This is a genomic window from Achromobacter insuavis (genome assembly GCF_902859645.1).
In the GTDB taxonomy this organism is placed as follows: Bacteria; Pseudomonadota; Gammaproteobacteria; order Burkholderiales; family Burkholderiaceae_B; genus Achromobacter; species Achromobacter insuavis.
Window position 1 is genome coordinate 1 of sequence record NZ_CADIJR010000031.1, and the last position, 57,671, is coordinate 57,671.

The window sequence follows — 57,671 nt, forward strand, 5'->3', positions numbered from 1 at the left end:
CGCCGCGCCTGCCGCGACGTCCAGGCCCGCCACGGCCGCCGCGCCTGCCGCGCCCGTCCAGGCTCGCACCCGCCCCGCCGCCACGTCCGAACTGACGCCCTCGCATTCCCCTTCCGAAGCCGCCTATGAACCGAGGTGATACGCCATGACGCTCGCCGCCTTCTGCCTTGCCTACGCGGGATTCTCCGCCCTGTGCCTGGGCATGGATCGTCACTACGAGGATCTGTTCGACCGCGCCTTGCCGCGCCGCCACCGCGTGCCGCTGCGCACCTTCGGCTGGCTGGCGCTGGCATTGTCGCTGTGCGCCTCGGCCGCGGTCTGGGGCTGGAGCTACGGCACCGTTGAATGGATCGGCATCCTCAGCATCGCCGGCCTGCTGCTGATCTGGTTCCTGACCTTCCGCCCGCGCGCGGCGCTGACCGCCGGCGGGCTGTGCGCGCTGGCCGCGCCGCTGCTGGCCGTCCTGTAGCCGCGGCGTTGCCCTGACGCCCCGTGGGCGTCGAACCCGGCCGGGAAGGGCCGCCGCCGCGCCCGGGCGATCCCATGCCATCCAGGCGCCGCGCGCGGCACGTTACACTGGGTGTTTCACCAAGCAAACGCCCGCATCGTCCATGAACACCCGCGTCCTCACTGGCATCACCACCTCCGGAACCCCCCACCTCGGCAACTACGCTGGCGCGATCCGCCCGGCGGTCCAGGCGAGCACGCAACCGGGCGTCGACGCGTTTTTCTTCCTGGCCGACTACCACGCGCTGATCAAGTGCGACGATCCGGCCCGCGTGGCCCGCTCGCGGCTTGAAATCGCCGCCACCTGGCTGGCGGTCGGGCTCGATCCCGAGCGCGTGACCTTCTACCGTCAATCGGACATCCCCGAGATCCCGGAACTGAGCTGGCTGCTGACCTGCGTCACGGCCAAGGGCCTGATGAACCGCGCGCACGCGTACAAGGCCTCGGTCGACCAGAACGTGGCCAAGGGCGTGGATCCCGATGATGGCGTGACCATGGGCCTGTTCTCGTATCCGGTGCTGATGGCCGCGGACATCGTCATGTTCAACGCCAACAAGGTGCCGGTGGGCCGCGACCAGATCCAGCACCTGGAAATGGCGCGCGACATCGCCCAGCGCTTCAACCACCTGTACGGCCGTGAATACTTCACGCTGCCCGAGGTCGCCATCGAAGAAGACGTGGCCACCTTGCCGGGCCTGGACGGCCGCAAGATGTCCAAGAGCTACAACAACACCATCCCGCTGTTCGAGGGCGGCGCCAAGGCGCTGCGCGCCTCGATCATGCGCATCGTCACCGACTCGCGCGAACCGGGCGAACCCAAGGACGCCGAAGGCTCGCACCTGTACACCATCTACCGTGCCTTCGCCACGCACGAACAGGCCGTGGCCTTCCGCAAGCAGCTCGAGGAGGGCCTGGGCTGGGGCGAAGCCAAGCAGGCGCTCTACGATCACCTGGAGAACCTGCTGGCGCCGATGCGCGAGCGCTACTTCGACCTGATGGCCAACCCCGGCCGCATCGAGGACGTGCTGCAGGCCGGCGCCGTCAAGGCGCGCAAGCTGGCGGTGCCGATGATGCGCGAGCTGCGCGAGGCCGTCGGCCTGCGCAACCTGAACGCGCAGGCGCCGGGCAAGGACGCGCCGGCCAAGAAGGAAAAGGGCAAGGGCGCGCGTTTCGTCAGCTTCCGCGACGAGGATGGCGGCTTCCGCTTCCGTTTCCTGGCCGCCGATGGCGAGGAACTGCTGCTGTCGCAGCGCTTTGCCGATCCCAAGGAAGCCGGCGTGCTGATGCGCCGCCTGCAGGCGGAATCGCCCGAGACCCTGCTGCAAGCCACGGCCGAGGGCCTGGCGGCGGTGCTGGACGGCGCCACCGTGGCGACGGCGCCCGCCGGCGCCCAGGGCGACGTCCAGGCGCAACTGGCGAAGGCGCGCGACGCGCTGCGCTCGATGGCGCAGGAATAACGCCGCGCGGGCGCAGGACAAGGGCGGCGCCATCGCGCCGCCCTTGTCGTTTGTATCCGCAAGGAAAGGCCGCCGTGCCGCGCGCCGGGCGCCGTGCCTAGCGGCCGTTGGCGGAAACGATGCGGCCGTCGCGCACCTGGAATCGTTGCGCGCTGCCCTGGCCGGCGATTTCCAGCATGTCGCCTTCCGAATAACCCGTCACGGTGGGACAGTCGAGCCATTCCGGGTTGATGAACGGGAAGTACTTGAGCGTGCCGCTGCCCTGGCTGACGAAATCGAACGTGGTGTTGGCCACGACTTCCGGATCCCATTGGCTGGCGTCGAAGGTCAGCGCACAGCCGGCGCCGATGCGGTAGATGATGCTGGCACCCATGCTGGCGAAACCCAGCGCGCCGACGTGCAGCTGCGCGCCATTGCACAGCTCGATGACGCGGCTGCCCAGGCGTTCCAGGGTGATGTGCTTGAAGGTGACTTCGGCGCCGTCCACGGTCAGGTGGGCATATTGGCCAAGGGTGACTTCGTTGTAGGCGCCGCTCAGGCTGGCTTCTTTCTCGGTGATGATTGCCGTTTCGTTGGCGGCAAGCGTAATCGTGTTGCGCATGGCGGGACGGATCTCCGGTCTCTCAGGTATGGCGCTGTTTTTCTTGTGCTTCGACCCGATAGACGCTTGCGCCGCAGCTCGCCTGATCATGGGTTTGCTTCCGCCGGGTGAGCCCGATCCGCCGGCTTATTATTATTTGGACACAATTCGATATTTTCCCTTATTTTTGTTGCGCCCGGCTTGAGGCAACGCAAGGAAGGGGAAGCTTTGAGGGAAAGTCCTTAGTTGAATGACAACCGGCGCCTGAGCGCCGGTTGGGGGACTTCCGGATGCCGCCTGGCCGGCTCCCGCGGGAGCGGCCAGGGGAGGGGGATCAACGCTTGAGCTTGGCGAACGCGTCGGCCATGGCGCTGTTCATCGCGCCGCTGCCGCCGCCGGCGTTGCCGCGGCCACTGTCGCCTTGCGGGCGGCGGCCGCCACGATCGCCGCCCTTGGGGGCGTCGGCGCCGCGCCGGGCCGGCACGGCGGCGTCGTTCATGCGCATGGTCAGGGCCACGCGCTTGCGCGCCACGTCCACTTCCAGCACCTTCACGCTGACCGTCTGGCCCACGCGCACCACGTCGCGCGGATCCTTCACGAACTTCTCGGCCAGCGCCGAGATGTGGACCAGGCCGTCCTGGTGCACGCCGATGTCGACGAACGCGCCGAAGTTGGCGACGTTGGTCACGACGCCTTCGAGCACCATGCCGGGATACAGGTCATTGAGGGTCTCGACGCCTTCCTTGAACTGCGCGGTCTTGAACTCGGGACGCGGATCGCGGCCGGGCTTTTCCAGTTCGGCGAAGATGTCGCGCACCGTCGGCAGGCCGAAACGCTCGTCCGTGAAATCAGACGGCGACACCCCCTTGAGCGCGTCGCGCTGGCCGATGATCTGCTTCACCTCGGCCTTGATCTTGGCCACGATGCGCTCGACCACCGGATAGGCTTCCGGGTGCACCGACGAGGCGTCCAGCGGATTGTCGCCGTTGGGGATGCGCAGGAAGCCGGCGGCCTGTTCGAAGGCCTTGTCGCCGAAGCGCGGCACCTTGCGCAGCAGTTCGCGGGTGGGGAAGGCGCCGTTCTCGTCGCGCCAGGCCACGATGTTCTTGGCCAGCAGCGAGTTCAGGCCCGACACGCGCGCCAGCAGCGCGGCGGAGGCGGTGTTGACGTCGACCCCCACGGCGTTCACGCAATCCTCGACCACGGCGTCCAGCGAACGCGCCAGCTCGCGCTGGTTGACGTCGTGCTGGTACTGGCCGACGCCGATGGCCTTGGGATCGATCTTGACCAGTTCGGCCAGCGGATCCTGCAGGCGGCGCGCGATCGACACGGCGCCACGCAGCGTCACGTCGAGGTCGGGGAATTCGAGCGCGGCGGTTTCCGATGCCGAGTACACCGAGGCGCCGGCCTCGGATACGACCACGCGCGTCACCTTCAGGTCGGGAAAGCGCTCCTGCATGTCGCCCACCAGCTTCTCGCTTTCGCGCGAGGCGGTGCCGTTGCCGATGGCGATCAGGTCGACCTTGTGGCGCGCGACCAGCGCGGCCAGCGTATTGATGGTGCCGTCGCGGTCACGGCGCGGCTCGAATGGGTAGACGGTGGAGGTATCGACGACCTTGCCGGTGCGGTCGATCACGGCCACCTTGCAGCCCGTGCGGATGCCGGGGTCCAGGCCCAGCACGGCCTTGGGGCCGGCCGGCGCGGCCAGCAGCAGGTCCTTCAGGTTGGCGGCGAACACGCGGATGGCTTCGGCCTCGGCAGTCTCGCGCAGGCGGCCGACCAGTTCGCTTTCGAACGCCGTCACCAGCTTGACGCGCCAGGTCCAGCGGCACACTTCGCCCAGCCAGCGCGCGCGCGGCGAGGCGTCCAGCGCGAACAGGCCGTTGCCGAGCTTGAGGAAGCCGGCGATGCGCGCCACGCAGGGGTGCGGCAGTTGCGCTTCGAGCTCGGTTTCCAGACCCAGGCGGATTTCCAGCACGCCTTGCTGGCGGCCGCGCAGCAGCGCCAGGATGCGGTGCGAAGGCAGCGTGCGCAGCGGCTCGTTGAAGTCGAACCAGTCGCGGAAGTTGGCGCCTTCGGTTTCCTTGCCCTCGACCATCTTGGAATACAGGTAGCCGGTGGACCAGAGATGCTCGCGCATGTCGGCCAGCAGGTCCGCGTTTTCGGCGTAGCGCTCGGCCAGGATGTCGCGGGCGCCGTCCAGCGCCGCCTTGGCGTCGTTGATCGAGGCTTCGGGATTCAGGTACTGCGCGGCCAGCGCGGCCGGATCGCAGGCCGGGTCGGCCAGGATGGCGTCTGCCAGCGGCTCCAGGCCGGCCTCGCGGGCGATCTGGGCGCGCGTGCGGCGCTTGGGCTTGTACGGCGCGTACAAGTCTTCCAGGCGCTGCTTGGTGTCGGCGCTGGCGATTTCCTGCTGCAGTTCGGACGTCAGCTTGCCTTGCTGCGAGATCGATTCGAGGATCGCGCCGCGACGCTCTTCGAGCTCGCGCAGGTAGCCCAGGCGCACTTCCAGGTTGCGCAGGACGGTGTCGTCCAGGCCGCCGGTGGCTTCCTTGCGGTAGCGCGCGATGAAGGGCACGGTGGCGCCATCGTCCAGCAGTTCCACCGCGGAGGCGATCTGGGAGGCGCGTGCGCCGAGCTCGGTGGCGAGCTGGGCAACGATACGGGCATTGTCGACGCCGGCGGCGACGTTCGTGATAACGGAAGTTTCAGACATCTCGATACGACGGCAAAAAAGGAAAAACAAGGGGCGGATTGTGCCATAAGCCGTTGTTACAGAACGTGCCAGGCGGGACAGATCCGTCCCCACGGGATGCGGCGTTTGCGACGCGATCGGCGGAAAAGAGCGGCGCCAGCGGGTATCATTTGGTCCTTTCCCACCCTATTCAGGGTCAGGCGTCCCGACCGTTGATCCGCGCGGTCGACCGCGATGCCTGGCTGTTTCAATGCTGGACCTGGACATCTCCGAATTCTTCGCCGAGGACGGCCCGCTCGCGTCGGCCATGCCCGGCTACAAGCCGCGCCCGTCCCAGGTGGAACTGGCGCAGGCCATAGGCGAGGCCATCCAGGACCGCGCCACGCTGGTGGCCGAGGCCGGCACCGGCATCGGCAAGACCTGGGCCTACCTTGTACCCGCCTTCATCCAGGGCGGCAAGGTGCTGATTTCCACCGGCACGCGCACCCTGCAGGACCAACTGTTCACCCGCGACCTGCCGCGCGTGCGCGCCGCGCTGGCCGCGCCGGTCACCGCCGCGCTGCTCAAGGGCCGCGGCAACTACGTCTGCCATTACCACCTGGAACGGCTGCAGGGCGACGAACGCGCGCTGAAGTCGCGCACCGAAATCCAGCAGTTGCGCCAGATCCAGGTGTTCGCAGGCATTTCCAAGACCGGCGACCGGGGCGACCTGGCGCAAGTGCCCGAAGACGCCGATATCTGGCAGCGCGTCACCTCGACCCGCGAGAACTGCCTGGGTCAGGAGTGCCCGCGCATCCGCGACTGCTTCGTGGTGAAGGCCCGCCGCCAGGCCCAGGAGGCCGACGTGGTGGTGGTCAACCACGCCCTGTTCATGGCCGACCTGGTGCTGCGCGAAGAGGGCGTCACCGACCTGCTGCCCGAAGCCGACACCGTTATCTTCGACGAAGCGCACCAGTTGCCCGACACGGCCACCCGCTTTCTCGGCAGCAGCGTGTCGACCCACCAACTGCTGGACTTCGGCCGCGCGCTCGAGGCCGCCGGCCTGGCCTATGCGCGCGAAGCCACCAAATGGAGCGACGTCGCGCGCCACCTGGAAACGGCCACGCGCGAATTGCGCCTGGTCTGTGCGCCGCTCGAGCGGCTGCCGGGGCGCAAGGCCACGTTCGAGGCCATTCCCAATGCCGACGAGTTCGATGCCGCGCTGGCGGTGTTGCGCGAGGCGGTGGACATCGCCACCAACGCGCTGGGCTCGGTCGCCGAACGCCATCCCGACCTGGTGGCCGCCGCCCGCAGCGGCGCCGAGATCGCCGTGCGCCTCAAGCGCTGGGCCACGCCGGGCCGCGACGGCGCCGGCTTCGACGACGAAGGCTGGGGCCGCGACGACCAGGCGCCCGCGCCGGCGCCGCAATCGGCGTTGGGCGATGGCCTGTCCACGCCCGCCGCGATTCTCGAAGGCGCAGCCGCGGCGGTGGAATGGACCGGCCCGGCGGTGCGCTGGGTCGAGCATGGCCAGCATCACGTGCGGCTGCATTCCGCGCCGCTGTCCGTGGCGCAGGCGTTCTCCAAATACCGCAAGCCGGGCCAGGCCTGGATCATGACCTCGGCCACGCTGTCGGTGAACGGCGAGTTCACCCATTTCACCGGCCAGCTGGGGCTGGATCGCGCCCGCACCGGCAAGTGGGAATCACCCTTCGACTACCCTGAGCAGGCGTTGCTGTTCGTGCCGCGCGGCATGCCCGAGCCGCAATCGCCGCAGTTCCTGGACCGCTTCGTGCAGACGCTGCTGCCGCTGCTGGAAGCCAGCCCGGGCGGCACGCTGGTGTTGTGCACCACGCTGCGCGCCGTGGACAAGGTCGCCAACCTGCTGGCCGACGCTTTCGACGACGCCGGCCACGACTGGCCGCTGCTCAAGCAGGGCGAGGGCACGCGCCGCGACCTGCTGGACCGCTTCTGCAAGCTGACGCACCCGGTGCTGGTGGGCAGCGCCAGTTTCTGGGAGGGCATCGACCTGCCCGGCGACGTGCTGACGCTGGTGGCGATCGACAAGCTGCCGTTCGCGCCGCCGGATGATCCGGTGATCGAGGCGCGGCTGCGGGCCTGTCGCGCCCACGGCGGCAATCCGTTCTCGGAATACCAGCTGCCCGAGGCCGCGATCTCGCTCAAGCAGGGCGCCGGCCGCCTGATCCGCACGGAATCGGACTGGGGCGTGCTGATGGTGGGCGATGCCCGCCTGGTCGAGAAGCCCTACGGCAAGCGCCTCTGGCGTGGCCTGCCGCCGTTCGCGCGGACGCGCGAACTGGAAGAGGTGCTGGCCTTCTACCGCCGCAAGCAGGAATAGGGCGGCGGGCAGCACGTCCTCAAAAATAGGACGCCAGGACGACAGAGCAAAAAAAGCCCCTCGAGAGATCGAGGGGCTTTTCCCATGCGGGCGGTGTTCAGTTGAACGGATTCCACCAGCTCTTGTCGGCCTTCAGGCCCTTGTCCTTGAACGAGCTGTTGGGGAAGTTCTTGTCGAACACGCGTTGCGAGTCGTTCTTCAGCTCGGTCATGCCGAGCTTGTCGTAGGACTGCACCATCAGGTAGAGCGCCTCTTCGGTGGCGGGGGCGCCCTCGAAGTCGGTGATGACGGTCTGCGCGCGGTTGGCGGCGGCGATGTAGGCGCCGCGCTCGTAGTAGTAGCGGGCCACGTGCACTTCGTTCATGGCGATGGTGTTGACCAGCCAGGCGACGCGCTTGATGGCATCCGGGGTGTACTTGCTGTCCGGGTAGCGCTTGATCAGGTCGTTGAACGCGTCATAGGACGCGCGCAGGCCCTTGGGGTCGCGCTCGGCCGGATCCTGGCCGGTGATGTTGCTCATGAACGCGCTGGCCGGCGTGAAATTGATCAGGCCCTTCAGGTACAGCGCGTAGTCGGTGCCGGGATGGTTGGGGTAGAGCTGCTGGAATCGGTCGATCGCGGCCAGCGCCTGTTCGTTTTCGCCGTCCTTCCAGTTGACGTAGGCCAGTTCCAGCAGGGCCTGCTGGGCGTAGACGCCGAAGGGATAGCGGCTCTCGATGGCGGTCAGGCGCTCGCGCGCTTCTTTCCAGCCACCCGAGGAGATTTCGGCCTTGGCGTCGGCGTAGAGCTGTTCGGCGCTCCAGTTGGTGGTCTTGTCGTACTTGCTGTTGGTCGAACCGCAACCGGCGATCGCGATGACGGCAAATAGCGCGATAACCACGCGCAAAACCGACCCGCTTCGGGAGGCGGGGTTCAAGGGAGCTGCGGAGTGGTGAATCACGAGAATCGTATCCTTGGTGTTAGCATGGCAGGCTGATTATATGATTTGTCTCCATGTCTGATACAGCCATCAGCGCAGATCTCGTTTCCGACGATGAACTCCTGAGCCTTCCCGGCGAAAACCCGCGCGGCGAACCGCAATTTGTAACGGTGCCCGCGGGCACTCGCGCCGACCGGCTGGACAAGGTGCTGGCCGGTCTGTTGACGGATCATTCCCGCAGCCGGCTGCAAGGTTGGATCGAGGCCGGCAACGTCCACGTCAACGGCGCGCCCGGCAAGATCCGCCAGACGGTGGGGCCGGGCGACGAACTCACGGTCTGGGCCCAACCGGCGCCCGAAACCCTGGCTTTCGCCCCCGAACCGATCGATTTCCCCGTGGTCGACGAAAGCGCCGACTGGATCGTGGTGAACAAGCCCGCCGGCCTGGTGGTGCATCCCGGCGCCGGCAACTGGAGCGGCACGCTGCTCAACGGCCTGCTGCATCGCTACCCCGAACTGGCGCAGGTGGCCCGCGCCGGCATCGTTCACCGGCTGGACAAGGACACCTCCGGACTGATGGTGGTGGCGCGCAATGAAATCGCGCAGACCCACCTGGTGCGCCAGTTGCAGGCGCGCAGCATGGGGCGTGAATACGTCGCCCTGGCGCATGGCTGGCTGGCCGCCGCCGGCAAGGTCGACCGCCCGATCGGCCGCGATCCGCGCGTGCCGGTGCGCATGAGCGTCGAGCGGCCGGTGGCGCCCAAACCCGCCATCACCCACTACGCCCCCGCGCGCCGCGGCCAGGTCGATCCCGGCGGCCGCGTCACCGAGGTTGTCTGCCGCCTGGAAACCGGCCGCACCCACCAGATCCGGGTGCATCTGGCCAGCCTCGGCCATCCGCTGCTGGCCGACACGATCTACGGCGGCAAGAACATCGCGGGCGCGCAGCGGCAGATGCTGCACGCCCGCGCCCTGCATTTCGACGATCCGGGCGGGCGCGGCGAGGTCCAGTTCGCCGCCCCGATGCCGGCCGACATGACCCTGGTTCAGGAAGCGATCGCATGGAACGCGTGATGGAAGGCTTGCCCGTGGTGACCGGCCCCGCCTGGGCCGGCGTCAACTATTTCTGCACCACCCGCGCCGGCGGCGTGGGCGTGGCGCCGCATGACACCCTCAACCTGGGCCGCCGCGCTGGCGACGATCCCGACACCGTGGCCGAGAACCGCCGCCGCCTGCGCGCGGCGCTGCCGGCCGAGCCGTTGTGGCTGCGCCAGGTGCACGGCAGCGATGTGATCGACGCCGACGCCGCCGACCTGCCCGACGAGCCGGCGCTGGACGCCAGCGTCACCGCCCAGCCGGGCCGCGTGCTGGCCGTGATGGTGGCGGACTGCCTGCCGGTGGTCATCGCCGATGCCGATGGCCGCGTCCTGGGCGCGGCCCATGCCGGCTGGCGCGGCCTGTCCGGCGGCGTGCTGGAAAACACCCTGGCCGCCATGCGCGCCAAGGCGCCGGGCGCAACCGCCTGGCGCGCCTGGGTCGGCCCCGGCATCGGGCCGGACGCCTTCGAGGTCGGCCGCGACGTGCTGGACGCCTTCATGGCGTACGATCCCGCCGCCGAGCGCTATTTCCGGCCGCGTCCCGGCGTGCCGGGCAAATGGCTGGCCGACCTGGCCGGCCTGGCCGAATTCCGCCTGTGCCGGGCCGGCGTGCAGGACGTCACCCTGAGCGGCCTGTGCACCGTGGCGGACGCCGGGCGCTTCTTTTCCTACCGCCGCGACAGCGAGACCGGCAGGATGGCTTTGCTGGCCTGGCTCGATCCGGACTGATCCAGCGCAAAGCGGCCGCACGCGCGGGCGGCTAGCCTTGCTGGCCTCATTGAATACCCGCATTGACAGCGCTGAACCCGACATGCAACATCAATCGGGAAGTCTCGATAACAAGGTGTCGAAGTGAATGCCAATCTCTCCGCCTCAGGGCCCCTTCCGGTGAGCGTGGCTCCGGACGTCCTGGCCGATATCCAGGCTGAATTCTCGCGCGAATGGCAGCGGCTGTGCGACGACGCCCGTCGCGGCGCGCTGACCCCGCTGGCCGACCGGCGCTTCGCCGGCGAGGCCTGGGCCGCCAATGGCCAGCACCTGCTGATGGCCCATACCTACCTGCTGTCGGCCCGCGCCATGTCGCGCATGGTCGACGCCGCCCAGGTCAGCGAACCGATGCGCGACCGGCTGCGGTTCTCGATCATGCAGTGGGTCGACGCGTTGTCGCCGTCGAACTTCCTGGCCCTCAATCCCGATGCCCAGCAATCCATCGTCGAAAGCGCCGGCCGCGCCCTGAACGAGGGCCTGGCCAATCTGCTGGGCGACGTCAAGAAAGGCCGCATCACCCAGACCGACGAGGCCCAGTTCGAGATCGGCCGCAACGTCGCGGTGACGCCCGGCGAGGTGGTGTTCGAGAATCCGCTGTTCCAGCTGATCCAGTACGCGCCGACCACGGCCACGGTGCACGAGGTGCCGCTGGTGATCGTGCCGCCGAACATCAACAAGTTCTATATCCTCGATCTCCAGCCCGACAACTCGTTCGTGCGCCACGCGGTCGAGCAGGGCTTCACCGTTTTCCTGATCTCCTGGCGCAATCCGCTGGCCAGCGACACCGACGGTGTCGACCGCGCCACCTGGTCCGACTATCTCGATGACGCGGTGCTGCAGGCGCTGCGCGTGGCCAGCGACATCACGCGCCAGCCGCAGGTCAATGCCCTCGGTTTCTGCGTCGGCGGCACCATGCTGGCCTCGGCGCTGGCGCTGGCCGAGGCGCGCGGCGAACATCCGGTCGCGGCGCTGACGCTGCTGACCTCGCTGCTCGATTTCCACGACACCGGCATCCTGAGCGTCTTCGTCGACGAGGCCCACGCCTTGCTGCGCGACCATCAACTGGGCGCCGGCGGGCTGATGCCGGGGCGCGACCTGGCCACTACATTCTCGTTCCTGCGGCCCAACGAGCTGGTCTGGAACTACGTCGTCGGCAACTACCTCAAGGGCCAGAAGCCGCCGGCCTTCGACCTGCTGTTCTGGAACGGCGACAGCACCAACCTGCCGGGTCCGTTCTTTTCCTGGTACTTCCGCAACACGTATCTCGAGAACAATCTCAAGGTGCCGGGTCGCGCCCAGGCCGCCGGCCTGCCGCTGGACCTGACGCGCCTGTCGATGCCGGCGTATATTTTCGGTTCGCGCGAAGATCACATCGTGCCGTGGGTCTCGGCCTACGCCTCGACCCAGGTGTTGCGCGGTCCGCAGCGTTTCGTGCTGGGCGCGTCGGGCCATATCGCGGGGGTGGTCAATCCGCCGGCCAAGAAGCGCCGCAGCTACTGGGTGGCCGAAGGCGCCGGCGCCGAGGGCCGGCCGCTGCCGGGCGATCCCAACGCCTGGCTGGCGCAGGCGCAGGAAAAGCCGGGCAGCTGGTGGCCCGACTGGGCCAGCTGGCTGGCCGGGCATTCCGGCAAGCAGGTCAAGGCTCGTGCAAAATCAGGTAACGCCAGATACCGGCCGATCGAGCCGGCGCCTGGCAGGTATGTGAAGGTCAGGGCCGCCTGAAGCCGCGCTTGCGGTGGGCCCCAGGCCAATAAGAAGTAGAAGTCAATCAACGAGGCGTCCGTCGCACACAGGAGGAAGTCCAATGAGCGGAAAACTGGCTTACGTTACAGGCGGGATGGGCGGGATCGGCACCTCTATTTGCCAACGCTTGGCCAAAGAGGGCTTTCGCGTCGTGGCAGGCTGCGGCCCGAGCCGCAATTACCAGCAATGGCTGGATGAGCAGGCGGCGCAGGGATATACCTTCCATGCTTCCGTCGGCAATGTGTCCGACTGGGATTCCACCGTCGCCGCTTTCGAGCGGATCACGGCGGAACTCGGCCAGGTCGATGTGCTGGTCAACAACGCGGGCATCACCCGCGACGGCCTGTTCCGGAAGATGACCGCCGACGATTGGCGCGCGGTCATCGACACCAACCTGAACAGCCTCTTCAACGTGACCAAGCAGGTCATCGACGGCATGGTCGAGCGCCAGTGGGGGCGCATCATCAACATCAGCTCGGTGAACGGCCAGAAGGGCCAGTTCGGCCAGACCAACTACTCCACGGCCAAGGCCGGCATCCATGGTTTCACCATGGCGCTGGCCCAGGAAGTCGCGAGCAAGGGCGTCACCGTCAACACCATCTCGCCCGGCTACATCGGGACCGACATGGTGCGCGCCATCCGGCCCGACGTGCTCGAGAAGATCGTCGCCACCATCCCGGTGCGCCGCCTCGGCACGCCCGAGGAAATCGCGTCGATGACGGCATGGTTGGCTTCCGACGAGTCCGGCTTTTCCACCGGCGCGGACTTCTCGCTCAACGGCGGCCTGCACATGGGCTGACCCATCGCGGGTCGCCCGCGGGGCGGCCTTTCCAGGCCGCGGCGCTTCGGGGAGAAGGCGCCGCGGCATTACACTTCACCCTATTCGAAGTCTTAGAGATCGCCCGATCCGGGGACAACCATGACGCAAGCACAAACCGGCGCCAGCCTGCGCCTGATTAAAAAATACCCCAACCGTCGCCTATACGACACCCGGACCAGCACCTACATCACCTTGGCGGATGTCAAGCAACTGGTCCTGGCCAACGAAGAATTCCAGGTCGTCGACGCCAAGAGCGCCGAGGACCTCACGCGCAGCATCCTGCTGCAGATCATCCTCGAAGAGGAAAGCGGCGGCATGCCCATGTTCTCCTCGAACATGCTGTCGCAGATCATCCGTTTCTACGGCCACGCGATGCAGGGCATCATGGGCTCCTACCTGGAAAAGAACATCCAGGCCTTCATGGAAATCCAGCAACGCATGGCCGAGCAGTCCAAGGGCCTGTACGGCAGCCAGTTCGGCCCCGAGGCCTGGACCCAGTTCATGAACGTGCAGACGCCGATGCTGCAGAACATGATGAACAACTACATCGACCAGAGCAAAAACCTGTTCGTGCAAATGCAGGACCAGATGCAAGACCAGACCCGTGCCATGTTCTCGAACTTCCCGTTCACGCCAGGCGGTTCGCAGGGCGGCGGCCGCAAGCCGTAGCGGATCCTCCGGACCGCGGCCTGGCCGCGGACCTGAAAACCGGCCAGCCGGCGGCGCAATTTTGCTCCGCCGGCTTTCTTTTGGCTTGACCGGACGCAAGCATCCTCTTGTTTCGGACTATTCCGATTCAGGGATATGTCAGATTTTTTCGTTACATTAATGCAAACGGTTCTTGTTTATGTTTTGAACACCGTCGTTTCAATCGAGCTTTGAGGATGACCCACATGATGAAGAAAGCCTTGGCGCTGGCCATTGTCGCTTTGAGCGTGTCCGCCGCCCAAGCGGCCGAATACCCCATCGGCAAGCCCGTGGAAAAAGGCGGCATGGAAATCGGCGCGGTCTACCTGCAACCGATCGAAATGGACCCCCCGGGCATGATGCGTCCCGCCAAGGATTCCGACGTCCACCTGGAAGCCGACATCCACGCCACCGCCGGCAACCCCACCGGTTTCCCGGAAGGCGAATGGATGCCCTACCTGGTCGTGAACTACGAAATCCAGAAGGTCGGCAGCCAGAACGTGCAGAAGGGCGAGCTCATGCCCATGGTGGCCAACGACGGCCCGCACTACGGCGAGAACATCAAGCTCGAAGGCCCGGGCAAGTACAAGCTCAAGTACACCATCCTGCCGCCGACGGCCAACAAGATGAACCACTTCGGCCGCCATATCGACAAGGAAACCGGGGTGGGTGATTGGTTCAAGCCGATCGAACTCGAATATGACTTCGTCTACGCCGGCACCGGCAAGAAGGGCGGTTACTGATCGTGCGTCGCCTGTCTCGCGTCATCACCGCGCTGCTGATCAGCCTGGCTGGCCTGGCCGGCATGGCGCCCGCGCAGGCGGACGAACTGCCTACCTTCACGTTGACGTTCAAGCCCAACGGCACCTTTGAACCGGCCACGCTGGAAGTCCCGGCCGGCCGCTTCAAGATCGAACTGATCAACGAAAGCAACGAGCCGGTCGAATTCGAAAGCATTCCGCTGCGCAAGGAAAAGGTGCTCGGCCCCGGCGTCAAGTCGTTCGTGGTCATCACCATCTCGCGCCCCGGCGAGTATCCGTTCTTCGATGATTTTCACCAGGCGGTCAAAGGCACCCTGATCGTCAAGCCCAAGGAATAGGCGGCCGCATTACATGGAACAGGTTCTTTTCATCGTCTGGCGCGAAAGCGTCGAAGCCATGCTGGTGGTGGGCATTCTGTACACCTGGCTGCGCGCGACGCCGGAAGGCAAGCGCGGACTGAAGTATCTGTGGGGTGGCGTGGGCGCGGGCCTGGCGTTGGCAATCGCGCTGGCGCTGGTGCTGCTGGGTGTGTCGTCGTGGCTCAGCGACGAAGGCCAGGAATGGTTCCAGGCGATCATGTCGCTGGCGGCGTGCGTGCTGGTGGTGCAGATGGTCGTGTGGATGAAGAAGCACGGCCGCACCCTCAAGGGCGAGCTCGAAAGCGGCGCCCGTTCCTCGGTGGCCAACGATAACTGGTGGGGCCTGTTCGTCCTGGTGGCGATCGCGGTGGCCCGCGAAGGCAGCGAAACCGTGGTGTTCCTGTACGGCACCGTCGCGGCGGGCGAGGGCGGCAGCGACATGCTGATGCTGGCGCTGGCCGGCGTGGCCGGTTTCCTGGTGGCGCTGCTGACCTTCTGGCTGCTGCAGCTGGGCGGCAAGCTCATCACCTGGCGCCGCTTTTTCCGCGTGACCGAAATCCTGTTGCTGCTGCTGGCCGGTTCGTTGCTGGTGGGCGGCCTGGATCACCTGATTTCGCTGGACGTGCTGCCGACCATCATCGACCCGGTCTGGGACAGCTCGTGGCTGTTGAGCGACAGCACCGGCGTTGGCAAGATTCTGGCTGATTTCGCGGGCTATCGCGCCTTGCCTGCCCTGATCTCGGTATTGTTGTGGGTTGCGTACTGGATCGTGGTCTGGGCGTTGCTGCGCTGGGTCGGCGGCAAGCCCGCGCCGGTCGCGGCCACCCGCGCCGCTTCCTGACCGCCGATTCCGACCCATTCATCGGACTGAATTAATGAAGGTTTGACCATGGCAGCTGCACTCGGGAGGGCAACCTCCCGTATCGCCGACTTTCTCCGAGACCATGCCCCTCTGTTGCGCAAGCTGCAGTGGGGCATTGTTGCGATATACGCTTTCCTCCTGATCGTGCCGGCCATCATGCCGTTGCCGGACAATTCGGCATCGGTTTTCAACAACCTGACCATCGTGGCCCAGTTCGCCTTCTGGGGCGTGTGGTGGCCGTTCGTGCTGATCTCCATGCCGATCCTGGGGCGGGCCTGGTGCGGCTGGTTCTGTCCGGAGGGCATGCTCACCGAATGGGCCAGCGAACGCGGCCAGGGGCATGCCATTCCGAAGTGGATGCGCTGGGGCGGCTGGCCGTTCGTGGCCTTCGCGCTCACCACCATCTACGGCCAGCTGGTCAGTGTCTACCAGTACCCGCTGGCGGTGCTGGCGGTGCTGGGCGGTTCGACCGTGGCGGCGATGATCGTCGGTTGGCGCTATGGCCGCAGCAAGCGGGTCTGGTGCAAGTACCTCTGTCCGGTCAACGGCGTCTTCAACCTGCTGGCCAAGCTGGCGCCGTGGCACTTCAAGGTCAACGAAGAAAAGTGGCGCCATCCGGTCATCCGGATCGAACCCATCAACTGTGCGCCGCTGGTGCCCTTGCGTCACATGAAGGGTGCCGGCGACTGTCACGTGTGCGGCCGCTGCAGCGGTTATCGCGGCGCCATCGAGCTGACGCCGCGTTCGCCCGAGGAAGAAGTCGTCAGCGTCACCGATGGCGAACCCTGGCAGACCGTGCTGCTGTGCTTCGGCCTGATGGGTATCGCCATGGGCGCGTTCCTCTGGAGCGCCAGCCCCTGGTATGTGACGGCCAAGCAGTGGGCCGCGACCTGGCTGGTCGAGCACGACATCATGTGGCCGCTGATGGACAACGCGCCGTGGTTCATCCTGACGCACTATCCGGAAGTGAACGACAGCTTTTCCTGGCTCGATGGCGCCGGCATCATGATGTTCGTGGTGGGCGCCACGATCTGCATCGGCGGCGCCAGCTTCCTGTCGCTGTGGATCGCCGACCGGCTGGCGCCGGCGGCGCCGGTGGACGGGCAACCCGCGGGCGGCTGGTTCCGCCCGGGATTGCACAAGCTGGCGCAGGGCCTGATCCCGTCGGCCGGCATCGGCGTGTTCCTGGGATTGTCGGCCACCACCATCAACCTGCTCAAGCACGAAGGCGTGCGCGCGGCCTGGGCAGCGCCGGTGCGCTTCACGCTGCTGACGCTGGCCGTGCTGTGGACCCTGCGCCTGTTCGCGCGGTTGCTCAACCAGCGCCCGGTAAGCCTGGCGCGCAAGAGCGCGGCGTGGCTGGTGCTGGCCGCCGGCCTGGCGCCGTTCTGCTGGGCCTGGGTGCTGTTCTTCGCCATCTGGTAAAGACCGAGCAATCACCGGAAAACCTGCCCGTTCCGCACGGCAAATGCCGCCTGCCATTGTCCGCAGGCGGCCGTTGACGCTTGAATTTGTACGACCATTTAACAATTACGTAGGCCCGTAAGTTGTTGATACTCTGGCTCCGCGAAATCAAGGAGCAGGGATGCGGTGCGGTCGTCGCGGTGGGCTGTTATGCGTTGTGGGGCTGGGGTGTCTGGCTCTTGCCGCCGTCGTTTCACCAGTTTTCGCCGACTCCGCGCTCAAGGCTTCTTCGCAACAAGCGATATCCATTGATGCCCGCGAGCAGTTGCGTCAGCAGGAGCGTGAGCGCGCTCTGCAACTGCAAAATACCCCGCAGGTCGACGAGCATCTTCTCCCTCCCGCGGGATCCCCTTCCGATTACCCTGCCGATGAAAGCCCCTGCTTCGTCATCGATTCCCTACGGCTGACCGGCGACTCCGCCGCCGGTTTTCAATGGGCGCTCGATGCCGCCGCGGGTGCGACAGGCCGTTGCCTGGGCGGGCGAGGCATTGTCACGGCCGTCAACCAGATACAGAACGCCATCCTGGCCGAAGGCTACGTCACGACTCGGGTCGTGGCCCAGGAACAGGACCTTACCCGCGGCGTCCTGGTGTTGACGCTGCTGCCTGGCCGCATTGGCGATATCCGATTCGATGAGCCGGTTTCATGGCGCGGCCGCTTGTGGAATGCCATCCCGGCGTCATCCGGAGCCCTGCTCAATCTGCGTGATATCGAGCAGGGCCTGGAAAACTTCAAGCGCGTGCCCAGCGCGGACGCCGATATCCGGATCACGCCCGGGCAGCGCGGTGGCTCCAGCGATCTGCTGGTGAGCTGGCAGGAACGCCGCCCTGTCCGGTTGAGTATCGGCCTGGATGACAGCGGGTCGGACAGCACCGGCCGGTATCTCGGTTCCGCCACGTTGGCCGTGGATGCGCCCTTTGCGCACAACGATCTGTTCTATGCCAACGTCGGCAGGAACGTATTTCAGCAAGGACCGTTCGGCAATCGCTCGAATGCCTTGAACTACGTTTTCCCGGCGGGCTACTGGACCGTCTCCGCGACCTACAACAACTACGTCTATCACCAGAACATTCCCAATGCCAACGAGGTGCTCCGCTACAGCGGCAAGAGCGCGAGCTTGCAGGTCTCGGTCTCGCGGCTGATACATCGCAACCAGTCGCACAAGACGACGGTCAATCTGCGCGTCTATCGCAAGTACGCCACCAACGCGGTGAACGAGATCGACATCGAGCAGCAACGGCGGCGCACGGCTGGCTGGGAGTTCGGCGTCAGCCAGCGCAATTATCTCGGTGGCGCCACGCTCGACGCAAACATCGCTTGGCGGCATGGCATCGGCGCGTTCGGCGCCATCGCGGCCCCCGAGGAAGCGTCTGGCAGTGGCAGCGCGCGCGGCGGCGCGCTGTCTGGCGAAGTCTCGTTCGACCAGCCCTTTGTGTTGGGAGCGCAGCGCTGGCGCTATCTCGCGACCGTTCGAGGCCAATGGAGCCCGGACGCACTGACACCACAAGATCGCATGGCCATTGCCGGGCGCTATACGGTGCGTGGCTTTGACGGCGAGCAGATGCTGTCCGGCGAACACGGACTGCTCTGGCGCAATGAGCTGGCCTGGAATGCTTTTTCACAGACGGACGCGCTGTATGTGGCGGCGGACTACGGTTGGGTCGGTGGCCAGGGGGCGCGGTACCTGGTCGGGCGCTGGCTGGCCGGAGGCGCCCTGGGAGTACGCGGTGCGCTCTGGAAAAGACTTGGCTATGACGCGTTCGCTGGCGTGCCGCTCCGTAAACCGCATGATTTTCAAACCTCGGGGCTGACGGTCGGATTCAGCGTCAATCTGGAAATCTGATTTCAAAGACGTGATCCATGAAACACCGCCTCCTCATTTCCGTCCATGTCTTCGATGCGTTGCGGATGGCGCTTGGCCCGATAGGCCGCCGCATGAGCGGAACACGCCTTTGGATCAACATATGGCGCGCCATCCGGCTGGCGGGGTTGGCCACGCTCGTCGGACCCGTGGTCGCGGGAGGGATTGTTGTCGACGGGGGCGCGCCTGCCGGACAGCGTCCTGCGGTGATCACGACGCAGAATGGTTTGCCGCAGGTGAACATTGCCGCGCCCGATAACGGCAGGGTTTCGCATAACCGTTACACCCAGTTTGACGTCGACCGGCAAGGCGTCATTCTCAACAACTCGGCGGTCATGACGTCAACCGGCCTGGCCGGCATGATCCAGGGCAACCCCAATCTCGCTCCGAATGGGGTGACGGCGCGCGTCATCCTCAATGAGGTCAATAGCAGCAATCCCAGCCTGCTGCGCGGGTTCATGGAGGTGGCGGGCGACAGGGCGCAGATCATCGTGGCCAATCCGGCAGGCATCGTGTGCGATGGGTGTGGAACCATCAACGCGGGGCGCATGACGTTGAGCACCGGTGCGCCACAGCGCAATGCCGATGGCAGCCTGGCGGGATTCCTGGTTGAACGCGGCGTGGTGCGCATCGACGGCGGCGGCGTGAATGGCGACCTCCGGCATGACGCCCGGTATGTGGACATCCTGGCGCGTGCGGTGGAAATAAACGCCGGCGTCTGGGCCCAGGACGCCGTGTCGGTGGTCGCGGGGCGCAATCGCATCAGCGCCGATGGCAAGACGGTCGTACCGCTGATTGCCGATGCCATCAAGCCGGAATTGGCGATAGACATGGGCCAGCTGGGTGGCATGTACAGCGGCCACATCCACATGATGGGCACCGAGGCCGGGGTGGGGGTGCGCAATCAGGGCGGGCATCTGCTGGCGGACAGAACGCTGACCGTCAGCAGCGAGGGCTGGCTCAGCTGGCTGCCGGGTTCAACGCAGGCCGTGAACCAGGCTGAACCCCAGGCCGTGAATCAGGCCGTGACCCAGGCCGTGACCCAGGCCGGCGGCGACATTTCCCTTATCGCGCGGGATGGCCTCGAGCATCGCGGCAAGTTGTACAGCGGCGGCACGTTGTCAGTCGAAAGCCGTGCAGGACGCATTGAACAGTCCGGCACGCTGGCGGCGGCGGGCGACATCCGGCTGACCGCGCAGCAAGGCATCCAGATCGGTGGCAATCTGCTGGCGGGCAGCGATATCAATAGTTCGCTGGTGGGCAGTGCGGACCTGTTGTTGAGCAGTCAGGGAGACATCCGCGCCAGTGGCAGCCTGCTGAGCAACAAGGCTATCGCCATGACTGGCCGCCGGGTGGACCTGAGCCAGGGCGCCCTGGCCGCTGACCAGGTGCAGATCAACGCGCAGGACAGCGGCATCGCATTGCAGCGAACCCGGGTCGACAGCCGTCTGCTGACGTTGGACACGACGGGATCGATTGACGCACAGCAGGCGAAGATCCGGGCAGGCAGCTGGAAGGTCGACGGCCATGATCTGTTCAATCGGGATGCGGTCTGGACGCAGGTGGCGGACGGAGATAGCCGCTTCACCCTGACGGGCGCGCTGGATAACACCGGGGGCGCCATCGAGGCCCGGCAATTGGATATCGACGCCGGCTCCCTGGACAATCGGCAGGGGCGTCTGGTGGCGCTTGCCGGCGCCGCGCAACGCTGGCACGTCGATGGACTGCTGGATAACCGTGGCGGCGAACTGGGTAGCAATGGCAGCCTCGCGCTGATCACCGGCCGCCTGGATAACCGGTCTGGCTCGGTCTCCGGCCTCGACGCGCTGGCGCTCACGTCCGGCGGCGACATCGACAACAAGGATGGAAGCCTGCGGGCCGGCAACAGGCTGGCATTGAAGGCGCAAGGCACGCTCGACAACGCCCGCGGAAAAGTCACCGGCGGGCAGCTGGATGTGGCCGTGCAGCACCTGCAGAACCGGCAAGGGCAACTCGTCAGTTGGGGCGATCTGAACCTGACGGCGCGGCAGGCCCTGGATAACGCGCAGGGGTGGCTCGAAGCCGGAAAGACCTTATCCATCCAGGCCGGTGGCAATTGGGACAACCGTAACGCCACCGCGGTGGGAGGCCAGCAGGTCCAGGCCGCGGTTGCCGGGCTGGACAACCGTGCCGGGAAACTGCAGTCGGGCGGCGCACTTAGGTTGGACACCTCCGGCGATGTCGGCAATCAGGCGGGCATCCTGACGGCCGTGGACACACTCGCCTGGCAGGGCGACGCGGCAAGCCGATTCGACAACACCGCGGGCTCGGTGCAAAGCGGTGGCGCCATGTCGTTGAAGGGTGGCGCGCTGGACAATCTGCGGCAGGGCAGCATCCTGTCGCTGGGCCGCCTGGATCTGCGGTTCGCGAGCCTGCTGGATAACGGCGGCGGCCGCCTCTTCAGCCGGGGGGCCCAGCAGTTGCGGGCGCAAGACATCCGCAACGTGCAAGGATGGATGGGCAGCCAGGGGGATTGGTCTGCCGCCGCCACGGGAAATATCGATAACGGGCAGGGAACGATACAGAGCCAGGGCGCGTCGGCACTCGCCGCGACGACCTTGAATAACGCCAACGGCGTGCTGCAGTCGGCTTCGGATCTGACGTTGCGGCTCGCGCAGGATATCGACAACCGCGCCGGCGATATCAGCGCCGCGGGGCGGCTGGACCTGCGGGGCGCCGCTGCAGACACGTCAGCGGGTTCGGTCGACAACGCGGCGGGCCGGATATCGGCAGGTACCGGGTTGTGGCTTGCGGCGCAAGGCGTGAGCAACACGGAAGGAGGCCTGATCCATAGCCAGCAGCAATTGCGGCTCGATCTGGGCGGGGCACTGGACAACCGGCAAGGCCAAGTTCAAAGCGGCGATGCGCTGCGACTCGATGCGCTGCGATTGCTGAACGAAGGCGGCGCAATCGACAGCCAGCGGCAGCTCGATCTGCGCATCGTCGACCTGTTGGGCAATGACCGGGGAGCGCTGCGCAGCAACGGTGACCAGCGCATCACCGCGGGCCAGGTCGGCAATCGGCATGGGCTGATCAGCAGCAAGAGCGCGCTAACCCTGGCCGCGGACAACCTGAACAACACGGATGGCATGCTCGTCAGTCAGGCGGCGGGTGACTACCGGGTCAGTACGCTCAACAATCGGCAAGGCAGGATTCACAGTGCCGACGCGCTGACACTGAACAGCGCGCGGTTGGACAACCAGGCTGGCCAGCTGGTGTCGGGCGGGACGTTCATGCTGAATGCGGCGGGCCTGGACAACAGTGGGCGCGGCATCATCAGCAGCCAGGGGCAGCTGGGCATCAAGGCCGATCGGTTGGACAACCGTGACGGTGGCCTGTTGCTGGGAACGACGCATACCGCGCTGACTGCGGGCTCGCTGGACAATGCCTCGGGGCGGGTGCAAAGCGGCAGCGCGCTGGCTATCGACGTCCAGGCCCTGGATAACCGGGGCGGTGCGCTGCTCGGCCTGGATGCGCTGTCGCTTTCCATCGGGCAGGACTACACCCATCGGGACGGCGACATCCTCAGCAGCAACGGCCTGCTCACGCTTGCCGTGAACGGCACGCTGACCAACGAGGCGCAATGGCTGCTGCCGGGCGACCTTGCGATGGGCAGCACGCATTTCACCAACCTGGGTTCCCTGGGGGGCAAGGGGGTGAGCCTGGCCACGGGCACGCTGGTCAACCGGGGCCGGTTGGAAGCGGACCGCATGACACTCGACGTCGATACGCTCGACAACCCGGCAACCGTGATGGGTGACGACGTCGTCGTGCATGCCCGCGTGATCGACAACCACGGTCGGGATGGCGTGGTCGCCGCGACGCGAAACCTGTCGCTGCAGGCGCGGGAACGGCTGGTCAACCGCGAAGGCGGCCTGCTGTATAGCGGTGGCGCGCTCACGCTATACAGCGGCGATCTGATGGAAAACCGCGCAAGCATCATCGAAGCCGATGGTGACGTTGCGATTGACGCCGGCCGACTGGATAACCTGCGCGAAGGATTGGATATCGCGCGTGACGCGCAAGCCGGCGACACGATCCGTTGGCAACGCTACAACTATTACTGGCGTTCCTATGGCTCGGCAGTCGACCCCGACCTCGGGCCCGTGGCCCCCACCACCCGGCACCTGACTTTCCACGACGAGGCCGCCGTGAGCCGCGACCGATACGGCACGCTGCTGGCCATCGACGCCCCCGCCAAACGCGCGCAAGTGCGTGTCAGGAACAGCCGGGGCAGGTTGATGGACTTGTGGGTCAACTATCTGGCGCTGACGCCCGATGACGATGGCCGCTATGCCATGACTTTCTACGAGACGCGCGGGTACAGGCAGTACCGTGTTCCCACGCCGTATCACAACACGGTCTGGCGTGAATATGACCAGGGTCGCATCGAGCAATGGGACCCTGCCAGGCACGTCGATATCGCCGACGCGCCCTTCGTGACGGATTACAGCAATTTCCGCGAGCGCACGGTCACCAGCACCTCCACGCGCGACCAGCTGGTGTCCGAAGGGACTGGCGCCCGCATCCTGGCGGGCGGGAACATGGCGTTGCGCATCTCCGGGCGCCTGCTCAACGACGCCAGCGTCATCACGGCGAACGGCAATCTCGATATCGCGGGCTCCGGCACGGTCGACAACCGCGGGTACTCGATCAACGAGCGACGCAGGGAAATCATCGTCGACCACTACGACAAGGATACGGTGCATTGGTATCCGACGTTCAACCGTGACGTAACCACGGCGTTGAGCACCGTGGATGCCGTGATCACCGGCAATGGCAACGTCGCCATTCAGGGCGCCAGCATCACCAACACCACGGTCGATCAGGCGCAGATCAGCGACGTCGCCGCGGCGCAGGCGGCGGTGGAGGCCGAGCGCGCCGATTGGCTGCGGAATCCATTGGCCGTGACGGTGCCGGATGCGGAGCCGCTCGAGGGTGACGCACAATGGGGCGCGGGGCGCCCCTTGCTTCCGGCCGAAGTGGCGTTGACGGAAAAGCAGCATCTGAACCGCGTCGCGACCGCGATCCCGAACAACGGCCTGTTCCGTCAGCCGGCGGAACCCGGCAGCCCCTATCTGGTCGTCAGCGACACGCGCTTCACCAGCCGTGACAAATTCATCAGCAGCGACTATCTGCTCACGCAGGTCGGCTTCGATCCGGCGCGCGCGCACAAGCGCCTTGGGGACGGCTTCTACGAACAGCGGGTGGTGCGTGAGCAGGTGCTGCAGTTGACCGGACGCCCGAGCGTGCATGGCGAAAGCGCCATGGCGCAGTATCAGGCGTTGATGGCCAATGGCGCCCGCGTGGCGCAAGACCTGCGGCTGGTGCCCGGCGTCGCCCTGAGTCCGGCGCAGATCGCGGCGCTGCAGCAGGATATCGTCTGGATGGTGAGCGAGACGGTCGATACCGCAAGCGGTCCGCAGACGGTATGGACGCCCAAGGTCTATCTGGCCGCGTCCACGTTGCGCCTGACCGGCGATGGCGCGTTGATCGGTGGCGGCGCGCTTCAGCTGTCGGCAAGCCGCCTCGACAATGCCGGCAATCTGTTCGCCGACCAGGCGCTCGGGATCGATGCGGATCAGTTCATGCACCGGGGCGGCGACATCAAGGCCGACCGCATCGAAGCGCGGGCGGACAGCCTGACGATGCGCAGCAACCTGCAGGATGCATTGCGCCAGGCCGGCATGAGCGCCAATGACATTGCGCTCAGCGGCGGCGATATCCGTTTGCGGGGCGCCAGGCTGGACGCCACGCGGAATCTGAGCCTGAGCGCGCGCGACAACCTGGACATCGGCGCCGCGAAAAGCCGCCACACCGGGAGCGTCGAGGTGATCTCCGGCGCCATGGGCAACCGGACCAGCTCGGGCATGGAGGACGCCGGCCAGCGCATGGCGCAAGTCAGCGGTGAATGGCAACAGGCGCTGGGCAGCACCCTGACGGCGGGCAACGACGCGAGCCTGACGGCAGGGCGGGATCTCATCCTGCAAGGCAGTCAGGTCCAGGCGGGCGGCTCGGCGCAATTGCAGGCGGCAGGCGATGTCCGGCTGCTGTCGACGTCCACCACGAATCGAACGCGGCTGCAGGCCGACAGCCGCACTTCTTCGGTGGAGAACCACCGAGAGGAAGAGCGGCTGGGCCTGTCCACGCTGAGCGGCGACAGGGGCGTCACGATCCAGGCCGGCAATTCGGTCACGCTGGAGGGCGCACAGCTCGACAGCCAGCAAGGACGGATAGGCCTGGAGGCCAACGACATCTCCATCGGCAGCGCGCGCCGCCAGGTGAACGATCAGGACGCCGAAAGCACGCGTGAAGGCAAGACCAGGAGCCAGCGTGCCATGGAAACCTCGCGCCATGAGGCCGTCGGCAGCACGCTCGCGGGTCAGGACGGTGTGACGATTGTCGCCCGGGCGGGGGATATCGCCGTGGCAGGCAGCACGCTGCACAGCGAACAGGGCGATCTCGCGCTGTGGGCGCAGAAAGACGTGCGGATCGTCAGCGTCACCCAGAGCGACACACAGCATACGCAGGAACACTCGGAGACGAAGGGCTTCCTGCGCAAGCGCAGCAGCGACACGGTGAAGGACGACCACGTCACGCGCGAGACAGGCAGCATGCTGAGCGGTGACACGGTCCGCGTCACGGCGGGCAATGATCTGACGGTGAGTGGTTCGGCGATCGTCGCCGACCGCGATGTCGGTCTGCATGCGGGTCACGACGTCGATATCTCCGCCGCGACCGAGACGGAATCGCACTACCTGTTGGAGCGGAAGAAGAAAAGCGGGTTGCTGGACAGCGGCGGCATCGGCGTCACTTTCGGCAGCCAGTCATCACGCCACGAAGTGGACGACAAGGGCGTCACCCAGAGCCAGAGCGTGAGCACGGTGGGCAGCAACCAGGGTGACGTGACCATCACCGCGGGCAATCGCGTGCACATCGGCGGGGCCGACGTGGTCGCGGGGCAGGATATCGACATCACGGGCGATCGTGTGCGGATCGACCCGGGCTATGACACACGGACCCGCACAGAGACCTTCGAGTCCCGGCAGCGTGGCTTGACCATTGCGCTGTCGGGAACCGTGGGCAGCGCGCTCAATACCGCGGTCACCACCGCGCGTCAGGCGGGCAAGGAGAGCGACGGGCGGCTGCGGGCGCTGCAGGGCGCCAAAGCGTTGCTTTCCGGCGCCCAGGCGGCGCAGGCGTTGGAACGGGACGACCTGCAGACGCAGGCCGCCGATGCCAGGAATGTCGCATCGGGTGTGAAAGCGGGCGACAAGGATGCGGCGCGGGGGGCAACCAACACCATCGGCGTCAGCGTCTCCGTTGGCAGCCAATCCTCCAAAAGCGAGACCCACAGCGAGAGCCTGCAGGCGCATGGCAGCACGCTGAACGCCGGGCGGGATGTTTCGATCACCGCCACCGGCGCTGGCAAGGAGGCCGGCAGCGGGAATATCGCGGTGATCGGCAGTCAGGTCAAGGCTGGCGGCGATCTGCTGCTTTCGGCTGGCGCGGACCTCGAACTGCGGTCGGCGCAGAACACCGAGCGTAGCGACGGCAAGAGCAGCAGCCATGGCGGCAATCTCGGCGTCGGCATCGGCGTGGGAACCGGGGGCTACGGAATCAACGTATCGGCCGACATCAATGCCGGCAAGGGCAGCGAGAAAGGCCGGGGCCTGACCCATACCGAAACCACGCTGGATGCGGGCGGCAGCGTGATCCTGGGCAGCGGGCGCGACACGTTGCTCAAGGGCGCGCAGGTTGGCGGTGAACACATCGGCGTCGACGTGGGCCGCGACCTGACGCTGCAAAGCGAGCAGGACAGTGACCATTACTCCTCGCGCCAGCGCGACATCAGCGCGGGGGGCAGCTTCACGTTCGGTTCGATGACCGGCTCGGCGAATGTCAGCGCGAGCCAGGACAAACTGCGTAGCGATTTTGATTCGGTCAAGGAGCAGACCGGGCTGTTCGCGGGCCGTGGCGGCTATGACATCACGGTAGGCGGGCACACGCAGTTGGATGGCGCGGTGATCGCGAGTACGGCCGGTCAGGACAAGAACCAGCTGGATACAGGCACGCTGGGCTGGCGCGACATCGACAACCGGGCGGACTTCGAGGCGCGCCATAGCGGCGGATCGATGGGGACGGGCGGGCCGGTGGGCAAGGCGCTGTTGACCAACGCGGCCAGCGGCGTCCTGTCCAACGCCAATCATGGCGGGCATGCGTCGGGCACGACCAAGGCGGCGGTCAGCGAAGGCGATCTGACGGTGCGTGACCAACCCAACCAGCGCCAGGATGTGGCGGGGTTGAGCCGGGACACGGCGCACGCGAACGACGGCAGCATCAGTCCGATCTTCAACAAGGAGAAAGAACAGAACCGCCTCAGGCAGGTGCAGTTGATCGGCGAGATCGGCGGCCAGGCCATGGACATCATCCGCACGCAGGGCGATATCGCGGGCCTGAAGGCGCAAACCGACCCGAAGGCGCTGGCCGAGGCCAAGGCCCAGCTCGGCAAGGAGGGCCGGCTCTACACCGACGCGGATGTGAGGGACAGGGCCTACGGCAATGCCATGGCGCGATACGGCACCGGCAGCGACCTGCAGAAGGCGGCACAGGCGGTGACCGGGGCGTTGACGGCGCTGGTGGGGAACAACCTTGCCGGCGCATTGGGCAGCGGCGCCGCGCCCTACCTGGCGACCGAAATCAAGCGGCGGGTCGGCGAGGACAACCCGGCAGCCAACGCGATGGCGCACGCGGTGCTGGGCGCGGTGACGGCGCAGTTGAACGACCAGTCGCCGCTGGCCGGCGGTCTGGGTGCGGGCGGCGGCGAACTGGCGGCGCGGGTGATCACGGGGCAATTGTTCCCAGGAAAGACGCCCGATGCGCTGAGCGAAAGCGAGAAGCAGCAGGTCAGCGCGCTGAGCGAGCTGGCGGCGGGGATCGCGGGCGGTCTGGCGACGGGGGATGCGGCTGGTGGCGTGACCGGTGCGCAGGCGGGGCGGAATGCGGTCGAGAACAACAATCTGAGCGCATCACAGTTGCACGAATTCGCGGAGCGCGCGCGGGGATGCGAAGCCCGTGGCGATTGCCACCAAGTCATTGAGGATATGGAGCGGCTGAGTGTTGCGCAGCAGGATCGATTGATCTCGGTCTGCGCTACCGATCCGAATGCGTGCCGGAAGGAGTATGGCGATATCCCGGCAAACAGCATGTTGGTCCGCGAAGCGATAGATCGTGTGCTGGGAGACAGCGATATCCCCTGGCAGATGAAGGCGGATATGGGGCCTTTGCTGTCGCAGCAGATTGACGCTGAAGGTGTTGTATCCAGTACCGAATTTGCGGAGCGGCTAGCGCGCACTTATGGTATCGACAAAGAGCGGGCCGAGTTGCTCTCGGGGGCGGTGCTCGGGGCGATTACCGGCGGAGCGGGGAAGGGGGCGAAGTCACCGGCAAAGAGCCATTCGGTACATGGCAAAGCAGGTGATGATCACAAAGAAAACGGCCGATACCAGCCGAATAAGGACGCAGTAGGAAAAGCGGCGGAATTTCTAGAGCGGCCTGGGTTCGGTAGTGAAATAAAAGACGGCTCCCGGAAAACGAGCCAGCACTATCATGGGCAGACTGTTTATCAAGCGGATCGTCGTATTGGTAATAATATTAGAAAAGGCGATAAATTCTATTTGGATGGGAAGCATATGGATCATATTGAGGTTTTTGATAGGCACGGCAATTTTAGGCGGGTTTTGAATCTGGATGGATCGATAAATCAATCGAAGACAGATGCGGCGAGCGGGAGGGTGCTGAAGTGATAAATATTAATAAAATAAAACATCTGATACCGGCCTTTTTTTATTGTTCTGGGGTGGGGGAGAGGTTCTCGGGCGATGATTGGGCCATAGACTATGAATTGGATTTGGACGAAGAATTTAATACGGAGATATCTAATCTTCAGGGGGGGGTGAGCCTTCTGAATGATGCGCTGCAAAGAAATGACTTGATTGCGGCGAAATATGCTTTGATAGAGATGAGGGTGGCTTCGCTTAGTCTTTATGGTTTTTTTATGAATATTTATGACGATGTGGAAAGGGTGGGTTGGGTTGGCCGAGAGGGGGTGGTTATTTCGAAGGGATGTGCTTCATTCGCAAGTTGCAATGGTTGTGAGGATGTTTATTTTCAAGTTAAAAATATAAATAATATAAAGTGGTTGTTTTTGCGTTTGTATGATTGTTCTGGTGGGAGGAGGGTTTTTTTCAGCGAGAGAGGTGGCGTGGGCTGTAAGGCTGATTTGGATGAAAAACTAAGTAATGATATTGCTGATTTTCAGATGAGCTTAAATTTCTTGGAAAATTCTCTGCGAGAGGGCGATGCTATTAAAGTGGTGGTCTTCCTGGGAAAGGTGAGGGATTCTTCGTTGGCGTTGTCGGGTTTTTTTAAGAATATCTTCGATGATATAGACAAAAATGCTTGGTCTGATGCAGCGAAATTGCCAGCTATTCCGGAGGGCTATGCGTTACCCGAATCCTATAACTACCCAAAGAGATAGTTAGGGAGATCGTGTCATCAACGCTTTGGCCCGAATCAATCAAGTTAACGACAACGAGAAAGGCATCGTGGTCCGTACCGAATACCGCAGGGTTCGGGCAGTCGTTTGACGCAGGGAAGCGAATGGTCGGGACTTGGCGCATGACCACACTGTGGGGCGGCAACCTGGCCGGCGAATTGGGCAGCGGCGCGGCGCCCTACCTAGCAACCGAGATCAAGCGGCGAATCGGCTATAGGACAATCCCGCAGCCAACGCGATGGCGCACGCGGGCGGCACAGCTGAACGATCCGTCGCCGCTGGCCGGCTGTCTGGGCGCGGGTGGCGGGGAACTGGCGGCGCGGGTGATCCCGGGCAATTGTTCCCAGGAAAGACGCCCGATGCTCTGAGCGAAAGCGAGAAGCAGCAGGTCATCGCGCTAAAATCCCAGGGGAAGCTGGATGATGACTTTTATTAACTGGGAAACTCTATATTAAAGCCGTACTGGCTGTGGATGCAGTTCGGCTCTATTTTCTTTGAGTGACGTGAGACGTTTTGGCGATGCTGTCGGCCCACTTCGGTAGCAGCCCACCAATGCGCCCGTTGCGATAAAGTGATGACCGTCACCACCCAAGCAAATCCCTCGCCTTACCCCACCATGGCCACCTACGCATTCCGTCTCCTCAACGTCTTCGCTTCCAGCACCTTCACCGGCAATCCCCTCTGTGTATTCGAAGACGCGCGTGGCATGGACGACGCCACCATGCGGGAACTGGCGGCGCAGTTCAATCTTTCCGAAACCACTTTCATCCTGCCCTCCGACAGGGCCGACGCGCGCGTGCGCATCTTCACGCCAGGTTTCGAGATGGGATTCGCGGGCCACCCCACCATCGGCACATCTCAAGTGGTGCGCGACCTGCTCAAGCGCGGCGATGCGTTGACGCTGGAATTCAAGGCCGGTGTCGTGCCGGTCACCGCGCAGGGTGACGCCTGGACTTTCACCGCGCCCTGTCCGAACGGCGTAAGCACGGCGGCGCCGACGCTGCCGGCGGCCGATATTGCCGGACTGATGGGGCTGGACGCGGACGACCTTGCGGGGGATCCCATCTGGGTGGATACGGGCGCGGACCAACTGCTGGTGCCCGTGAAGAACGTCGACGCGTTGCGGCGGGCCAAGCCAGATGCCTCGCAGCTGGATCGCTGGCAGGCCAACAGCCTGGGACGCAAGGTCTGCTACCTGTTCGCTTTTGACCATGGACGCCGGCAGGACGGGCGCGATGTCGTGGTGACGCGTTATTTCTATGCCAAACCCGGCGGCGGGGTACAGGAAGATGCGGGCACCGGCTCGGCCTGCGCCAACCTGGGCGGCTGGCTGCGGCATCGGCAGCATGCGCTGCCCGCCAGTTTCCTGGTGGAGCAGGGCGACCAGATGGGCCGTCCGTGCCGGCTGCTGCTGGACGTGCAGGCCGATGGCCGCATCCAGGTGGGCGGCCGCGCGCTGGAGATCGGGCGAGGCACGGTGGACGTCTGAGGCTGCGCGTTGCAGTGATCTCGCGCCCCAATGGAAAACGGCGCCTGTGTGTGAGCACAGGCGCCGTTTTCTATTGCATGCCCATCAAGGGCCGGCGGTTTACTTCTTGTTCTTGGCCGGGTCGACCTTGATGTTGTTCATGACCTGCTTCACGCCCTCGACACCGCGGGCAACGGTGGCGGCGTGATCGGCTTCGGCGGCGGTGCCGACCGTACCGGTCAGCTTGGCCACGCCTTCGTTGGTTTCGACAGCGATGTCGAGCACGCTCAGCTGCTTGTCGGCCACGAAGGCGGCCTTGACCTTGGTGGTCACGGTCGCGTCGGACGCGTATTCGCCCACGGATTGCTTGGGCTTGCCGTCATCGGCGGCAAAGGCCATGGAAGTGAAGACGGCGCCCGTACCCAGTGCGGCGGCGGCGATCAGCTTGCGGATTTCCATAGTTGTGCTCCTTGTATATGGGGTTCAGCGCGTTCAGGATGCAACGGCTAAGCGAAGATTCTTGGGGTGCGATGTTCTTCTATTTCTTGCGGAATGCGCCGCCCAGAATGGACAGCAGCGCCAGTACCAGGAAGACGAAGAACAGGATCTTGGCGATGCCCGCGGCGCCGGCGGCAATGCCGCCGAAGCCCAGGACAGCCGCAATGATCGCAATGACGAAAAATACGACGGCGTAGTGCAACATGTCAGCTTCTCCTGGTGGCGTTGGAATCAGGGATTGCGGTCAAAGAAATCCCGGACTTCCTTCTGGGCCTGTTCCTTGGTCTTGCCGTAGCGCTCCTGGATCAGGCCAGCGAGGCGTTCGGCATTGCCTTCCGTACGGGTCAACTCGTCGTCGGTGAGTTCACCCCAGGCCGCTTTGGCCTTGCCGGACAGTTGCTTCCACTTGCCAGCGATGATGTCGTTGTTCATGGTGACCTCTCTTCGTTAGTGGCAAACGCAGCGGCTTATGGCCGATAAGCTCTGCATTCGCGGTTGAGTTGGGCACTGATCAGCTTGAGTTCAAGGTACAGGTCCGCCGCGAGCCCTGTCAAAGAACGCTGTGGGTAAATGTAACTGCCGGGGACGGGGCAAATCGCGCTTCCTTCGACGAGGGGTAGCGCAGGCGTACCAAGAGCGGGAGTTACATCTGAGCAACGTATTGAGCCCTTTTGAGCGGGGCTGGTAACGGGACCTACACGGGATTCCCCTGCAAAACGCAGCGAGGCGCGGCGCCGATGCGGCAGACATCCGGCGCTGGCTGCGGGGCCGTCGCGCCGGTATAGTCGGGACAGTTTCCTTACCCGGGTCGATGGCCCGGGGTCTGGCGGCATCACACAACGGAGAGGGCAGGCATGACGCAACGATTCCTCGGCACGATCCTGCTGGCGCTGGCCGCGATGGCGGCGCTGGGATGCACCCATGTGACGGATCGCTATCAGGCCGCGGCGCCCGCCGCGGCGTCGCACGGCTAGGGGCTGGCGATACGATCCCGCGTCTGGTCCGGACGGGGGGCGGCGGCCCGCCGTGGCGTGCTGACAGTTGCCGCCATGCAAAAGAAACGGGGCGCTTTCGCGCCCCGTTCGCATGCGATTCCCTGATCGGGATCAGCTTTCGCGGATGCGTTGGGCGATGTGTTCCAGCGCCTCTTCAACTTGGTCCACCAGGATCAGGCACAGGTCGCCCGCCTGCAGGCGCGCCAACGCCGTGTCGATCGCCAGGAACTCGCCGTGGATCTCTTCGATGTGGCGGGTGCGGCTGGCGTTGACCAGGCCTTGCTGCAGCAGCGCCAGCACTTCGCCATCTTCGCGGCCGCGCTGGCATTGGTCCTGGTACAGCAGCACGTCGTCGAAGGCGCCGCCGAGGATCTCGGTCTGCATGCGGATGTCTTCGTCGCGGCGGTCGCCGGCGCCGCTGATGACCACCGAGCGGCGCTTGGCGGGCATGGCGTCGACCGCGCGCACCAGCGCCAGGATCGCATCGGGATTGTGGCCGTAGTCGGCGATCACGGTGGCGCCGCGATAGTCGAACACGTTGAAGCGGCCGGGCGCGGTCTGGGCGTCGTTGATGAAGGTCGACAGGCCGCGGCGCACGATGCTCCAGTGCAGGTTCAGCGCCCAGGCCGCGGCGATGGAGGCCATGGCGTTCTCGACCTGGAACACGATGGTGCCGTTGCGCGTGAGCGGGATCTCGGCCAGCGGGAAGCGGGTTTCCTCGCTGCCCTGGGCCGCGACGATGGCGTCGCCATCGCGGTAGACCACGCGCAGGCCCTGGGCGCGGTGCGTCGCCATGACCGGGTGGTTGCGGTCCTCGGCGAAGTAGGTGATCGAGCCGGGGCAGCTGGAAGCCATCTCCGCCACGATGGGATCGGCGGCGTTGAGCACGGCGGTGCCGCTCGGATGCACGTGCTGCACGATCACGCGCTTGACCACGGCCAGGTCCTCGACGGTGCTGATGTAGCCCAGCCCGAGGTGATCGCCCATGCCGATGTTGGTGACGATGGCGACGTTGCAGCGGTCGAAGGCCAGGCCCTCGCGCAGGATGCCGCCGCGCGCGGTCTCGAACACGGCGGCGTCCACGTCCGGGTGCATCAGCACGCTGCGGGCGCTGCGCGGGCCGCTGCAGTCGCCGGTGTCGATGCGCAGGTTGTCGACGTAGACGCCGTCCGAGTTGGTCATGCCGACGCGGTTGCCGGCCACGCCCAGGATGTGGGCGGTCAGGCGCACCGTGGTGGTCTTGCCGTTGGTGCCGGCCACTGCCACCACCGGAATGCGGCCGTCGTCGCCGTCGGCGTACATGTTGGCGATGATGGCCTCGCCCACGGCGCGGCCCTTGCCGAACGAGGGATTCAGGTGCATGCGCAGGCCGGGCGCGGCGTTCACTTCGACCACGCCGCCGTTCTGCTCCTCGAGCGGGTAGTGCACGCTTTCGGCCACCACGTCGACGCCGCAGATGTCCAGGCCGATCATGCGGGCCGCGGACACCGCGCGCGCCGCCATCTCGGGGTGCACTTCATCGGTCACGTCGGTGGCCGAGCCGCCGGTGCTGAGGTTGGCGTTGTTGCGCAGGAAGATCAGGGTGCCGGGAGGCGGCACGGAATCGGCGTCGAAGCCCTGCTTTTTCAGCGTGGCCAGGGCGATGTCGTCGAAGCGGATCTTGGTCAGCGAGGTGGCGTGGCCGTCGCCGCGTAGCGGGTCGGCGTTGACCTGGTCGACCAGCTGGCGGATGGTCTGCACGCCGTCGCCGGTAACCTGCGGCGGATCGCGGCGCGAGGCGGCGACCAGCGTGCCGCCCACCACCAGCAGGCGGAAGTCGTGGCCCGGAATGTAGCGTTCGACGATGACCTCGGAGCTGATCTCCTCGGCCACTTCGAAGGCCTGGATCACACGTTCGCGCGTTTCGATGTTGACCGCGACGCCGCGGCCCTGGCTGCCGTCGCGCGGCTTGACCACGACCGGGCCGCCCAGCTCCTGGGCCGCGGCCCAGGCGTCTTCGGCGGTGGTGACCGAGCGGCCCAGCGGCACCGGCACCCCGGCGGCGTCCAGCAGCATCTTGGTCAGGTCCTTGTCCTGCGCGATCGATTCGGAGATGGCGCTGGTCAGGTCGGTTTCGGCGGCCTGGATGCGGCGTTGCTTGCTGCCCCAGCCGAACTGCACCATGCTGCCTTGCGTCAGGCGGCGGTAGGGAATGTTGCGGACGGTGGCGGCGTTGACGATGGAGCCGGTGCTGGGGCCGAGGCGCACGTCCTCGTCCAGTTCACGCAGGCGCTTGAGGGCGTCGGCCAGATCGAACGGGGTGTCGTCCAGCGCGGCCTGCACCAGCTGCTGCGCCAGGTCCATGGCGAGACGGCCGACTTCTTCCTCGCTGTATTCCACCACGACCTGGAACACGCCGGGTTCGGTGGTGGGGGAGGCGCGGCCGAACGTGACGGGGCAGCCGGCGTAAGCCTGCAGCGTCAGCGAGACGATCTGCAGCACGTGCGCGATCGAGACCGCGCCCTGGTGGCCTTCGGGGCGCAGCAGGCCGGTCTGCGGCAGGCGCGCGCGCAGGCGGGCTTCGAAGTCGGGCAGGTTGTCGATCGAGCATTCGGCGTCGGCGCACGACACGATGGCCTCGATCGCCGTGTTCTTGCTCCACAGGTTGGGGCCGCGCAGCGCTCGGATACGGGAAACTTCCATGGCAGGTATTCCTGTCTAGCTTGCGCGCGCCGCGGCGGGTCGCCGCGGCGCGCGCGATGATGTCAGTGTTGCTGGATCCAGCGGCGGACGAGATCGATGGTGGGGCCGGAGAAGGCCTCGTCGGATTGCAGCAGGACGAAGTCGCCCGCCGCGATGCCGGCGAGCTGGCTCTCGATGGCCTTGCCATGGTCCGGTTCGTCCAGGATCTGCTTGACGCGGCTGCCTTGCTCCAGGCCCTGGCGCAGCAGCGCGCGCGCCTGGCCGGCGGGGCGCTTGCTGGTGACGGTGGTGTCGTCGTACAGCACCACGCGGTCGAAAGCGTCGCCCAGCAGCTTGCCCTGTTCGATCAGGTCGGCGTCGCGGCGGTCGGCGCCGGCCGAATACACGGCGGCGCGGGTGGTCGACGGGAACTGGTCGATGGCGGTGATCAGCGGACGCAGCGCGGAGGCGTTGTGGACGTCGTCCACCACCACGGTGCTGCCGTTGCGTTCGAACAGCGTGAACTGCCAGGGCGCATCGGCCTGGTCGATGTCGAAGGTCTCGATGCCGGCGCGGATCAGTTCGACCGGAATGTCGAGCGCCCAGGCGGCGCCAACGGCGGCCAATACGTTCTCGACCTGGAAGGCGACGCGGCCGCCGTGCGTGAGCGGAATCGCGGCGACGTCGGCCAGGCGTTCCTCGCGCGCGCCCTGCGCCAGCACGATGGCGCCGTCGCGCACGAAGACCGCGCGGCCGTCCTGTTGCAGGTGGGCGGTGATGGCGGGCAGGGCGGGGTCGATGCCGAAGAAGATCACGGCGCCGTCGGACAGCTCGGCCATTTCCACCACGCGCGGATCGCGCGCGTTGAGCACGGCGGCGCCGGTCGGCAGAACGACGTCGACCTGGGTGCGGAACACATTGAACATGCGCTCCGTCTCGTTGATGTCGAAGTCGCCGAGATGGTCGGCGTCGTCGATGTTGGTGACCACGCCGACCTGGCAGCGGTCGTAGGCCAGGCCCTGGCCCAGGATCACGCCGCTGTCGTTCTCGATGACGGCGGCATCGACGTTGCGGTTCATCAGCACGCGGGTGCCGGATGCGAAATCGGCGCGGTCGCCCTTCTGCACCAGGCGGCGGTCGAGGTACAGGCCCTCGCTGCAGGCCAGGCCGGTGCGCTTGCCCGACAGGTGCAAGAGGCGCGCGACCAGGCGCGCGACCACGGTCTTGCCGTTGGTGCCGGTGACGCCGACGATGGGAATGCGGCCGGCGTCGCCTTCGGGGAACAGATGATCGACGATGGCGTGGCCGACCGGACGCGGGGTGCCGTCGGCCGGCTTCAGGTGCATCAGCAGGCCGGGGCCGGCGTTGACTTCGACGATGGCGCCGCGCTGCTCATCGAGCGGGCGCGAGATGTCCTCGGCCACCAGGTCGACGCCGGCGATGTCCAGGCCGACCACGCGGGCGGCCAGGGTGACGGTGGCGGCGACGCTCGGGTGCACGCGGTCGGTGACGTCGAAGGCGACGTTGCCGCTGCGCTGCACCAGCACGCGCTGGCCCTCGGCCGGCACGCTGTCTTCCGTCAGGCCCTGGCGGGCGATCTCCAGGCGCGCGGCCGAATCCAGGCGCACCGGATTGAGCGGATGGTTTTCGGTGCGGCCGCGGCGCGGGTCGGTGTTGATCTGGTTGTCGATCAGTTCGGTGAGGGTGGACTTGCCGTCGCCCGTGACCCAGGCCGGCTCGCCGGCGGCCGCGGCCACCATGCGGTCGCCCACCACCAGCAAGCGGTGCTCGTTGCCCAGCACGAAGCGTTCGACGATGACGCCGCTGCCTTCGTCGACGGCGACGCGGTAGGCGGAAATGACTTCTTCGCGCGTGGTCAGGTTGGTGAACACGCCGCGGCCGTGGTTGCCGTCATACGGCTTGACCACCACCGGCAGGCCGATGTCCTCGGCGGCCGACCAGGCGTCGTCCTCGCTGTCGACCAGGCGGCCCTCGGGCACGGGCACGCCGCAGGTCGAGAGCAGTTCCTTGGTCAGGTCCTTGTCGCGCGAAATGCCTTCGGCGATGGCGCTGGTGCGGTCGGTCTCGGCCGTCCAGATGCGGCGCTGGCGCGAGCCGTAGCCGAACTGCACCAGGTTGCCTTCGAACAGGCGGATGTAGGGGATGTCGCGGTCGTCGGCGGCATCCACGATGCAGGCGGTGCTGGGACCCAGGCAGTGCTTGTCGACCAGCCGGCGCAGGCGCGCCACGGCGGCGTCGACGTCGAAGGGGCGGTCCTCGATGGCGGCCATGACCAGGTCGCGGCCTTCGTTCAAGGCGGTGCGGGTGACCTGTTCCTGCCAGGCGCGCACGACGACTTTATAGACGCCGCGGGTGGAGGTTTCACGGGCTTTGCCGAAGCCGCCGCGCAGGCCGGCCAGGTTCTGCAGCTCAAGGGTGACATGCTCGAGGATGTGGCCGGGCCAGGTGCCTTCCTTGACGCGGGACAGGAAGCCGCCCCGCACGCCCGGGCTGCAGCGATGCTCGATCAGGGTCGGCAGCCAGGCGGTCAGGCGCTCGTAGAAGCCGGGGATCGTGTTGGAGGGATAGTCCTCCAGTTCGCCGATATCCACCCACGCCTCAAGTACCGGACGGTACGTCCAAATGTTCGGGCCGCGCAAAGCCACGACATCGAGAAATTCAATGTCTTTCTTTTTCATGTTTTAATTTACTTGAGAAGCAGGTTGGCACGCGCGGACGCCCCTATGCAAGACCGCGAATTTATTGGGGTTGCGCCTTAAGAATAATGCCAACGAGTGGGGGATCCCAGATATTCCTAATTAGAAAAATCGGCTGATACTATACGACGCCTTCAAAGGCGTGAACTCGTTGTGTTGTAAGGAAGGGACACGTTGCCAGCCTGGGGTTGGCATGCCGTCGCCGCCTTGTAGGGCAGAGTCCTGGCCCGGTATGCGTTCTAATGAAAAAACCACACCTGCTTTCCGGCCTAGCCGAAGCCTTTCCTGCCCGCTGGCGGGATGAAATCCGCGCAGAACTGGCGCAGGATGAGACCCTGCTGGCCTGGGTTGAAATAGACCTGGATCAGCGGCTGAAGTTCCAGCCCGGCCTGGTCGCCGTCACCGATCACCGCCTGATCGCCCGCAATGCGGCCGATACCGGCTGGGAATCCTGGGCTTACGGTCCCCAACTGTCCCTGAATCTTTCCGACCACGCCGGCGCCGCCGTGCTGGAGTTGCACGACGATACCGCGCGGCTGGGTATCTGGCGCTTCACGCTGGCCTGCAATCCGGCCGCGCTGCGGCTGCTGGGCCAGTTCGAGGCGCAGCAGGCGATCCGCCTGTCCGGCCAGCCGGAAGCCGAGGCGGGCGAACGCCAGTGCACCATCTGCAACAACGCCATTCCGGCCGGCCAGGATGAATGCCCGGTCTGTAACCAGGAACAGGCGGCGCCGTCGACCACCTGGGCGCTGCTGCGCCTGTGGCGCTTCGCGCGGCCGTATCGCGGCCCCTTGCTGGCCGGCTTTCTGCTGACCCTGCTGGGCACCGCGGCGACCCTGGTGCCGCCGTACCTGACCATGCCGCTGATGGACGACGTGCTGATTCCGTTCCAGAACGGCGCGCCCATCGACTACAGCAAGGTCCGCCTGTACCTGGGCGGGCTGCTCGGCTCCGCCATCCTGGCGTGGGGCCTGGGCTGGGCGCGGACCTACATCCTGGCCTGGGTCAGCGAGCGCATCGGCGCCGACCTGCGCACCACTACCTATGAGCACCTGCAGCAGCTGTCGCTGGAGTATTTCGGCGGCAAGCGCACCGGCGACCTGATTTCCCGCATCGGCAGCGAGACCGACCGCATCTGCGTGTTCCTGTCGCTGCACCTGCTGGACTTCGCCAATGACATCCTGATGATCACCATGACCGCGGTGATCCTGGTGTCGATCAATCCCTGGCTGGCGCTGGTCACGCTGGTGCCGCTGCCGTTCATTATCTGGATGATCCACGCGGTGCGCGACCGGCTGCGCCATGGCTTCGAGAAGGTCGACCGCATCTGGTCGGAGATCACCAACGTGCTGGCCGACACCATTCCCGGCATCCGCGTGGTCAAGGCCTTCGCCCAGGAAAAGCGCGAAGTGGCGCGTTTCCGCGAGGCCAACAACCGCAACCTGGAAGTGAACGACCGGGTCAACACCACCTGGTCGCTGTTCTCGCCCACGGTCACGCTGCTGACCGAGATCGGGCTGCTGGTGGTGTGGATCTTCGGCATCTGGCAGGTCTCGCAGAAGCAGATCACGGTCGGTGTGCTGGCGGCGTTCCTGGCCTACATCGGGCGCTTCTATACGCGGCTGGATTCGATGAGCCGCATCGTGTCGGTGACGCAGAAGGCGGCCGCCGGCGCCAAGCGCTTCTTCGACATCCTGGACCACGTCTCCAGCGTGCCCGAGCCGCAGAACCCGGCCAAGCTGCCGCAGATCAACGGCCGCATCGAATTGCGCGACGTCGGCTTCCGCTACGGCAACCGCCAGGTCATCCGTGGCCTGGACCTGAGCATCGCCCCTGGCGAGATGATCGGCCTGGTGGGCCACAGCGGCTCGGGCAAGAGCACCCTGATCAACCTGATCTGCCGCTTCTACGACGTGTCGGAAGGCGCGATCCTGGTGGACGGCGCCGACATCCGCTCGGTGCGGGTGGCCGACTACCGCCGCAACATCGGGCTGGTGCTGCAGGAGCCCTTCCTGTTCTTCGGCACCATCGCCGAGAACATCGCCTACGGCAAGCCGGACGCCACCCGCGACGAGATCGTGGCCGCGGCCCGCGCCGCCCATGCGCATGAATTCATCCTGCGCCTGCCGCATGGCTACGATTCGCTGGTGGGCGAACGCGGCCAGGCGCTGTCCGGCGGCGAGCGCCAGCGCATCTCGATCGCGCGCGCGCTGCTGATCGACCCGCGCATCCTGATCCTGGACGAAGCCACCTCGTCGGTCGACACCACCACCGAGAAGGAAATCCAGAAGGCGCTCGACAACCTGGTGCGCGGCCGCACCACCATCGCCATCGCCCACCGCCTGAGCACCTTGCGCAAGGCCGACCGGCTGGTGGTGCTGGACCGCGGCCAGATCGTGGAGCAGGGCCCGCACGAAGAACTGATGGCGCGTGAAGGCGCCTACTACCGGCTGTACCAGGCGCAGGCGCGCCAGAACGAGGCGGACGCGCAGTCCTCCGGCAGCGAAGACATGGCCGCCGTGGCCTGAGCGAGATAACCGTCATGACGCTTCCCGTTTTCCAGCTGCGACGCAATGCGTTCGGGCGTTTGGTGTTCCAGGGTGCCGACGGTGTCGCGCACGAAGGCGTGATCCCGGTGCGGGCCTTTCCGATCAGCGAGGCCGATCGCGGGCTGTCGCTGGTGACCAGCGAAGGCCGCGAGCTGCTGTGGATCGAACGGCTGGCCGAGGTGCCCGCCGCCGAACGCGCGCTGATCGAAGAGGAACTGGCCGGGCGCGAATTCATGCCCGAGATCCGCAAGCTGGCCAGCGTGTCCACCTTCGCTACCCCCAGCATCTGGAAGGTGGAGACCGATCGGGGCGCCACCAGTTTCACGCTGCGCGGCGAAGAGGACATCCGCCGCCTGAGCCCGCAGACGCTGCTGATCGCCGACAGCCACGGCATCTTCTACCTGGTGCGCGACATCCTGTCGCTCGACAAGCACAGCCGCAAGTTGCTGGACCGTTTCCTCTGACCGGTCAGTCCGGGGCCGCGCGCTTGAACGGCGTGTGCGCCTCGAGCTCGCCCAGGTAGTCATCCACCGCGGCGGTTTCCTCATCGAGAAAATGCTGGATCGCGGCCGCGAAGCGCGGGTCGGCGACCCAGTGCGCCGACCAGGTGGGCGTGGGCAGCAGCCCGCGCGCCATTTTGTGTTCCCCTTGCGCGCCGCCCTCGAACCGCGCCATGCCATGGGCGATGCAGTAGGCGATGGCCTGCAGGTAGCAGGTCTCGAAGTGCAGCCCCGGCACATATTCCGTCGCGCCCCAATAGCGTCCGTACAGCGTGTCGCCGCCCGCCAGGTTGAGGGCCGCCGCCACCGGCTGGCCGTCGCGCTCGGCCAGGATCAGCACGAAGGCGTCGGGCTGGTCGCGGTAGGCGCGCAGGAAGAACTCGCGGCTCAGGTAGGGCGGATTGCCGTGGTTGAAATAGGTGTGGCAATAGCACTGATAGAAAAAATCGAGGTCGGCGGCGTCGATCTGCGCGCCGCGCAGCCAGCGGAACGCCAGCCCGGCCTGCGCCACCTTCTTGCGGTCCTGGCGGATCTTCTTGCGCTTGTCGTGGCTCATCGTCGCCAGGAAGGCGTCGAAGTCGGCGTAGCCTGGATTGGTCCAATGGAACTGCACGCTTTCGCGCACCATGAAACCAGCCTCGCGCAGCGCTCGCAGGTCTGCCGTGGCCGGAAACAGCAGATGCAGCGACGACACCTGGATCTCTTCGGCAAAGGCGACCAGCCCGCGCACCAGCGTGTCGCGGTCTTCATCGCTGGCGGCCAGCAGGCGCGGGCCCGAGACCGGGGTGAACGGCACCGCCGCCAGCAGCTTGGGGTAGTAGCGCAGGCCGTGGCGTTCGAAGGCGTCGGCCCAGGCGTAGTCGAACACGTACTCGCCGCGTGAATGCGATTTCAGGTAGAGCGGCACCGCCCCGGCCAGATCGTCGCCGCGCCACAGCATCAGGTAATGCGGCGACCAGCCGGTGCGCGGCGCGGCGCAGCCGGTGTCGTGCAGCGCGTGCAGGAAGGCGTGCCGCAGGAACGGCTGGTCGCCGGCCAGCGCATCCCATTGGCGGGCGTCGATGCGCGACAGGTCGGTTTCGATGGTCAGGCGGAGCGGCGAATCCATGGACGAATGATAAAGTCTTCGCTGGCGCATGACGCGCGGCGCGGGATGACCGCGCATGGTTATTGTCTTGCGGGCGGCGTCGTTCCGCCCCGCACCGGAAATCCTCATGGACAGCAATTCGATCCTTCCCGCGGACGGGAACGGTCCGGACCAATCCGGCACGCCCTGTCTGCGCGCCCAGGCCCTGCGCGCGCTGGCCGCCACCGGCTGGGCCGACAAGCTGGCGCGGGTGCGCGCCATTGGCGACGACGCCCCGCTGGATGGCGCGCGGCGTTACGCGGCGCCAGGCGGATTGCCGGGGCGCCCCGCCGCGCCCGTGCTGGTGGCGCCGGCCGAGGTGCCGCAGCGTTCCATGGCGACCCAGGAAGGCCGCGCGGCGCTGCTGCACGCGCTGGCGCATATCGAATTCAACGCGGTGAACCTGGCGCTGGACATCCTCTGGCGCTTCGCCGGCATGCCGGACGCGTTCTACCGCGACTGGTTGCGCGTGGCGCGCGAAGAGGCCGCGCATTTCGATCTGCTCAATCGGCGGCTGGCCGAGCTGGGCCATGCCTATGGCGACTTTCCCGGCCACAACGGCCTGTGGGACATGGCCGAACGCACATGCGACGACCTGTTGGCGCGGCTGGCGCTGGTGCCGCGCACTCTGGAGGCGCGCGGCCTGGATGCGTCGCCGTTGATCCGCAACAAGCTGGCCGGCGCCGGCGACGCGCAGAGCGCGGCCATCGTCGACATCATCCTGCGCGACGAGATCGGCCACGTGGCGATCGGCAACTACTGGTACAAGCGGTTGTGCGCCGAGCAGGGCAGGGAGCCGGTCGCCTGCTACGCCGAGCTGGCCAGCCGCTACAACGCGCCGCGGCTGCGCGGCCCCTTCAACATGGAAGCGCGCCGCGCGGCGGGTTTCGACGAGGCCGAACTGGCCGCCTTGCTCGACAAACGCGCCGTCACGGGCGAAGCCGAAGACAGCCAGCGCCGCCCCGATGGCGGCGCGGCCAACGCATCCGCAGGAGCGCTTTCTCGATGACCTTTCGCCACGCCGTTCCCCTGGCCGCCATGCTGGCGTTGTCCGCGCCCGCCGCGCACGCCGCCGACGCCTTCGCCGGTTGTCTGGCCGGATTGCGCGCCCCCGCCGCCAAGGCGGGCGTGTCGGGCGCCACGTTCGACCGGCATACCGCCAGCCTGTCGCCCGACATGGCGGTGATCGGCCTGCTGGATGCGCAGCCCGAATTCAAGACGCCGATCTGGGACTACATGGCGGCGCTGGTCGACGACGAGCGCGTCGCCGACGGCAAGGCGGGCATCGAGCGCTGGCGCGCCGAACTGGACCGCGCCGCCGCGCGCTACGGCGTGGACCCGGCCACCATCGCGGCCGTGTGGGGCGTGGAGAGCAATTATGGCCGCACGCTGGGCGGGCGGCCGCTGCTGACCTCGCTGTCGACGCTGTCCTGCTTCGGGCGCCGCCAGGCGTATTTCCGCGGCGAGTTCTTCGCCGCGCTCAAGATCGTGCAGGACGAGCGCATCGACCCCGACAAGCTCAAGGGTTCCTGGGCGGGGGCGTTCGGCCAGACCCAGTTCATGCCGTCGACCTATCTGCGGTTGGCGGTCGATTTCGACGGCGATGGCCGCCGCGACCTCATCGACAGCGTGCCCGACGCGCTCGCCTCCACCGCCAACTTCCTCAAGCGCGCCGGCTGGAACAGCGGCCTGGACTGGGGCTACGAGGTGATCCTGCCGGCGGGCGCGAACACCGCCGGCGCGGGACGCAAGAACAAGCGTCCGCTGTCCTTCTGGCGCGGCCAGGGGTTGACCCGCGCCGACGGCAAGCCGTTGCCCGCGGGCGATACGCCTGTCGGCCTGCTGCTGCCGGCCGGTCCCAAGGGGCCGGCGTTCCTGGTGACGCGTAATTTCGATGCGCTGTATTCCTACAACGCCGCCGAAAGCTATGCGCTGGCGATTGCGCACCTGTCCGACCGCCTGCGCGGCGGCGGCCCGCTGGCGCAGGCCTGGCCGACCGACGATCCGGGGCTGTCGCGCGCCGAGCGGCGCGAATTGCAGCGGCTGCTGATTGCCCGCGGCTATGAGCTGGGCGAACCCGATGGCATGATCGGCGAGCGCACCCGTGAAGCCCTGCGCGCAGCGCAGCGCGAACTCGGCCTGCCCGCCGACGGCCGCGCCGGCCAGAAGGCGTTGAAAGCCCTCAAGGCCTCCCAGGCTCCCCTGGCCTCGCCAGCCCCGCGCGGCGCGGGCTGAAGGCCGGAACGACAAGCTTTGCAAAGATCGCCGGTTGCCGACCTTTGGATGAGCACATCGGCGCCGTCACGGGCCTATACTGGATTTCCGATTTTCCTGGAGTACGGCGATGAGTCTATTGGATACCTTGGCCTCGATGGCCGGCGGCGGCCAGCAAGGAGGCTCCGCCTCGCTGCTGCCCGCCCTGATTGAACAACTGGGCAAATACCCGGGCGGCCTGTCCGGCCTGATCGCCAGCTTCCAGCAGGGCGGCCTGGGCGAGATCGTCGCGTCGTGGATCGGCAAGGGCCAGAACCTGCCGGTCAGCGCCGACCAGCTCGGCCAGGTGCTGGACCCCGGCGTGGTTAACGAACTGGCCGCCAAGACCGGCCAGGACACCGGCTCGGTGCTGGGCTCGCTGTCTTCGCTGCTGCCGCAGCTGATCGACAAGGCCACCCCGGAAGGCACGGTGCAGCCCGGCCAGTCGTTCAACCCCACCGACCTGCTGGCCTCGCTGTCGGGCCTGTTCGGCAATCGCGGCTGAATCCGGCCAAGGGGTCTCCCCCCTGACGCGCCCGCGGCTTCAATCCCTCGCCCGCCGCCGCCTGCCGGCGGCCGGGCCGCCGCGGGTCTTCTATCGCTTGACCTTATAGTCACTTCAGGCTTTCTCATACGGCCATGGCACCCCCGCCACGGTGCCGCCCCCCATCACCCGGAGCGTCGCGCCATGGATTCGCCGAAAAGACTGCTGGAAAGCCACCCCATCCGCGCCCGCGTCGCGATCATTTCGCGGGGACGGGCATGAGCGGCGGCCATGAGCACGCCGACGTGCGGGCGCTGCCCGAATCCCGCCTGTGGATCGCGTTCGGGCTGACCAGCACCTTCATGGTGGTGGAGATCGTCGGGGGCCTGTGGACCGGCAGTCTGGCGTTGATCTCCGACGCCATGCACATGATGACCGACGCTATCGCGCTGCTGCTGGCGCTGATCGCGATCCGCGCGGGCCGCAAGGCCGCCGACCTGATGCGCACTTACGGTTATGCGCGCTTCGAGATCCTGGCGGCCGCGGTCAACGCGCTGGTGCTGCTGGGCGTGGCGTTCTACATCCTGTACGAAGCCTGGCGCCGTCTCGAGGCGCCGCCGGATATCCAGTCCGCCGGCATGCTGGCCGTGGCCATCGCCGGGCTGGTGATCAATCTGGTGTCGATGCGGCTGCTGGCCGGTTCCAAGGACGACAGCCTGAACGTGAAAGGCGCCTATCTCGAAGTCTGGGCCGACATGCTGGGTTCGGTCGCCGTCATCGCGGGGGCCGTGATCATCTGGCTGACCGGCTGGCGCTGGGTCGATTCGGCGTTGGCCGTGGCCATCGGATTCATGGTGTTCCCGCGCACCTGGGTGCTGCTGCGCGAATGCATCAACCTGCTGCTCGAAGGCGTGCCGCCCGGCATGAGCCTGAGCGCGGTGCGCGACGCCATCGCCGGCACTGACGGCGTCGCCAGCGTGCATGACATCCACCTGTGGGCGATCACGCAGAAGCAGCCGCTCCTGACCGGCCACGTGGTGCTGGCCGCGGGCGCCGACGGCGAGACCGTCCGGCTGGAGATCGAGCGACGCCTGCAGGACGGCTTCGACCTGCATCACACGACGCTGCAGGTGGAGCGTTCGGATCGTTCCGGGCAGGAGCATATCCACTGAGCGCGGTGTGACGATAGCGGCGGGCCGTGGGCCATAGGCGTTATCGGTTAGCGCTCGAATCAGTCTGATAAGCGCACCCGCGTTGTCCCCGGACCTCAGGCGAGCATGCTATGAAATGACATCGCTTTCGGAGGATGCGGCTGTGGGGCGTGATGCGGATGTCGCGATTGTTGTTCTATGGACGGTGTCCTTCTTGGCGCTTGCGGTGGCCCTGGCGTTTCAGTGGCTCGTCAACAAGCTGGTCGGCCGGCCCTGGCTCAACGCCGGGAGCATCCTCGCCTACGCAGTCGGCGCATTGCTGGTTGGCTGCGTCGCTGCCAACGTCATCGCGGCGATGCGTGGCAAAGAGAGCTTCGCCACGTGTTGTGGCCAAAGCCTCACCACCCTGATTGCCTTGTTGCCCAGCATTGTGGTCGGCCATCTCTGCGCCAGGGAATTCCGTCAATACAAGGCCCTGCGCAAGCGACTTGCGCAAGACTGACGCCGGCGCCGGCTCTTCGCATCAAAGACCTGTGCCCGTCCCGCCCTGTGACGGATGCAAAGCACCCGTGACCGTAAAGAGCGGGTAGCGCCCACGGCAAAAAAAATGGCCGACCCGTAAAGGTCGGCCATTTGGCGCTATGGCGGAAATTTGGTGGAGCCGGGGGGAATTGAACCCCCGTCCGCAAGCCCTCCGCAACCAGTTCTACATGCGTAGTCGATTTATTTGGTTTTAACCCTGGACTTAGCCAACCGACAGGCCGGACCAGAGCGATTCACGTAATTTAAATCCGAGCCGTGTGACCCCAGCGCGAACCGATTCCTTGTGAATGTCGCTGCTGCGGTTCGAGGGTTGCCCCCCTAGGAAGTTGCCTTCCTCCGCCTGACCCAAGGACAGATCAGTGCAGCGGCTCACCGCTTAAGCGGCGAGAGCGAAACGCTCGTCGTTGGCGTTTGTAGTGTTCCAGTGGTTTAACGAGCGTACTGGTGCTCGGCATGCCCTGAGTTGTTTCGCGACCCACGTCGAATCCGGATCGGCCCCAAGAACTTTCTATTGTACTGGTAAACGCGATAGTCCGCTGCGTTTCCGCGCCCGCCCGCCCGGGCGTGGCGCGGATGCCGCAATGTGAGCTCAGGCGTTGGCGCAGGCCGCCTTGCCGGCGGGGCGTGCGCGCGAGGCCGCCATCAGCACGAACGCCAGCGCGACGGACACCGCCACGATCACCGCAGCGGCCCAGCCCAGCGACGCCAGGCCGTACTGGTCGATGACGCGGCCGCCGACCACCGCGCCCAGGCCGATGCCGATGTTGGCGCCCGAAATGTTGAGCGAAGCGGCGAAGGCGGGGGCCTCGGGCGCCGATTTCATCAGGCGCACGTGGCAGACGATGAATAGCGCCGCCTGGGCGATGCCCCAGATCGTCAGCGCCACGGCCAGCAGGCCGTGCGACTGCATCACCGGCGCGACGAACGCCAGGCCGACCGCCATCAGCGACGAGAACAGCGCGGTGGCGCCCAGCGGGCTGCGGTCGACCATGCGGCCGCCCAGGGTGTTGCCGATCAGGCCGACGGCGCCGAACGCCATCATGGTCCAGCCAACGATCTGGCCATTGAAACCGGCCAGGCGTTCCAGCATGTCCGCCAGGTAGGTGTAGGCGGTGAACATGCCGGTGAACACCAGCAGCGACAGCAGCACGTGGCCCACCACGATGGGGTTGCGCAGGATGCGCAGCTGCGTCACCAACTTGACGCTTTCGGCGCGGATGCGGGTGCTGGGGAAGGCCAGCAGCAGCAACAGGGCCTTGGCGAACGCCACCACCGACAGCACGCCGAAGGCCGCGCGCCAGCCGAAGGCGTCCGAGATCAGCACGCCGATGGGGATGCCGAATACCGTGGCGGCGACGATGCCGAACGCCACCATCGAGATGGCGCGGCCGGCGCGGGCCGGGCCCACCAGTTCCACCGCGGTGGCGCTGGCCAGCGACCAGAACACCGGCAATGCCAGAGCCGGCACGAAGCGGGCGACCGCCATGACCCAGATGTTCGGCGCCGCCGCCGCCAGGGCGTTGGACAGGCCGAACAGCACCAGCACGCTGATGAACAGGCGCTTGCGCTCGATGTTGGCCATCAGCGCGGTCAGCAGGGGACCGGTGGCGGCCACGGTGAAGGCGAATAGCGACACCAGCAGGCCGGCCTGGGAAACCGTGACGTCGAGGTCGCGGGCCAGGCTGGGCAGCAGGCCGACGATCAGGAATTCGGTGGTCAGGATGGTGAAACCAGCGGCCGAAAGTAGCAGGATGGGCAAAAGCATGGGCAATTCCAGGTACGCGCGAAGCCGGGAGGCAATGCGCGGTGGGCGGATGAATGGTCTAAAAGGTCTAGGTTGCGCGCCGGGGAGACGTCGGCGCGCGGGCGCATGAGGGCGGCAAGCCATCGATGCGTAACGAGAGTCGCCGTGCGGGCATCGCCGCGCGGCGCCCGGCATGAGCCGGGAAAGGCAATCGGGAGGCACCCGGATTGCCTTGCATGAAACGTACTTTAATTCACCGGCGCCTAGGGATAAACCCTTTTTCACCGGATAAATTGTTCGGTCAGATCAACTAATCCGACCGAACCCTTGTCATCCCGGACCGTGCGCCGTCGGCAGGGCGGCGATGCGGGTCGCGGGAGATCGGCGCCGATGACGGCGTATCAAAGCAGATCGCGCGGCAGCAGCGGCTCGATCGCTGTCCACAGTTCGGCCGGCGTGTTGGCGCAGGTTTCGGCTTCCCAGGTGCTGATGTTGTCTTCTTCGCCGACATAGCCATAGGCGGCGGCAACCGCCGGCATGCCGGCCGCGTGCGCGGCCTGGATGTCGCGCAGGTCGTCGCCGACGTAGACGCAGCGGTCGGTGGCGAAGCCGGCCTCGCGCGCGGCGTGCTGCAGCGGCAGCGGGTGCGGCTTGGCGTGGGCGGTGGTGTCGCCGCAGACCAGCACGGCGCTGTCGCGGGTCAGGTTCAGGTGCTCGACGATCGGCAGCGTCAGGTAGGTGACCTTGTTGGTCACGATGCCCCAGGACAGGCCGCGCTGGCGGATGTCGGCCAGCAGCGCCTCGATGCCGGGGAACAGCTTGCTGTGGACGGTGGAGCTGGCGGCGTAGTCTTCCAGGAATTGCAGGCGGGTCGGCTCGTATTCGTCGTCGCCTGGCTTCAGGCCGAGCGCGACGCGCAGCAGGCCGCGCGCGCCCTGCGAGGCGACCGGACGCAGCGTCTCGTAGGGCAGGGTTTCCAGCCCGCGGCGGGTGCGTTGCTGGTTGGCGGCAGCGGCCAGGTCGGGGGCGGTGTCGGCCAGCGTGCCGTCGAAGTCAAACAGGATCAGGGCGCTCATTTGCGGGTAGCCATCAGGTAGTTGACCGAGGTGTCGGACGTCAGCGAGTAGATCTGGGTGATCGGGTTGTATTCCATGCCGCGCATGCCGACCGGCTCCAGGCCGGCGCCGCGCGCGGACGAGGCCAGTTCGCTCGGCTTGATGAACATGTCGTAGGTGTGGGTGCCGCGCGGCAGCAGGCGCAGCACGTATTCGGCGCCGATGATGGCGAACAGGAACGCCTTGGGATTGCGGTTCAGGGTCGAGAAGAACACCCAGCCGCCCGGCTTGGTCAGCGCCGCGCAGGCGCGCACGATGGAGGCGGGGTCCGGCACGTGCTCCAGCATTTCCATGCAGGTCACCACGTCGTACTGGCCGGGCTGCTCGGCCGCCAGCTGTTCCACCGGCACCTTGCGGTATTCGACCTTCACGCCCGATTCCAGCCCATGCAGCTTGGCGATCTTGAGCGATTTGTCGGCCAGGTCGATGCCGGTGACGTCGGCGCCGGCGCGGGCCATGGCTTCCGACAGGATGCCGCCGCCGCAGCCGACGTCCAGCACCTTCTTGCCGGCCAGGCTGCCCACGCTTTCCTGGATCCATTCCAGGCGCAGGGGGTTGATGGCGTGCAGGGGCTTGAATTCGCTTTCGGGGTCCCACCAGCGGCTGGCCAACGCACCGAACTTGTCCAGTTCGGCCTGGTCGGCGTTGACGGTGGCTTGGGCGGAATCGTGGGTTTGGGTGCTCATGGGCGGTCCAGCATAAGACGGCTCTATATATAGAGAGTCGGCGGCGCCCGTGGGCGCCGGAGCGTTTGCACCGGATTGGTGCAAGCCGGGCGAAAAAAAGGGCCTCGCTATGCGAGGCCCTTTATTGTAGCTAGTCCGGCAATTACTTGCGGCTACCCACGATTTCGATTTCAACGCGACGGTTCTGGGCGCGGCCTTCCTTCGTCTTGTTGGAAGCGATCGGGTTCTTCTTACCCTTGCCTTCCGTGTAGATACGGTTCGGATCGATGCCCTTGCTGACCAGGTAGGCCTTGACCGAAGCGGCACGGCGCTCGGACAGCTTCTGGTTGTAGGCGTCCGTACCGATCGAGTCGGTGTGGCCGACGGCGATGATCGTTTCCAGCTCGATACCGCGAGCTTGCTGGGCGACTTGGTCCAGCAGCTGACGGCCTTCGGGCTTCAGGGTCGACTTGTCGAAGTCGAAGAACGTGTCAGCGTTGAACACGACCTTGGCCGCCATCGGGGCCGGCTTCGCCTTCTGTTGAGCAACCGGAACGCCGTCGCAGCCGGGGATGCCGGTGGCCGGGGTCCAGAACGCATCGCGCCAGCACAGTTCGTTCGTACCGTTTTTCCAAACGTTACCGAACGGATTGCGCCAGTTGTCCACCGTCTGGGGATAGGTCTGGGCCGAGGCTACACCCGAGGCCGTGACGGCGGCGAAGGCGAGCGCCAGAGCGAATTTGGAGGGTTTGTTCATGTTTCTCCTCGTTGAGCTTGAAGCTGGATAAGTGACTCGCAGCGAACCCCCGCCGCATATCAGGAAAACGGGGCCAGTATAGCAACGCCAAGAGCTGGTTCAAAGGAATAGCTACTGGGTTTCCTGCGTGCTGGAAACAATCTTAAGGCATTTGGGGGGCTTTGGCTTCCCTGGAGAGGCGCATTGGTGCTGGATATGACGTTTTCCGCGCTCCATCCGTTTGCCATGTTGGTTTTTGGCAACAGGCTCCCCGGACGATGGCGGACGCGCCGGTGCCGCTTGCCGCCGACATCCGCTTCAAGGCCCGCGCCGATGGCGGGGCGGGGCCCTTGGGGCCGCGACCCCAATCGAATGATAGAATTTCCTGTTTACCCGGCCCGGGTTCCTCCTTACACGATTCTGTCGTTATATATATGGATTCCTTTGCCAAGGAGACGCTTCCGGTATCGCTGGAAGAAGAGATGCGCCGCAGTTACCTCGATTACGCGATGAGCGTGATTGTCGGGCGGGCGCTACCGGATGTGCGGGACGGGCTCAAGCCCGTCCACCGGCGCGTGCTCTACGCGATGCACGAGCTCAACAACGACTGGAACCGCGCCTATAAGAAGTCCGCGCGTATCGTCGGGGACGTCATCGGTAAGTACCACCCCCACGGCGACCAGTCCGTCTACGACACCATCGTCCGCATGGCGCAGGATTTCTCCATGCGCTACATGCTGGTCGACGGCCAGGGCAACTTCGGCTCCATCGACGGCGACAATGCCGCGGCGATGCGTTACACCGAAATCCGCCTGGCCAAGATCGCCCACGAGCTGCTCGCGGACATCGACCAGGAAACGGTCGACTTCGGCCCCAACTACGACGGCAGCGAGCAAGAGCCGCTGCTGCTGCCCTCGCGCCTGCCGAACCTGCTGGTCAACGGCAGCTCGGGCATCGCCGTCGGCATGGCCACCAACATTCCGCCCCACAACCTCCAGGAAGTGGTCGACGGCTGCCTGTACTGCCTGCGCAATCCTGCGTGCACGGTCGATGAACTCATGGAGATCATCCCGGCGCCGGACTTCCCCACGGGCGGCATCATCTACGGCATGTCCGGCGTGCGCGAAGGCTATCGCACCGGTCGCGGCCGCGTCATCATGCGCGCCAAGACCCACTTCGAGGACATGGAGAAGGGCAACCGCCAGGCCATCGTGGTCGACGCGATTCCCTACCAGGTCAACAAGAAGACGCTGCAGGAACGCATCGCCGAGCTGGTCAACGACAAGAAGATCGAAGGCATCTCCGACATCCGCGACGAGTCCGACAAGGACGGCATGCGCCTGGTGATCGAGCTCAAGCGCGGCGAAGTGCCCGAGGTGGTGCTGAACAACCTCTACAAGAACACGCAGCTGCAGGACACCTTCGGGATGAACCTGGTGGCGCTGGTCGACGGCCAGCCCCGCCTGCTCAACCTGAAGCAGATGATCGACTACTTCCTGCAGCATCGTCGCGAAGTGGTGACGCGCCGCACGGTGTTCCAGCTGCGCAAGGCCCGCGAACGCGGCCACGTGCTGGAAGGCCTGGCCGTGGCGCTGGCCAACATCGACGACTTCATCGCCATCATCAAGGCCGCGCCGACGCCTCCCGTCGCGCGCCAGGAACTGATGGCCAAGTCGTGGGATTCCTCGCTCGTGCGCGAAATGCTGTCGCGCGCGGACGGCGACACGCCGGGAGGCCGCGCGGCCTTCCGTCCGGACGACCTGGGCGCCGAGTTCGGCCTGCAGGGCGACGGCCTGTACCGCCTGAGCGACACCCAGGCCCAGGAAATCCTGAACATGCGCCTGCAGCGCCTGACCGGCCTGGAGCAGGACAAGATCGTCGGCGAATACAAGGACGTCATGTCCGCCATCGCCGACCTGCTGGACATCCTGGCCCGTCCCGAGCGCATCACGACCATCATCGGCGAAGAGCTGCAGGCCATCAAGGCCGAGTTCTCGACCGGCGCCAAGGACACGCGCCGCTCGGACATCGAGCTGAACGCGACCGAACTCGACACCGAAGACCTGATCACGCCCACCGACATGGTCGTGACGCTGTCGCACGGCGGCTACATCAAGAGCCAGCCGCTGTCCGAGTACCGTTCGCAGAAGCGCGGCGGCCGCGGCAAGCAGGCCACCGCGATGAAGGAAAACGACTGGATCGACCAGCTGTTCATCGCCAACACGCATGACTTCCTGCTGTGCTTCTCGAACCGCGGCCGGGTCTACTGGCTCAAGGTCTGGGAAGTGCCGCAAGGCACGCGCAATTCGCGCGGCAAGCCGATCGTCAACATGTTCCCGCTGGCCGAAGGCGAGAAGATCACGGTGGTGCTGCCGGTCAAGGAATTCAGCGAAGACCACTACGTCTTCATGGCGACCTCGCGCGGCACGGTCAAGAAGACCCCGCTGTCCGACTTCTCCAACCCGCGCAAGGCCGGCATCATCGCGGTCGACCTGGACGATGGCGACTACCTGATCGGCGCCGACCTCACCGACGGCAAGCACGACGTCATGCTGTTCTCGGATGCCGGCAAGGCCGTGCGCTTCGACGAGAACGACGTGCGCCCGATGGGCCGCAACGCCCGCGGCGTGCGCGGCATGATGCTCGAGGACACGCAGAACGTGATCGCGCTGCTGGTGGCCGGGGATGAAACGCAGAGCGTGCTGACGGCCACCGAAAACGGCTACGGCAAGCGCACCCCGATCACCGAGTACACGCGCCATGGCCGCGGCACCAAGGGCATGATCGCCATCCAGACCAGCTCGCGCAACGGCAAGGTGGTCGGCGCCGTGCTGGTGATGCCTTCGGATGAAATCATGCTGATCACCACCGGCGGCGTGCTGGTGCGCACCCGGGTCGCGGAAATCCGCGAAATGGGCCGCGCCACGCAAGGCGTCACCCTCATCAACGTCGACGACGGCAGCTCGCTGTCCGGCGTGCGCCGCGTTGTCGAAAGCGATGCGGACGATGACAGCGAAGACCTGGACGACGGCCAGGAAGAGGGCAACGGCGACGCCGCTGCAACGGATTCGACGGAACCTACGGAGCAATAATGGCCCGCCCCTGGAACTTCTCGGCAGGCCCCTCGGCCTTGCCCGAGGTGGTACTGCAGCAAGCCGCTGCGGAAATGCTGGACTGGCACGGCAGTGGCATGTCCGTGATGGAAATGAGCCATCGCGGCAAGCACTTCGTGCAGATCTGCGACGAAGCGGAAAGCGACCTGCGCGATCTGCTCGGCCTGTCTCCGGACTACGCGGTGATGTTCATGCAGGGCGGAGGTTCCGGGGAGAACGCCATCGTTCCCATGAATCTCATGGGGCGGCGCGGCACGCCGGCGGCCGACTTCGTCGTGACCGGCCACTGGTCGTCGCGCTCCTACAAGGAAGCCGGCCGCTACGGTGACGCGCAGGTCGCGGCCACCAGCGGTCAGGCGACGCAGCTGGACGGCCGCGAGCAGGCGCCGTTCACCTGGGTGCCGCCGGTCGACACCTGGAAGGTGCGCAAGGAATCGGCCTATCTACACCTGTGCAGCAACGAAACCATCGGCGGCGTCGAATTCATGGATTGGCCCGACACGGCCGCGCTCGGCGCGCCCGACGTGCCGCTGGTGATCGACGCTTCCTCGCATTTCCTGTCGCGTCCGATGGACGTGAGCCGCTGCGGCATGATGTACGCGGGCGCCCAGAAGAACGCCGGCCCGGCCGGCGTGACCATGGCCATCACCCGCCGCGACCTGATCGGCCACGCGCTGCCGATCTGCCCGTCGGCGTTCGACTACGCCAACGTGGCCGCCGAGCATTCGCGCTACAACACGCCGCCGACCTTCGCGATCTACATCGCCGGCCTGGTGTTCAAGTGGGTCAAGGCCAATGGCGGCGTGGCCGGCATGGAAGCGGCCAACAAGGCCAAGGCCGAGCTGCTTTACGGCTACCTCGACAGCACCAGTTTCTACCGCAATCCGATCCACGCGCCCGTGCGTTCGCGCATGAACGTGCCGTTCGTGCTGCGCGACGAGTCGCTCAACGACGCCTTCCTGCAAGGCGCCGATGCCGCCGGCCTGACGCAGCTCAAGGGCCACAAGAGCGTGGGCGGCATGCGCGCCTCGATCTACAACGCCGTGCCGCTGGCCGCCGTGGCCGCGCTGGTCGAGTACCTGAAGGAATTCGAGCGCCGCTATGGATGACGATCTGCAGCGCAAGCTGCGCCCCCTGCGCGACCGCATCGACGCGCTCGATGCTCAGATCCTGGACCTCCTGTCGCAGCGCGCCCGCGCCGCGCAGGAAGTCGGCGAGGTCAAGCACGCCGCCCACGCCGACGGCCCGGTGCTGCGTCCCGAACGTGAAGCCGAAGTGATCCGGCGCCTGCAGCAACTCAATCCCGGTCCGTTTCCGGCGGCCGGCGTGGCCTCGGTCTGGACCGAGATCATCTCGGCCTGCCGTGGCCTGGAGCGCGGCATGACCGTCGCCTACCTGGGCCCGCAAGGCTCGTTTTCCGAGCAGGCCGCGCTGGAGCATTTCGGCCACGCGGTGCAGAAGCTGCCGTGCGTGTCGTTCGATGAAGTCTTCCGCGCCGTCGAGGCGGGGCAGGCCGATGTCGGCATGGTGCCGGTCGAGAACTCCACCGAAGGCGCGGTCAACCGCAGCCTGGACCTGCTGCTGAACACGCCGCTGCGCATCCTGGGCGAGCGTTCGCTGGTGATCCGCCATTGCCTGATGTCGCAGTCCGGCAAGATGGACGGCATCAAGACGATTTCCGCGCATCCGCAGGCGCTGGCCCAGTGCCAGGGCTGGCTGACGCGCAACTACCCCGACCTGGAGCGCGTGGCCGCGGCCAGCAATTCCGAGGCGGCGCGCCTGGCCGCGTCCGATCCGGCCATCGCCGCGATCGCCGGCGAAGTGGCCGCGCCGGCCTGGAACCTGCAGGTCGTCAGCGCCGGCATCCAGGACGATCCGCACAACCGCACGCGTTTCCTGGCCATCGGCAATATCGAGCCGCTGGTCAGCGGCAAGGACAAGACCAGCCTGATCCTGGCTGTCCCCAACCGCGCCGGCGCCGTCTACGAGATGCTGGCGCCGCTGGCGGCCAACGGCGTGTCGATGACGCGCTTCGAATCCCGCCCGGCCCGCACCGGCGAGTGGGAATACTATTTCTACGTCGATGTCCTGGGACATCGCAACGATCCGAATGTCGCGCTCGCCCTGGATACCCTGCGGGCGCAGGTCGCCTACCTGAAAGTGCTGGGTTCCTACCCGGCGCCGTGAGTCCTCCATGACCAACACTTCCAAGCCTCTCGCCGCTCCCGCGCACGTCAGCGCCATCGCGCCCTACCAGGCGGGCAAGCCCATCGAGGAACTGGCCCGCGAATTCGGGCTGGATCCGGCCGGGATCGTCAAGCTGGCCTCCAACGAGAACCCGCTGGGCATGCCGCAGTCGGCGCGCGCCGCCATGCTGGCCGCCGCCGAGTCGCTGGCGCGCTACCCGGATCCCAACGGCTTTGACCTGAAGGCCGCGCTGGCCGCGCGCTACGAAGTGCCGATGAACTGGATCACGCTGGGCAACGGCTCCAACGACATCCTGGAAATCGCCGCGCTGGCGCTGCTGGAGCCGGGCGCCTCGGCGGTCTACGCGCAGCATTCGTTCGCCGTCTACCGCCTGGCCACGCAGGCCCGCGGCGCGCGCCACATCGTGGTGCCGGCCAAGGACTACGGCCATGACCTGGACGCCATGTTCGACGCCATCGCCGACGACACGCGCCTCTTGTTCATCGCCAACCCCAACAACCCCACCGGCACCTTCGTGCCGGGCGACCAGGTGGCCGCGTTCCTGGAGCGCGTCCACGCCGCCCATGGCGACCGCGTCACGGTGGTGCTGGACGAGGCCTACAACGAATACCTCGAGCCGCAATTCCGTTTCGACAGCACCGCGCTGGTGCGCCGCTTTCCCAACCTGATCGTCTCGCGCACGTTCTCCAAGGCCTACGGCCTGGCCGGCCTGCGCGTGGGCTTCGCGGTGGCGCAGCCGGCCCTGACCGACCTGCTCAACCGCGTGCGCCAGCCGTTCAACGTCAACACGCTGGCGCAGGCCGCCGCCGTGGCCGCGCTGGGCGATGCCGCCTATCTGGAACAGGCCTACACCTCCAACAAGGCCGGCAAGGCGCAGCTGTGCGAAGCCTTCGACCGTCTCAAGCTGCGCTATGTGCCCAGCTATGGCAACTTCGTGCTGGTGCACGTGGGCGATGCGCCGCGCATCAACCTGGCGTTGCTCAAGCGCGGCGTGATCGTGCGCCCGGTGGCCGGCGACGGCCTGCCCGAGTGGCTGCGCGTGTCCATCGGCCTGCCGCAAGAGAACGCCCGCTTCATCGACGCGCTGACCGCCATCCTGTCCGAATGAACGGCGCGACCTCCAAGCCGAATCAGGGGGCCGCTGGCCCCCTGATTCCTGTGCTGGCCGTCGTCGGCGTGGGCCTGATCGGCGGTTCCTTCGCCGCGGCCCTGCGCCAGGCGGGGCAGGTGGGGCGGGTGCTGGGCGTGGGCCGCAATGCCGCGTCGCTGGCGCGCGCGGTCGAACTGGGCCTGATCGACGAAGTCGTCAGCGCCGAAGAGGCCGCCGCCCGCGCCGACCTGGTGTTCCTGGCCACGCCCGTGGGCGGCCTGAAGGACATGCTGGCGCGCATGCTGCCGCAGCTGCGCGATGGCACCCTGCTGACCGACGGCGGCAGCACCAAGGCCGAGGTGGTCGATGCCGCCCGCCTGGCGCTGGGCGCGCGCATTGGCCAGTTCGTGCCGGGCCATCCGATTGCCGGCGCCGAGCGCACCGGCCCCGATGCCGCCGCTGCCGGCCTGTATCGAGACCGCTGCGTCATCCTGACGCCGCTGGCGGAGAACGCCGCCGCCGCCGTGGCCCGGGTGCGCGA

Annotated in this window: 42 protein-coding genes and 1 other RNA gene (1 of these 43 running past the window's edge); 29 read left to right on the forward strand and 14 right to left on the reverse strand. The window is 66.3% G+C overall.

What is annotated here, in order from left to right; genetic code table 11:
- Window positions 1-145 precede the first annotated feature (145 nt).
- Window positions 146-469 (forward strand): DUF3325 domain-containing protein, encoded by a 324-nt coding sequence (locus H0523_RS16535; protein WP_054429517.1) that lies wholly within the window; start codon window positions 146-148, stop codon window positions 467-469.
- 142 nt (window positions 470-611) lie between these two features.
- A complete protein-coding gene (locus H0523_RS16540; protein WP_054429516.1) occupies window positions 612-1,964 on the forward strand; it encodes a tryptophan--tRNA ligase in 1,353 nt (450 codons plus the stop codon).
- A gap of 97 nt (window positions 1,965-2,061) precedes the next feature.
- Here H0523_RS16540 and H0523_RS16545 read toward each other — a convergent pair whose 3' ends face one another.
- Complete coding sequence (locus H0523_RS16545) at window positions 2,062-2,565, reverse strand: hypothetical protein (protein ID WP_054429515.1); 504 nt, start codon at window positions 2,563-2,565, stop codon at window positions 2,062-2,064.
- A 313-nt stretch (window positions 2,566-2,878) separates the two neighbouring features.
- A complete protein-coding gene (tex, locus tag H0523_RS16550; protein ID WP_054429514.1) occupies window positions 2,879-5,260 on the reverse strand; it encodes an RNA-binding transcriptional accessory protein Tex in 2,382 nt (793 codons plus the stop codon).
- A gap of 229 nt (window positions 5,261-5,489) precedes the next feature.
- On the opposite strand from tex, the gene yoaA reads away from it, so the two are divergent.
- Window positions 5,490-7,577 (forward strand): DNA repair helicase YoaA, encoded by a 2,088-nt coding sequence (gene yoaA / locus H0523_RS16555; protein WP_054429513.1) that lies wholly within the window; start codon window positions 5,490-5,492, stop codon window positions 7,575-7,577.
- Window positions 7,578-7,674: 97 nt separating this feature from the next.
- Here the strand turns inward: yoaA and H0523_RS16560 are convergent, their stop codons facing one another.
- The gene (locus H0523_RS16560) at window positions 7,675-8,463 is read right to left on the reverse strand and encodes an outer membrane protein assembly factor BamD (protein WP_006393582.1); all 789 of its coding nucleotides are present in this window, start codon (window positions 8,461-8,463) and stop codon (window positions 7,675-7,677) included.
- Window positions 8,464-8,570: 107 nt separating this feature from the next.
- On the opposite strand from H0523_RS16560, the gene H0523_RS16565 reads away from it, so the two are divergent.
- From H0523_RS16565 to H0523_RS16630, 14 genes are all read left to right on the forward strand, one after another.
- Window positions 8,571-9,569, forward strand: coding sequence for an RluA family pseudouridine synthase (locus H0523_RS16565; RefSeq protein ID WP_054429512.1), 999 nt, complete (start codon window positions 8,571-8,573; stop codon window positions 9,567-9,569).
- Window positions 9,557-10,321 (forward strand): peptidoglycan editing factor PgeF, encoded by a 765-nt coding sequence (gene pgeF, locus H0523_RS16570; RefSeq protein WP_054429511.1) that lies wholly within the window; start codon window positions 9,557-9,559, stop codon window positions 10,319-10,321. Before H0523_RS16565 ends, pgeF begins: the two co-directional genes overlap by 13 nt.
- Before the next feature lie 123 nt (window positions 10,322-10,444).
- A complete protein-coding gene (gene phaC / locus H0523_RS16575; protein WP_054429510.1) occupies window positions 10,445-12,082 on the forward strand; it encodes a class I poly(R)-hydroxyalkanoic acid synthase in 1,638 nt (545 codons plus the stop codon).
- 82 nt (window positions 12,083-12,164) lie between these two features.
- Window positions 12,165-12,902, forward strand: a complete 738-nt coding sequence (locus tag H0523_RS16580) for a 3-ketoacyl-ACP reductase (RefSeq protein ID WP_006393586.1) — start codon at window positions 12,165-12,167, stop codon at window positions 12,900-12,902.
- 120 nt (window positions 12,903-13,022) lie between these two features.
- On the forward strand, window positions 13,023-13,592 hold the full coding sequence (gene phaR / locus H0523_RS16585; RefSeq protein ID WP_006393587.1) for a polyhydroxyalkanoate synthesis repressor PhaR: 570 nt from the start codon (window positions 13,023-13,025) through the stop codon (window positions 13,590-13,592).
- A gap of 224 nt (window positions 13,593-13,816) precedes the next feature.
- On the forward strand, window positions 13,817-14,353 hold the full coding sequence (locus H0523_RS16590; protein WP_006393588.1) for an iron transporter: 537 nt from the start codon (window positions 13,817-13,819) through the stop codon (window positions 14,351-14,353).
- A gap of 2 nt (window positions 14,354-14,355) precedes the next feature.
- Window positions 14,356-14,709 carry a cupredoxin domain-containing protein gene (locus tag H0523_RS16595; protein WP_054429509.1) on the forward strand — a complete coding sequence of 118 codons (354 nt, stop codon included), beginning with the start codon at window positions 14,356-14,358 and terminating at the stop codon, window positions 14,707-14,709.
- Window positions 14,710-14,722: 13 nt separating this feature from the next.
- Entirely contained in the window at window positions 14,723-15,571 is an 849-nt protein-coding gene (locus H0523_RS16600; RefSeq protein WP_054429508.1) for an FTR1 family iron permease, read from the forward strand.
- Window positions 15,572-15,619: 48 nt separating this feature from the next.
- Window positions 15,620-17,017, forward strand: a complete 1,398-nt coding sequence (locus H0523_RS16605; protein WP_054429696.1) for a 4Fe-4S binding protein — start codon at window positions 15,620-15,622, stop codon at window positions 17,015-17,017.
- Window positions 17,018-17,177: 160 nt separating this feature from the next.
- Entirely contained in the window at window positions 17,178-18,899 is a 1,722-nt protein-coding gene (locus H0523_RS16610) for a ShlB/FhaC/HecB family hemolysin secretion/activation protein (RefSeq protein ID WP_082404358.1), read from the forward strand.
- 17 nt (window positions 18,900-18,916) lie between these two features.
- On the forward strand, window positions 18,917-28,762 hold the full coding sequence (locus H0523_RS16615) for a hemagglutinin repeat-containing protein (protein ID WP_180180093.1): 9,846 nt from the start codon (window positions 18,917-18,919) through the stop codon (window positions 28,760-28,762).
- Window positions 28,763-28,866: 104 nt separating this feature from the next.
- A complete protein-coding gene (locus H0523_RS16620) occupies window positions 28,867-29,496 on the forward strand; it encodes a hypothetical protein (RefSeq protein WP_156349981.1) in 630 nt (209 codons plus the stop codon).
- Window positions 29,497-29,636: 140 nt separating this feature from the next.
- Complete coding sequence (locus H0523_RS16625) at window positions 29,637-29,882, forward strand: hypothetical protein (RefSeq protein ID WP_180180094.1); 246 nt, start codon at window positions 29,637-29,639, stop codon at window positions 29,880-29,882.
- 248 nt (window positions 29,883-30,130) lie between these two features.
- Window positions 30,131-31,003 (forward strand): PhzF family phenazine biosynthesis protein, encoded by an 873-nt coding sequence (locus H0523_RS16630; protein WP_054429507.1) that lies wholly within the window; start codon window positions 30,131-30,133, stop codon window positions 31,001-31,003.
- A gap of 99 nt (window positions 31,004-31,102) precedes the next feature.
- Here the strand turns inward: H0523_RS16630 and H0523_RS16635 are convergent, their stop codons facing one another.
- From H0523_RS16635 to cphA (H0523_RS16655), 5 genes are all read right to left on the reverse strand, one after another.
- Window positions 31,103-31,441 (reverse strand): BON domain-containing protein, encoded by a 339-nt coding sequence (locus tag H0523_RS16635; RefSeq protein ID WP_054429506.1) that lies wholly within the window; start codon window positions 31,439-31,441, stop codon window positions 31,103-31,105.
- A 79-nt stretch (window positions 31,442-31,520) separates the two neighbouring features.
- On the reverse strand, window positions 31,521-31,685 hold the full coding sequence (locus tag H0523_RS16640) for a DUF1328 domain-containing protein (protein ID WP_006389411.1): 165 nt from the start codon (window positions 31,683-31,685) through the stop codon (window positions 31,521-31,523).
- A gap of 26 nt (window positions 31,686-31,711) precedes the next feature.
- Entirely contained in the window at window positions 31,712-31,912 is a 201-nt protein-coding gene (locus H0523_RS16645) for a CsbD family protein (RefSeq protein ID WP_006393596.1), read from the reverse strand.
- Window positions 31,913-32,586: 674 nt separating this feature from the next.
- A complete protein-coding gene (gene cphA / locus H0523_RS16650) occupies window positions 32,587-35,157 on the reverse strand; it encodes a cyanophycin synthetase (RefSeq protein ID WP_054429505.1) in 2,571 nt (856 codons plus the stop codon).
- 62 nt (window positions 35,158-35,219) lie between these two features.
- Entirely contained in the window at window positions 35,220-37,835 is a 2,616-nt protein-coding gene (cphA, locus tag H0523_RS16655) for a cyanophycin synthetase (protein WP_054429504.1), read from the reverse strand.
- A 260-nt stretch (window positions 37,836-38,095) separates the two neighbouring features.
- Between cphA (H0523_RS16655) and H0523_RS16660 the strand changes: the two genes are divergently transcribed.
- Window positions 38,096-40,381, forward strand: coding sequence for a cyanophycin metabolism-associated ABC transporter (locus tag H0523_RS16660; protein ID WP_180180095.1), 2,286 nt, complete (start codon window positions 38,096-38,098; stop codon window positions 40,379-40,381).
- A gap of 14 nt (window positions 40,382-40,395) precedes the next feature.
- Window positions 40,396-40,866 (forward strand): cyanophycin metabolism-associated DUF1854 family protein, encoded by a 471-nt coding sequence (locus tag H0523_RS16665; RefSeq protein ID WP_054429502.1) that lies wholly within the window; start codon window positions 40,396-40,398, stop codon window positions 40,864-40,866.
- A 4-nt stretch (window positions 40,867-40,870) separates the two neighbouring features.
- Here H0523_RS16665 and H0523_RS16670 read toward each other — a convergent pair whose 3' ends face one another.
- Complete coding sequence (locus H0523_RS16670) at window positions 40,871-42,010, reverse strand: GNAT family N-acetyltransferase (RefSeq protein WP_054429501.1); 1,140 nt, start codon at window positions 42,008-42,010, stop codon at window positions 40,871-40,873.
- A gap of 106 nt (window positions 42,011-42,116) precedes the next feature.
- On the opposite strand from H0523_RS16670, the gene H0523_RS16675 reads away from it, so the two are divergent.
- From H0523_RS16675 to H0523_RS16695, 5 genes are all read left to right on the forward strand, one after another.
- Entirely contained in the window at window positions 42,117-43,037 is a 921-nt protein-coding gene (locus H0523_RS16675; protein ID WP_054429500.1) for a ferritin-like domain-containing protein, read from the forward strand.
- Window positions 43,034-44,263, forward strand: a complete 1,230-nt coding sequence (locus H0523_RS16680; protein ID WP_054429499.1) for a lytic murein transglycosylase — start codon at window positions 43,034-43,036, stop codon at window positions 44,261-44,263. Before H0523_RS16675 ends, H0523_RS16680 begins: the two co-directional genes overlap by 4 nt.
- 109 nt (window positions 44,264-44,372) lie before the next feature.
- Window positions 44,373-44,786: a YidB family protein gene (locus H0523_RS16685; protein ID WP_054429498.1), complete on the forward strand. Its 414-nt coding sequence runs from the start codon at window positions 44,373-44,375 to the stop codon at window positions 44,784-44,786.
- Window positions 44,787-45,043: 257 nt separating this feature from the next.
- Window positions 45,044-45,937, forward strand: a complete 894-nt coding sequence (locus tag H0523_RS16690) for a cation diffusion facilitator family transporter (protein WP_054429497.1) — start codon at window positions 45,044-45,046, stop codon at window positions 45,935-45,937.
- 115 nt (window positions 45,938-46,052) lie between these two features.
- Window positions 46,053-46,418, forward strand: coding sequence for a hypothetical protein (locus tag H0523_RS16695; protein WP_054429496.1), 366 nt, complete (start codon window positions 46,053-46,055; stop codon window positions 46,416-46,418).
- 151 nt (window positions 46,419-46,569) lie between these two features.
- On the opposite strand, the gene ssrA is transcribed toward H0523_RS16695, so the two are convergent.
- From ssrA to ompA, 5 genes are all read right to left on the reverse strand, one after another.
- Window positions 46,570-46,958: a transfer-messenger RNA gene (gene ssrA / locus H0523_RS16700) on the reverse strand.
- Between the two features lie 90 nt (window positions 46,959-47,048).
- On the reverse strand, window positions 47,049-48,224 hold the full coding sequence (locus tag H0523_RS16705) for an MFS transporter (RefSeq protein ID WP_054429495.1): 1,176 nt from the start codon (window positions 48,222-48,224) through the stop codon (window positions 47,049-47,051).
- A 380-nt stretch (window positions 48,225-48,604) separates the two neighbouring features.
- Complete coding sequence (locus tag H0523_RS16710; RefSeq protein WP_054429494.1) at window positions 48,605-49,279, reverse strand: HAD-IA family hydrolase; 675 nt, start codon at window positions 49,277-49,279, stop codon at window positions 48,605-48,607.
- Entirely contained in the window at window positions 49,276-50,004 is a 729-nt protein-coding gene (ubiG, locus tag H0523_RS16715) for a bifunctional 2-polyprenyl-6-hydroxyphenol methylase/3-demethylubiquinol 3-O-methyltransferase UbiG (protein WP_054429493.1), read from the reverse strand. Before ubiG ends, H0523_RS16710 begins: the two co-directional genes overlap by 4 nt.
- Window positions 50,005-50,146: 142 nt before the next feature.
- A complete protein-coding gene (ompA, locus tag H0523_RS16720; protein ID WP_054429492.1) occupies window positions 50,147-50,740 on the reverse strand; it encodes an outer membrane protein OmpA in 594 nt (197 codons plus the stop codon).
- Window positions 50,741-51,153: 413 nt separating this feature from the next.
- On the opposite strand from ompA, the gene gyrA reads away from it, so the two are divergent.
- The 5 genes in view from gyrA to H0523_RS16745 are tightly spaced (at most 7 nt apart) and all read left to right on the forward strand, a layout consistent with a single transcriptional unit that may run on beyond the window.
- The gene (gene gyrA / locus H0523_RS16725) at window positions 51,154-53,811 is read left to right on the forward strand and encodes a DNA gyrase subunit A (RefSeq protein WP_054429491.1); all 2,658 of its coding nucleotides are present in this window, start codon (window positions 51,154-51,156) and stop codon (window positions 53,809-53,811) included.
- Window positions 53,811-54,941 (forward strand): 3-phosphoserine/phosphohydroxythreonine transaminase, encoded by a 1,131-nt coding sequence (serC, locus tag H0523_RS16730; RefSeq protein WP_054429490.1) that lies wholly within the window; start codon window positions 53,811-53,813, stop codon window positions 54,939-54,941. Before gyrA ends, serC begins: the two co-directional genes overlap by 1 nt.
- The gene (gene pheA / locus H0523_RS16735) at window positions 54,934-56,019 is read left to right on the forward strand and encodes a prephenate dehydratase (RefSeq protein ID WP_054429489.1); all 1,086 of its coding nucleotides are present in this window, start codon (window positions 54,934-54,936) and stop codon (window positions 56,017-56,019) included. The genes serC and pheA overlap by 8 nt, the downstream gene beginning before the upstream one ends.
- Before the next feature lie 7 nt (window positions 56,020-56,026).
- Complete coding sequence (gene hisC, locus H0523_RS16740; RefSeq protein ID WP_054429488.1) at window positions 56,027-57,148, forward strand: histidinol-phosphate transaminase; 1,122 nt, start codon at window positions 56,027-56,029, stop codon at window positions 57,146-57,148.
- A protein-coding gene (locus H0523_RS16745) for a prephenate dehydrogenase (RefSeq protein WP_054429487.1) crosses the window boundary here: on the forward strand, window positions 57,145-57,671 show its 5' portion. 376 nt of this gene lie beyond the right edge of the window; only the first 527 of its 903 coding nucleotides appear in the window; its start codon is at window positions 57,145-57,147; its stop codon lies beyond the right edge, outside the window. Before hisC ends, H0523_RS16745 begins: the two co-directional genes overlap by 4 nt.

What these genes read in the sequence shown, in the direction of transcription:
- H0523_RS16535 (WP_054429517.1), top strand. Translation starts at nt 146, where the DNA reads ATGACGCTCGCCGCCTTCTGCCTTGCCTACGCGGGATTCTCCGCCCTG.
- pheA (WP_054429489.1), top strand. Translation starts at nt 54,934, where the DNA reads ATGGATGACGATCTGCAGCGCAAGCTGCGCCCCCTGCGCGACCGCATC.
- H0523_RS16610 (WP_082404358.1), top strand. Translation starts at nt 17,178, where the DNA reads ATGCGGTGCGGTCGTCGCGGTGGGCTGTTATGCGTTGTGGGGCTGGGG.
- H0523_RS16615 (WP_180180093.1), top strand. Translation starts at nt 18,917, where the DNA reads ATGAAACACCGCCTCCTCATTTCCGTCCATGTCTTCGATGCGTTGCGG.
- serC (WP_054429490.1), top strand. Translation starts at nt 53,811, where the DNA reads ATGGCCCGCCCCTGGAACTTCTCGGCAGGCCCCTCGGCCTTGCCCGAG.
- pgeF (WP_054429511.1), top strand. Translation starts at nt 9,557, where the DNA reads ATGGAACGCGTGATGGAAGGCTTGCCCGTGGTGACCGGCCCCGCCTGG.
- H0523_RS16685 (WP_054429498.1), top strand. Translation starts at nt 44,373, where the DNA reads ATGAGTCTATTGGATACCTTGGCCTCGATGGCCGGCGGCGGCCAGCAA.
- H0523_RS16645 (WP_006393596.1), bottom strand. Translation starts at nt 31,912, where the DNA reads ATGAACAACGACATCATCGCTGGCAAGTGGAAGCAACTGTCCGGCAAG.
- tex (WP_054429514.1), bottom strand. Translation starts at nt 5,260, where the DNA reads ATGTCTGAAACTTCCGTTATCACGAACGTCGCCGCCGGCGTCGACAAT.
- H0523_RS16710 (WP_054429494.1), bottom strand. Translation starts at nt 49,279, where the DNA reads ATGAGCGCCCTGATCCTGTTTGACTTCGACGGCACGCTGGCCGACACC.
- H0523_RS16540 (WP_054429516.1), top strand. Translation starts at nt 612, where the DNA reads ATGAACACCCGCGTCCTCACTGGCATCACCACCTCCGGAACCCCCCAC.
- gyrA (WP_054429491.1), top strand. Translation starts at nt 51,154, where the DNA reads ATGGATTCCTTTGCCAAGGAGACGCTTCCGGTATCGCTGGAAGAAGAG.
- H0523_RS16695 (WP_054429496.1), top strand. Translation starts at nt 46,053, where the DNA reads ATGACATCGCTTTCGGAGGATGCGGCTGTGGGGCGTGATGCGGATGTC.
- H0523_RS16635 (WP_054429506.1), bottom strand. Translation starts at nt 31,441, where the DNA reads ATGGAAATCCGCAAGCTGATCGCCGCCGCCGCACTGGGTACGGGCGCC.
- H0523_RS16680 (WP_054429499.1), top strand. Translation starts at nt 43,034, where the DNA reads ATGACCTTTCGCCACGCCGTTCCCCTGGCCGCCATGCTGGCGTTGTCC.
- H0523_RS16600 (WP_054429508.1), top strand. Translation starts at nt 14,723, where the DNA reads ATGGAACAGGTTCTTTTCATCGTCTGGCGCGAAAGCGTCGAAGCCATG.
- H0523_RS16605 (WP_054429696.1), top strand. Translation starts at nt 15,620, where the DNA reads ATGGCAGCTGCACTCGGGAGGGCAACCTCCCGTATCGCCGACTTTCTC.
- H0523_RS16565 (WP_054429512.1), top strand. Translation starts at nt 8,571, where the DNA reads ATGTCTGATACAGCCATCAGCGCAGATCTCGTTTCCGACGATGAACTC.
- hisC (WP_054429488.1), top strand. Translation starts at nt 56,027, where the DNA reads ATGACCAACACTTCCAAGCCTCTCGCCGCTCCCGCGCACGTCAGCGCC.
- H0523_RS16705 (WP_054429495.1), bottom strand. Translation starts at nt 48,224, where the DNA reads ATGCTTTTGCCCATCCTGCTACTTTCGGCCGCTGGTTTCACCATCCTG.
- H0523_RS16660 (WP_180180095.1), top strand. Translation starts at nt 38,096, where the DNA reads ATGAAAAAACCACACCTGCTTTCCGGCCTAGCCGAAGCCTTTCCTGCC.
- cphA (WP_054429504.1), bottom strand. Translation starts at nt 37,835, where the DNA reads ATGAAAAAGAAAGACATTGAATTTCTCGATGTCGTGGCTTTGCGCGGC.
- H0523_RS16640 (WP_006389411.1), bottom strand. Translation starts at nt 31,685, where the DNA reads ATGTTGCACTACGCCGTCGTATTTTTCGTCATTGCGATCATTGCGGCT.
- H0523_RS16545 (WP_054429515.1), bottom strand. Translation starts at nt 2,565, where the DNA reads ATGCGCAACACGATTACGCTTGCCGCCAACGAAACGGCAATCATCACC.
- cphA (WP_054429505.1), bottom strand. Translation starts at nt 35,157, where the DNA reads ATGGAAGTTTCCCGTATCCGAGCGCTGCGCGGCCCCAACCTGTGGAGC.
- H0523_RS16580 (WP_006393586.1), top strand. Translation starts at nt 12,165, where the DNA reads ATGAGCGGAAAACTGGCTTACGTTACAGGCGGGATGGGCGGGATCGGC.
- phaR (WP_006393587.1), top strand. Translation starts at nt 13,023, where the DNA reads ATGACGCAAGCACAAACCGGCGCCAGCCTGCGCCTGATTAAAAAATAC.
- ompA (WP_054429492.1), bottom strand. Translation starts at nt 50,740, where the DNA reads ATGAACAAACCCTCCAAATTCGCTCTGGCGCTCGCCTTCGCCGCCGTC.
- H0523_RS16675 (WP_054429500.1), top strand. Translation starts at nt 42,117, where the DNA reads ATGGACAGCAATTCGATCCTTCCCGCGGACGGGAACGGTCCGGACCAA.
- H0523_RS16590 (WP_006393588.1), top strand. Translation starts at nt 13,817, where the DNA reads ATGATGAAGAAAGCCTTGGCGCTGGCCATTGTCGCTTTGAGCGTGTCC.
- H0523_RS16690 (WP_054429497.1), top strand. Translation starts at nt 45,044, where the DNA reads ATGAGCGGCGGCCATGAGCACGCCGACGTGCGGGCGCTGCCCGAATCC.
- ubiG (WP_054429493.1), bottom strand. Translation starts at nt 50,004, where the DNA reads ATGAGCACCCAAACCCACGATTCCGCCCAAGCCACCGTCAACGCCGAC.
- H0523_RS16625 (WP_180180094.1), top strand. Translation starts at nt 29,637, where the DNA reads ATGACCACACTGTGGGGCGGCAACCTGGCCGGCGAATTGGGCAGCGGC.
- H0523_RS16665 (WP_054429502.1), top strand. Translation starts at nt 40,396, where the DNA reads ATGACGCTTCCCGTTTTCCAGCTGCGACGCAATGCGTTCGGGCGTTTG.
- H0523_RS16670 (WP_054429501.1), bottom strand. Translation starts at nt 42,010, where the DNA reads ATGGATTCGCCGCTCCGCCTGACCATCGAAACCGACCTGTCGCGCATC.
- yoaA (WP_054429513.1), top strand. Translation starts at nt 5,490, where the DNA reads ATGCTGGACCTGGACATCTCCGAATTCTTCGCCGAGGACGGCCCGCTC.
- H0523_RS16630 (WP_054429507.1), top strand. Translation starts at nt 30,131, where the DNA reads ATGGCCACCTACGCATTCCGTCTCCTCAACGTCTTCGCTTCCAGCACC.